The organism is Tepidimicrobium xylanilyticum (assembly GCF_900106765.1).
GTDB lineage: Bacteria > Bacillota > Clostridia > Tissierellales > Tepidimicrobiaceae > Tepidimicrobium > Tepidimicrobium xylanilyticum.
The window spans coordinates 105,140-162,810 of record NZ_FNNG01000006.1 but is presented as its reverse complement, the minus strand read 5'-3'; the positions used below and the strand labels follow the sequence as shown (position 1 = coordinate 162,810).

General features: G+C 32.2%; 65 protein-coding genes, 1 tRNA gene and 1 riboswitch (1 of these 67 cut by a window edge). Of the genes, 61 read left to right on the top strand and 5 right to left on the bottom strand.

Annotated elements, in window-relative coordinates; translation table 11 throughout:
- From der to spoIVA, 4 genes are all read left to right on the top strand, one after another.
- Window positions 1-666: the 3' portion of a ribosome biogenesis GTPase Der gene (gene der, locus BLV68_RS08395; RefSeq protein ID WP_093752777.1), read on the top strand. 651 nt of this gene lie to the left of the window's left edge; only the last 666 of its 1,317 coding nucleotides appear in the window; its start codon lies beyond the left edge, outside the window; it ends in the stop codon at window positions 664-666.
- Between the two features lie 2 nt (window positions 667-668).
- Window positions 669-1,265: a glycerol-3-phosphate 1-O-acyltransferase PlsY gene (gene plsY / locus BLV68_RS08390; RefSeq protein WP_234949862.1), complete on the top strand. Its 597-nt coding sequence runs from the start codon at window positions 669-671 to the stop codon at window positions 1,263-1,265.
- Between the two features lie 43 nt (window positions 1,266-1,308).
- The gene (locus BLV68_RS08385; RefSeq protein WP_143035257.1) at window positions 1,309-2,331 is read left to right on the top strand and encodes an NAD(P)H-dependent glycerol-3-phosphate dehydrogenase; all 1,023 of its coding nucleotides are present in this window, start codon (window positions 1,309-1,311) and stop codon (window positions 2,329-2,331) included.
- Window positions 2,332-2,452: 121 nt separating this feature from the next.
- On the top strand, window positions 2,453-3,931 hold the full coding sequence (gene spoIVA / locus BLV68_RS08380) for a stage IV sporulation protein A (RefSeq protein ID WP_093752771.1): 1,479 nt from the start codon (window positions 2,453-2,455) through the stop codon (window positions 3,929-3,931).
- A gap of 73 nt (window positions 3,932-4,004) precedes the next feature.
- Here spoIVA and BLV68_RS08375 read toward each other — a convergent pair.
- Window positions 4,005-4,081 (bottom strand) — tRNA-Pro (locus tag BLV68_RS08375).
- A gap of 250 nt (window positions 4,082-4,331) precedes the next feature.
- Here BLV68_RS08375 and BLV68_RS08370 point away from each other — a divergent pair.
- The 12 genes from BLV68_RS08370 to pyrR all read left to right on the top strand — a co-directional run bounded on the left by BLV68_RS08370 (window position 4,332) and on the right by pyrR (window position 12,683).
- Window positions 4,332-4,712, top strand: a complete 381-nt coding sequence (locus tag BLV68_RS08370; RefSeq protein ID WP_093752769.1) for a hypothetical protein — start codon at window positions 4,332-4,334, stop codon at window positions 4,710-4,712.
- 55 nt (window positions 4,713-4,767) lie between these two features.
- Window positions 4,768-6,060: an HlyD family efflux transporter periplasmic adaptor subunit gene (locus BLV68_RS08365; protein ID WP_093752767.1), complete on the top strand. Its 1,293-nt coding sequence runs from the start codon at window positions 4,768-4,770 to the stop codon at window positions 6,058-6,060.
- Window positions 6,056-6,766: a YggS family pyridoxal phosphate-dependent enzyme gene (locus tag BLV68_RS08360; RefSeq protein WP_317922155.1), complete on the top strand. Its 711-nt coding sequence runs from the start codon at window positions 6,056-6,058 to the stop codon at window positions 6,764-6,766. Before BLV68_RS08365 ends, BLV68_RS08360 begins: the two co-directional genes overlap by 5 nt.
- Window positions 6,767-6,781: 15 nt before the next feature.
- The gene (locus tag BLV68_RS08355) at window positions 6,782-7,222 is read left to right on the top strand and encodes a cell division protein SepF (RefSeq protein ID WP_093752763.1); all 441 of its coding nucleotides are present in this window, start codon (window positions 6,782-6,784) and stop codon (window positions 7,220-7,222) included.
- Window positions 7,223-7,248: 26 nt separating this feature from the next.
- Entirely contained in the window at window positions 7,249-7,512 is a 264-nt protein-coding gene (locus BLV68_RS08350) for a YggT family protein (protein WP_093752762.1), read from the top strand.
- An 8-nt stretch (window positions 7,513-7,520) separates the two neighbouring features.
- Window positions 7,521-8,315 carry a YlmH family RNA-binding protein gene (locus BLV68_RS08345; protein ID WP_093752801.1) on the top strand — a complete coding sequence of 265 codons (795 nt, stop codon included), beginning with the start codon at window positions 7,521-7,523 and terminating at the stop codon, window positions 8,313-8,315.
- A gap of 14 nt (window positions 8,316-8,329) precedes the next feature.
- Window positions 8,330-8,905: a DivIVA domain-containing protein gene (locus tag BLV68_RS08340; protein ID WP_093752760.1), complete on the top strand. Its 576-nt coding sequence runs from the start codon at window positions 8,330-8,332 to the stop codon at window positions 8,903-8,905.
- 43 nt (window positions 8,906-8,948) lie between these two features.
- Window positions 8,949-9,731, top strand: coding sequence for a bifunctional 3-deoxy-7-phosphoheptulonate synthase/chorismate mutase (locus BLV68_RS08335; protein WP_093752758.1), 783 nt, complete (start codon window positions 8,949-8,951; stop codon window positions 9,729-9,731).
- A 269-nt stretch (window positions 9,732-10,000) separates the two neighbouring features.
- Window positions 10,001-10,615, top strand: coding sequence for a TraR/DksA C4-type zinc finger protein (locus BLV68_RS08330; RefSeq protein ID WP_093752756.1), 615 nt, complete (start codon window positions 10,001-10,003; stop codon window positions 10,613-10,615).
- Window positions 10,616-10,724: 109 nt separating this feature from the next.
- Window positions 10,725-11,207, top strand: coding sequence for a signal peptidase II (gene lspA, locus BLV68_RS08325; RefSeq protein WP_268807625.1), 483 nt, complete (start codon window positions 10,725-10,727; stop codon window positions 11,205-11,207).
- Between the two features lie 8 nt (window positions 11,208-11,215).
- Complete coding sequence (locus BLV68_RS08320; RefSeq protein WP_093752752.1) at window positions 11,216-12,136, top strand: RluA family pseudouridine synthase; 921 nt, start codon at window positions 11,216-11,218, stop codon at window positions 12,134-12,136.
- A gap of 4 nt (window positions 12,137-12,140) precedes the next feature.
- Entirely contained in the window at window positions 12,141-12,683 is a 543-nt protein-coding gene (gene pyrR, locus BLV68_RS08315; protein ID WP_093752750.1) for a bifunctional pyr operon transcriptional regulator/uracil phosphoribosyltransferase PyrR, read from the top strand.
- On the opposite strand, the gene BLV68_RS08310 is transcribed toward pyrR, so the two are convergent.
- Entirely contained in the window at window positions 12,680-14,446 is a 1,767-nt protein-coding gene (locus BLV68_RS08310) for an Rqc2 family fibronectin-binding protein (protein WP_093752748.1), read from the bottom strand. The genes pyrR and BLV68_RS08310 overlap by 4 nt on opposite strands.
- A gap of 242 nt (window positions 14,447-14,688) precedes the next feature.
- On the opposite strand from BLV68_RS08310, the gene BLV68_RS08305 reads away from it, so the two are divergent.
- The 17 genes from BLV68_RS08305 (at window position 14,689) to BLV68_RS15455 (ending at window position 30,065) form a co-directional block, all read left to right on the top strand.
- A complete protein-coding gene (locus tag BLV68_RS08305; protein WP_093752746.1) occupies window positions 14,689-15,570 on the top strand; it encodes a YicC/YloC family endoribonuclease in 882 nt (293 codons plus the stop codon).
- Window positions 15,571-15,592: 22 nt separating this feature from the next.
- A complete protein-coding gene (gene remA, locus BLV68_RS08300) occupies window positions 15,593-15,850 on the top strand; it encodes an extracellular matrix/biofilm regulator RemA (RefSeq protein WP_455432174.1) in 258 nt (85 codons plus the stop codon).
- A gap of 15 nt (window positions 15,851-15,865) precedes the next feature.
- Window positions 15,866-16,468, top strand: coding sequence for a guanylate kinase (gene gmk / locus BLV68_RS08295; protein ID WP_093752742.1), 603 nt, complete (start codon window positions 15,866-15,868; stop codon window positions 16,466-16,468).
- A gap of 10 nt (window positions 16,469-16,478) precedes the next feature.
- A complete protein-coding gene (gene rpoZ, locus BLV68_RS08290; RefSeq protein ID WP_093752740.1) occupies window positions 16,479-16,688 on the top strand; it encodes a DNA-directed RNA polymerase subunit omega in 210 nt (69 codons plus the stop codon).
- Window positions 16,689-16,696: 8 nt separating this feature from the next.
- Window positions 16,697-17,905 (top strand): bifunctional phosphopantothenoylcysteine decarboxylase/phosphopantothenate--cysteine ligase CoaBC, encoded by a 1,209-nt coding sequence (gene coaBC / locus BLV68_RS08285; RefSeq protein WP_093752738.1) that lies wholly within the window; start codon window positions 16,697-16,699, stop codon window positions 17,903-17,905.
- Between the two features lie 49 nt (window positions 17,906-17,954).
- Entirely contained in the window at window positions 17,955-20,432 is a 2,478-nt protein-coding gene (priA, locus tag BLV68_RS08280) for a primosomal protein N' (protein WP_093752735.1), read from the top strand.
- Window positions 20,433-20,442: 10 nt separating this feature from the next.
- Complete coding sequence (def, locus tag BLV68_RS08275; protein ID WP_093752733.1) at window positions 20,443-20,913, top strand: peptide deformylase; 471 nt, start codon at window positions 20,443-20,445, stop codon at window positions 20,911-20,913.
- 11 nt (window positions 20,914-20,924) lie between these two features.
- A complete protein-coding gene (gene fmt / locus BLV68_RS08270; protein ID WP_200773706.1) occupies window positions 20,925-21,854 on the top strand; it encodes a methionyl-tRNA formyltransferase in 930 nt (309 codons plus the stop codon).
- A gap of 23 nt (window positions 21,855-21,877) precedes the next feature.
- Complete coding sequence (locus tag BLV68_RS08265; protein WP_093752729.1) at window positions 21,878-22,588, top strand: zinc metallopeptidase; 711 nt, start codon at window positions 21,878-21,880, stop codon at window positions 22,586-22,588.
- Window positions 22,589-22,654: 66 nt separating this feature from the next.
- On the top strand, window positions 22,655-23,995 hold the full coding sequence (gene rsmB / locus BLV68_RS08260) for a 16S rRNA (cytosine(967)-C(5))-methyltransferase RsmB (protein WP_093752727.1): 1,341 nt from the start codon (window positions 22,655-22,657) through the stop codon (window positions 23,993-23,995).
- Window positions 23,996-24,195: 200 nt separating this feature from the next.
- Window positions 24,196-24,927 carry a Stp1/IreP family PP2C-type Ser/Thr phosphatase gene (locus BLV68_RS08255; protein ID WP_093752725.1) on the top strand — a complete coding sequence of 244 codons (732 nt, stop codon included), beginning with the start codon at window positions 24,196-24,198 and terminating at the stop codon, window positions 24,925-24,927.
- A 17-nt stretch (window positions 24,928-24,944) separates the two neighbouring features.
- Window positions 24,945-26,873 carry a Stk1 family PASTA domain-containing Ser/Thr kinase gene (gene pknB, locus BLV68_RS08250; RefSeq protein ID WP_093752723.1) on the top strand — a complete coding sequence of 643 codons (1,929 nt, stop codon included), beginning with the start codon at window positions 24,945-24,947 and terminating at the stop codon, window positions 26,871-26,873.
- A gap of 9 nt (window positions 26,874-26,882) precedes the next feature.
- Window positions 26,883-27,761 (top strand): ribosome small subunit-dependent GTPase A, encoded by an 879-nt coding sequence (gene rsgA / locus BLV68_RS08245; protein ID WP_093752721.1) that lies wholly within the window; start codon window positions 26,883-26,885, stop codon window positions 27,759-27,761.
- Between the two features lies 1 nt (window position 27,762).
- Window positions 27,763-28,410, top strand: coding sequence for a ribulose-phosphate 3-epimerase (rpe, locus tag BLV68_RS08240; RefSeq protein ID WP_200773705.1), 648 nt, complete (start codon window positions 27,763-27,765; stop codon window positions 28,408-28,410).
- A 48-nt stretch (window positions 28,411-28,458) separates the two neighbouring features.
- A riboswitch (TPP riboswitch) is annotated at window positions 28,459-28,558 on the top strand.
- A gap of 54 nt (window positions 28,559-28,612) precedes the next feature.
- Window positions 28,613-29,152 carry an energy-coupled thiamine transporter ThiT gene (gene thiT, locus BLV68_RS08235; protein WP_093752719.1) on the top strand — a complete coding sequence of 180 codons (540 nt, stop codon included), beginning with the start codon at window positions 28,613-28,615 and terminating at the stop codon, window positions 29,150-29,152.
- A gap of 14 nt (window positions 29,153-29,166) precedes the next feature.
- Entirely contained in the window at window positions 29,167-29,802 is a 636-nt protein-coding gene (locus BLV68_RS08230; RefSeq protein ID WP_093752717.1) for a thiamine diphosphokinase, read from the top strand.
- Window positions 29,803-29,894: 92 nt separating this feature from the next.
- Entirely contained in the window at window positions 29,895-30,065 is a 171-nt protein-coding gene (locus tag BLV68_RS15455) for a hypothetical protein (protein WP_159428652.1), read from the top strand.
- Window positions 30,066-30,100: 35 nt separating this feature from the next.
- Here BLV68_RS15455 and rpmB read toward each other — a convergent pair whose 3' ends face one another.
- Window positions 30,101-30,292 (bottom strand): 50S ribosomal protein L28, encoded by a 192-nt coding sequence (gene rpmB / locus BLV68_RS08225; protein WP_093752715.1) that lies wholly within the window; start codon window positions 30,290-30,292, stop codon window positions 30,101-30,103.
- 207 nt (window positions 30,293-30,499) lie between these two features.
- Here rpmB and BLV68_RS08220 point away from each other — a divergent pair, with 207 nt between their 5' ends.
- The 6 genes from BLV68_RS08220 (at window position 30,500) to BLV68_RS08195 (ending at window position 36,175) form a co-directional block, all read left to right on the top strand.
- On the top strand, window positions 30,500-30,856 hold the full coding sequence (locus BLV68_RS08220) for an Asp23/Gls24 family envelope stress response protein (RefSeq protein WP_093752713.1): 357 nt from the start codon (window positions 30,500-30,502) through the stop codon (window positions 30,854-30,856).
- A 16-nt stretch (window positions 30,857-30,872) separates the two neighbouring features.
- Complete coding sequence (locus BLV68_RS08215; RefSeq protein ID WP_093752711.1) at window positions 30,873-32,510, top strand: DAK2 domain-containing protein; 1,638 nt, start codon at window positions 30,873-30,875, stop codon at window positions 32,508-32,510.
- A gap of 62 nt (window positions 32,511-32,572) precedes the next feature.
- The gene (gene recG / locus BLV68_RS08210; protein WP_093752709.1) at window positions 32,573-34,615 is read left to right on the top strand and encodes an ATP-dependent DNA helicase RecG; all 2,043 of its coding nucleotides are present in this window, start codon (window positions 32,573-32,575) and stop codon (window positions 34,613-34,615) included.
- 61 nt (window positions 34,616-34,676) lie between these two features.
- Window positions 34,677-35,243 carry a 16S rRNA (guanine(966)-N(2))-methyltransferase RsmD gene (gene rsmD, locus BLV68_RS08205; protein WP_093752707.1) on the top strand — a complete coding sequence of 189 codons (567 nt, stop codon included), beginning with the start codon at window positions 34,677-34,679 and terminating at the stop codon, window positions 35,241-35,243.
- Window positions 35,243-35,728, top strand: a complete 486-nt coding sequence (gene coaD, locus BLV68_RS08200; RefSeq protein WP_093752705.1) for a pantetheine-phosphate adenylyltransferase — start codon at window positions 35,243-35,245, stop codon at window positions 35,726-35,728. Before rsmD ends, coaD begins: the two co-directional genes overlap by 1 nt.
- Complete coding sequence (locus BLV68_RS08195; protein WP_093752703.1) at window positions 35,729-36,175, top strand: ATPase; 447 nt, start codon at window positions 35,729-35,731, stop codon at window positions 36,173-36,175.
- Here the strand turns inward: BLV68_RS08195 and ylbJ are convergent, their stop codons facing one another.
- Both ylbJ and BLV68_RS08185 read right to left on the bottom strand, forming a co-directional pair.
- A complete protein-coding gene (gene ylbJ, locus BLV68_RS08190) occupies window positions 36,176-37,369 on the bottom strand; it encodes a sporulation integral membrane protein YlbJ (protein WP_093752701.1) in 1,194 nt (397 codons plus the stop codon).
- A gap of 100 nt (window positions 37,370-37,469) precedes the next feature.
- Window positions 37,470-38,726: a nucleotidyltransferase gene (locus BLV68_RS08185; RefSeq protein WP_093752699.1), complete on the bottom strand. Its 1,257-nt coding sequence runs from the start codon at window positions 38,724-38,726 to the stop codon at window positions 37,470-37,472.
- Window positions 38,727-38,848: 122 nt separating this feature from the next.
- Between BLV68_RS08185 and BLV68_RS08180 the strand changes: the two genes are divergently transcribed.
- From BLV68_RS08180 to BLV68_RS08075, 22 genes are all read left to right on the top strand, one after another.
- Entirely contained in the window at window positions 38,849-40,045 is a 1,197-nt protein-coding gene (locus BLV68_RS08180) for an acetate/propionate family kinase (RefSeq protein ID WP_093752697.1), read from the top strand.
- A gap of 68 nt (window positions 40,046-40,113) precedes the next feature.
- Entirely contained in the window at window positions 40,114-40,626 is a 513-nt protein-coding gene (locus BLV68_RS08175) for a YceD family protein (RefSeq protein ID WP_093752695.1), read from the top strand.
- A 13-nt stretch (window positions 40,627-40,639) separates the two neighbouring features.
- Complete coding sequence (gene rpmF, locus BLV68_RS08170) at window positions 40,640-40,819, top strand: 50S ribosomal protein L32 (protein ID WP_093752693.1); 180 nt, start codon at window positions 40,640-40,642, stop codon at window positions 40,817-40,819.
- A gap of 136 nt (window positions 40,820-40,955) precedes the next feature.
- The gene (gene plsX, locus BLV68_RS08165) at window positions 40,956-41,954 is read left to right on the top strand and encodes a phosphate acyltransferase PlsX (RefSeq protein ID WP_093752691.1); all 999 of its coding nucleotides are present in this window, start codon (window positions 40,956-40,958) and stop codon (window positions 41,952-41,954) included.
- Between the two features lie 23 nt (window positions 41,955-41,977).
- Window positions 41,978-42,208 (top strand): acyl carrier protein, encoded by a 231-nt coding sequence (acpP, locus tag BLV68_RS08160; RefSeq protein WP_093752689.1) that lies wholly within the window; start codon window positions 41,978-41,980, stop codon window positions 42,206-42,208.
- Between the two features lie 54 nt (window positions 42,209-42,262).
- Window positions 42,263-42,985: a ribonuclease III gene (rnc, locus tag BLV68_RS08155; protein WP_200773704.1), complete on the top strand. Its 723-nt coding sequence runs from the start codon at window positions 42,263-42,265 to the stop codon at window positions 42,983-42,985.
- Window positions 42,978-44,081, top strand: a complete 1,104-nt coding sequence (locus tag BLV68_RS08150; protein ID WP_093752687.1) for an elongator complex protein 3 — start codon at window positions 42,978-42,980, stop codon at window positions 44,079-44,081. Before rnc ends, BLV68_RS08150 begins: the two co-directional genes overlap by 8 nt.
- Before the next feature lie 63 nt (window positions 44,082-44,144).
- Window positions 44,145-47,723, top strand: a complete 3,579-nt coding sequence (smc, locus tag BLV68_RS08145; protein WP_159428651.1) for a chromosome segregation protein SMC — start codon at window positions 44,145-44,147, stop codon at window positions 47,721-47,723.
- 12 nt (window positions 47,724-47,735) lie between these two features.
- On the top strand, window positions 47,736-48,785 hold the full coding sequence (ftsY, locus tag BLV68_RS08140) for a signal recognition particle-docking protein FtsY (RefSeq protein WP_093752683.1): 1,050 nt from the start codon (window positions 47,736-47,738) through the stop codon (window positions 48,783-48,785).
- A gap of 97 nt (window positions 48,786-48,882) precedes the next feature.
- Complete coding sequence (ylxM, locus tag BLV68_RS08135) at window positions 48,883-49,266, top strand: YlxM family DNA-binding protein (protein ID WP_200773703.1); 384 nt, start codon at window positions 48,883-48,885, stop codon at window positions 49,264-49,266.
- A complete protein-coding gene (gene ffh / locus BLV68_RS08130; protein ID WP_093752681.1) occupies window positions 49,266-50,606 on the top strand; it encodes a signal recognition particle protein in 1,341 nt (446 codons plus the stop codon). Before ylxM ends, ffh begins: the two co-directional genes overlap by 1 nt.
- A 33-nt stretch (window positions 50,607-50,639) precedes the next feature.
- On the top strand, window positions 50,640-50,912 hold the full coding sequence (rpsP, locus tag BLV68_RS08125; protein WP_093752679.1) for a 30S ribosomal protein S16: 273 nt from the start codon (window positions 50,640-50,642) through the stop codon (window positions 50,910-50,912).
- An 18-nt stretch (window positions 50,913-50,930) separates the two neighbouring features.
- Window positions 50,931-51,161 carry a KH domain-containing protein gene (locus BLV68_RS08120; protein WP_093752677.1) on the top strand — a complete coding sequence of 77 codons (231 nt, stop codon included), beginning with the start codon at window positions 50,931-50,933 and terminating at the stop codon, window positions 51,159-51,161.
- A 54-nt stretch (window positions 51,162-51,215) separates the two neighbouring features.
- Window positions 51,216-51,719, top strand: a complete 504-nt coding sequence (gene rimM / locus BLV68_RS08115; RefSeq protein ID WP_234949861.1) for a ribosome maturation factor RimM — start codon at window positions 51,216-51,218, stop codon at window positions 51,717-51,719.
- Window positions 51,716-52,447 carry a tRNA (guanosine(37)-N1)-methyltransferase TrmD gene (gene trmD, locus BLV68_RS08110; RefSeq protein ID WP_093752673.1) on the top strand — a complete coding sequence of 244 codons (732 nt, stop codon included), beginning with the start codon at window positions 51,716-51,718 and terminating at the stop codon, window positions 52,445-52,447. Before rimM ends, trmD begins: the two co-directional genes overlap by 4 nt.
- 108 nt (window positions 52,448-52,555) lie before the next feature.
- Window positions 52,556-52,903: a 50S ribosomal protein L19 gene (gene rplS, locus BLV68_RS08105; protein ID WP_093752671.1), complete on the top strand. Its 348-nt coding sequence runs from the start codon at window positions 52,556-52,558 to the stop codon at window positions 52,901-52,903.
- A 50-nt stretch (window positions 52,904-52,953) separates the two neighbouring features.
- The gene (gene ylqF / locus BLV68_RS08100) at window positions 52,954-53,802 is read left to right on the top strand and encodes a ribosome biogenesis GTPase YlqF (RefSeq protein ID WP_093752669.1); all 849 of its coding nucleotides are present in this window, start codon (window positions 52,954-52,956) and stop codon (window positions 53,800-53,802) included.
- Between the two features lie 15 nt (window positions 53,803-53,817).
- Window positions 53,818-54,423, top strand: coding sequence for a ribonuclease HII (locus tag BLV68_RS08095; protein ID WP_093752667.1), 606 nt, complete (start codon window positions 53,818-53,820; stop codon window positions 54,421-54,423).
- A gap of 18 nt (window positions 54,424-54,441) precedes the next feature.
- A complete protein-coding gene (locus tag BLV68_RS08090) occupies window positions 54,442-55,821 on the top strand; it encodes a hypothetical protein (RefSeq protein WP_093752665.1) in 1,380 nt (459 codons plus the stop codon).
- Window positions 55,822-55,823: 2 nt separating this feature from the next.
- Window positions 55,824-56,108, top strand: coding sequence for an EscU/YscU/HrcU family type III secretion system export apparatus switch protein (locus tag BLV68_RS08085; RefSeq protein ID WP_093752663.1), 285 nt, complete (start codon window positions 55,824-55,826; stop codon window positions 56,106-56,108).
- Between the two features lie 3 nt (window positions 56,109-56,111).
- Window positions 56,112-56,462: a YraN family protein gene (locus BLV68_RS08080; protein ID WP_093752661.1), complete on the top strand. Its 351-nt coding sequence runs from the start codon at window positions 56,112-56,114 to the stop codon at window positions 56,460-56,462.
- A gap of 69 nt (window positions 56,463-56,531) precedes the next feature.
- Entirely contained in the window at window positions 56,532-57,659 is a 1,128-nt protein-coding gene (locus BLV68_RS08075) for a YifB family Mg chelatase-like AAA ATPase (protein WP_234949860.1), read from the top strand.
- Window positions 57,660-57,671: the final 12 nt, after the last annotated feature.

Here is a 57,671-nt window from a genome sequence, read left to right as displayed (position 1 = left end):
TATTTTACATATGGTGAAGATAAGTATATATTTATCGATACCGCTGGATTAAGGAGAAAAAGAAGCATTTTTGAAAAGGTAGAAAGGTATAGCGTTATTCGTACTTTAACTGCTGTTGATAGGTCTGATATATGTGTTTTAGTAATTGATGCTACTGAAGGTGTATCAGAGCAGGATACAAAGATTGCCGGATATGCACATGATAACGGGAAGGGCCTTATAATTGCAGTAAATAAGTGGGATTTAATTGAAAAGGAAACCAATACCCATTTAGAATTTGAAAAGGATATTAGAAATAAGCTAAGTTTTATTTCCTATGCGCCTATAGTGTTTATATCAGCAAAGACTGGAAAGCGAGTGGATAGATTATTTCAGCTATTGAAGGTAGTCAACAATAATATTAATTTGAGGATAAGTACTGGAGTATTAAATGATATCATTAGCGAGGCAATATTACTAAGTCAGCCACCTTCAGACAAGGGAGTCCGATTAAAAATCTATTATGGAACTCAAGTAGGCGTTAGACCTCCAAAATTCTTAATTTTCATAAATAAAAAGGAATTAATGCATTTTTCTTATCAGCGATATCTAGAAAATCAAATAAGGAAATATTTTGGTTTTGATGGAACGCCTATTCAATTTGAATTTAAGGAAAAGGGTGAATAATATTGAATGGTATATTAACTGCTATAATCTCCTATCTTGTTGGAAGTTTTTCCTCTGCTTATGTTCTTGGAAAAGTGTTGATGAAAAAGGATATAAGAGCTTATGGCAGTGGCAATGCTGGTACTACTAACGCATTTAGAGTTTTTGGTAAAAAGATTGGTGCTATGACTTTTATTTTCGACATGTTAAAGGGCATGTTAGCAGTCTATATTGGAGGAAGAATTATGGGTTATAATGGAGAAATAATTTCAGGATTATTTGTAGTAGTTGGTCATAATTGGCCTGTATTTTTCAAATTTAAAGGAGGTAGAGGTATAGCAACATCTTTTGGTGTATTATTATTCTTATACTGGCCTATAGCCATTATATCCTTTGTGTTTTTTGTAGCTGTAGTGCTTATAACCAGATATGTGTCCTTAGGTTCGATCTTATGCGCCATCTTAGTGCCTATTCTTTCTATTACCATAAGAAAACCTTTTGACATAAGTTATTTCATTTTAACTGTTGTTTTAGCTATAATGGCAATATTTAGACATAGGGACAATATTAAAAGGTTAATACAAGGAAAAGAGTATAAGATTGGTCAAAAAGTTAAATAGGATTAAGTACAGTTTTAGGATAAAGCAATAGGAGGAACTTATGATGAAAAGAGTTGGCGTATTAGGGGGAGGTAGCTGGGGAACTGCGTTGGCTATACTCCTGTCAAATAATAATCATAGTGTGGATATATGGATTAGAGATGCAAAACAAAAAGAGCATATGGTAAATTTTAGAGAGAATAAAAAGTATCTACCAGGAATTTCTATTCCAGAAAATATTAATGTAACTGATGATCTTTCTCAAGTTATACATAATAAAGATATAATAGTTTTATCTATACCTTCTCATGGAATTCGAAAAGTACTCAATGATAGTAAGAAGTATTTTAGAAATGATCAAGTTATAGTGAATGTGGCCAAGGGAATTGAAAATAACACTCTCTTAAGAATATCTGAAATAGTTCATGAAATATTGCCTGACAATCCTTATGCAGTATTATCAGGACCATCTCATGCTGAAGAAGTTGCACAGAACATGCCTACAACGTTGGTATCTGCTTCTAAGGAAAAGGCAATTGCGGAATATGTTCAAGATATTTTTATGTCTCCTTATTTTAGAGTTTATACCAATCCAGATGTTATAGGAGTTGAACTAGGAGGTTCTTTAAAAAATGTAATTGCTTTAGGAGCAGGTATTTCAGACGGTTTAGGATATGGAGATAACACCAAAGCTGCATTGATGACAAGGGGTATTATTGAGATAGCGAGGCTTGGTGAGAGGATGGGAGCAAATATTTCTACGTTTTCAGGCCTTGCAGGTATAGGAGATTTAATAGTCACCTGTACCAGCATGCATAGTAGGAATAGACGGGCTGGTATATTGATAGGACAAGGTAAAAGCCTACAGGAGGCAATTGAATCTATAGGAATGGTAGTAGAAGGCATAAAAACTACTAAGTCTGCCTATGCACTGGCTAAGAAATATCAAGTTACAATGCCAATTACAAAAGAAATATATGAAGTTCTTTATGAAGGTAAAAATGTAAAAAATTCTGTAATCAATCTAATGTTAAGGGATAAGAAACATGAAATGGAAGATATAATAAAAAATCAAATAAAAGAATAGTAAAACCTGCTATGTATATAGTAGGTTTTTTTTCAACCCTATCATATTATTAAGACTAGTACATATATATATAATGTTAAGGATTATCGTTACATAATAGGAAAGAAAAGGAGGGGAAAAGGTGGAAAAATACGACATATATAAGGATATAGCCGAAAGGACCCAAGGGGATATATATGCGGGGGTAGTAGGGCCTGTAAGAACGGGAAAGTCCACTTTTATAAAAAGGTTTATGGAATTGTTGGTAATACCTAATATTCAAAATAAGTATAAGAAGGAGAGGGCTAAAGATGAGTTGCCCTTAAGTGGAGCAGGCAAAACAATTATGACTACTGAACCAAAATTTGTACCTAACGAAGCAGTAGAACTGGTATTAAAGGATAATATAACCTTTAAGGTGAGGATGGTAGACTGTGTTGGATACTTAGTTAAAGGAGCTTTAGGACATGAGGAAGATCATATTCCACGCATGGTTTCAACCCCTTGGCATGAAAATGATATACCTTTTGAAGAAGCTGCAGAAATAGGAACTAGGAAGGTAATTACAGACCATTCAACCATAGGTATTGTAGTAACTACAGATGGCTCTATTACGGATATTGAAAGGACCAACTATATAAAAGCTGAAGAACGAGTAATATTTGAACTTAAAGAACTAGAAAAGCCTTTTATAATAGTTCTTAATACTAAACATCCCAATTTAGATAGTACTTTAGCTTTAAGGGAGAGCCTTGAAGAAAAATATGGAGTTTCAGTAGTAGCTATTGATTGCCTAAATATGGAAATTGAGGATGTGGAAAGAATATTTGAAAAATTGTTATTTGAATTTCCTATTAAGGAGATTACCATCAAGTTTCCAGGTTGGATTGAAGGTTTACCAAGGAGCCATTGGATAAAAAATAGCATTTTGAGTTCCTTGAAGGAATCAATACAGACTTTACAGAAGTTAAACGAAGTGGAAATTTCTTTAAAAACTTTAAGAGAATTAGAAATTGTAAAGAATGTAAATATTAAGGAGATAAAATTGGGAGAAGGGGTTGTTAATGCAGAATTAATTGTAGATGAGGAATTGTTCTTCGAAGTTTTAAAAGAGATGACAGGTTATACTATTGAAGGGGATTATCAAATACTTGGGTTAATAAGTAAACTGGCAGAAACTAAAAAAGAATATGATAAAATAGAAAGTGCACTGGGGCAGGCTAAGGAAATAGGATATGGTTTGGTAAGTCCAAGCTTAGATGAAATGGAATTGGCAGAACCTGAAATATATAGGCAAGGCAATAGATTTGGTGTGAAATTGAAAGCTCGTGCTCCTTCTCTTCATATATTAAGATGCGATATAACTACTGAGGTATCACCATTAATAGGGACTGAAAAACAAAGCGAGGAATTAGTTAAATATTTTCTGGATGAATTTGAAGAAGACCCATCAAAAATTTGGCAATCTAATTTATTTGGGAAATCTCTATATGATTTGGTTAATGAACAATTACAGGGGAAATTAAACACTATGCCAGATGATGCAAGGAATAAGATGAGAAGAGCTTTAGAAAGAATAATCAACGATGGTAGCGGTGGGTTGATTTGCATAATAATATAATAGAAGTAAAATGGGTACAAAAAAGGGACCTAATACTCAGGTCCTTTTTGCATTTTTACATATTAAATAAAAATGGTCGGGATGACTGGATTCGAACCAGCGACTCCAAGTCCCCCAGACTTGTGCGCTACCTGACTGCGCCACATCCCGATGCTTATTATCTAACCCTTTATCCAACTAAAATGAACAGATACAGTTTTTTAATTCTATTACCATATTGTATTATACTATGTTTTTATAGAAATTGCAAACATTTTGTAAACATAAGCATGATAAATTTATAATTAAATGATTGTAGTGTAAATAATATGAAAAATTAATTTTCTAAAGCAGGTTTAATCGAAGGATTAGATGTGATATACTTATATTAGAATATTGTAATATGGAGGTATTCAGAATTTTGCTAAACTATATTCAAAGACTATTAATACCATTATTAATAGTAAACATAGTAGGTTATATATTAGTTGTGTTGAAAGAAAAGATGTATTTAAAAAATAACATAATTATAATAGATAATAAACATGTGACCCCGCAGCATTTGGACAAGGCAGATTTGAAAGAGTTTATAATAGATGGAACAAGAGTAAAAGCTGGCGATGAAATTAAGATAATTACCAAAACAAAAGATAAATTTGAAGGAATTCTTATAGGAGCTATTAGAAGTGAGAGAGCTATTTTAATGGTTACTTATAAAAATGAGATAAAGAAATTAAATGTAGATAATATCATTAAATTTAAAATCATAAGCAGGTATGGTCAGTTTTTTAGTTTTTTATAGAATTGCAATCTGGAGTTAAAAGCATCAAAAATTAGAAACTATTAAGGGTGATAGAATGACCCAAGAAGAACGAAAACTAAAAAGAATGAGAAAAAAACGTAAAAAATGGTTTTTCATTATTTTAATAACCATATTGATTTTATTTAGAAGTGTTCTTTCTTTATTTGCTTCAACATTTAAAACTACATTACCAGAACAATATGAGATAGAGGAAAAGATAAGTACAGAAGCTATAATATTGAGAAGGGAAACACTATATAAATCAGAAGGAGAGGGTAAAGTAGAAATTTATGTGAAACATGGTGAAAGGATTGCAGCAGGAACAAAAATAGGCAAAATAACATTTATTGATGATACCTCAACCTTAAAACAACAATTAGAGGAGGTAGAAAATAAAATTCAAGCATTAACCCAAACGGAGTTAGACATTGAACGAATAAAAGAGGATGAGAGTCAATTAAATGAGGATATTGATAACATTGTAGATGGAATGCAGGAAGCCATTGCAGCAGAAGACTATGAGGTAGCTGGAAATTTGAAGGACAAGCTATTTATGTATTACGACAAAAAGAAGCATGTAGTAAGGGATAATACTTTGATAAACCAGAGCTTGGAAAACCTTAAGAAGAAAAGGGAAGAAATTCAGTTGCAGATTTCAAATAACAGCATAGATTACTTTTCAAAGGAGGCAGGAATTGTATCCTTTAAGTTAGATGGTTACGAAGAAATCTATCCTATTGACCAAAAATACGATTATGGGTATTCAGATTTTGGTAATATATTAGATAAGGGAAGGATGGTATCAAATAACGATATAGTTAAGGCAAATGAGCCTATATTTAAAATAATTGATAATTTTGAGTGGTATATGATAATTAAGGTTGACAACATTAAAGATATTTTTGAATACAAAGAGGGAAATATAATTTTACTAGCTGGAGAGGAGATTAAAGACGAATTAAAGGGAGTAATAGAAAAGATAACTAAAAATGGTACTAAAGGCCTAATTTTAGTTAGGTTCAATAGAGATTTTGAATATTATGTTGAGAAAAGGCATTTACATGTGGATATAATTAAAAATAAGCAGGATGTCTATAGAATACCAAGTAAAACGATAGTGGAAAAGGATGGAATTAAATGGGTATATGTTAAGGATATTAGTGGAATAGTTAAATTAGTTCCAGTAGAAATAATTAAAGAGGATGAAGAATATGTCTACATCAGTCAAGGAGATAAAAATAACAATATTAACATTAAAGGAAAAGATAAAGCCGTAAGAACTGTGAGACAATTTGATGAAATCCTTTTAAATATTGACAACATAAAAGAAGGAATGATTATAGATTAATATTAAGGAGGGAATAAAAATTAATATTAGAGATAATTTACTATATATAAAAGAGAACATAGAAAAAGCTCTTAAAAGGTCAGGAAGAGAAGGTGATAGAGTTCATTTAATAGCAGTAACTAAAACTGTGGATATAGGTAGAATTAAAGAAGCAATTCAGTATGGAATAACTGATATTGGGGAAAATAGGACTCAAGAATTGGTTAATAAGTACGATATTATAGGCGATAAGGTAAATTATCATATGATTGGTCATTTACAGACTAATAAGGTGAAGTATTTAATTAATAAAGTGTCTTTGATCCATTCTTTAGATCGATTATCTTTAGCAAAAGAGTTGAACAAAAGAGCAGGTAATCATGGTATAATAATAGATACATTAGTGCAAGTCAATGTAGCGGAGGAAGAGAGCAAATTTGGTTTGAAAGTAGATGAAGTGATTCCCTTTATAGAAAGCATTCAGGATTATGAAAATATAAGGATAAAAGGACTTATGACAATAGCACCCTATGTTGACAATGCAGAAGAAATTAGATGGGTTTTTAGGGAATTACAGCAATTAAGCGAAAATATAAAAAACAAAGGTTATGCTAATGTGAAGATGGATTTTTTATCAATGGGAATGACCAATGATTATGAAGTAGCTATTGAAGAGGGATCAAATATGGTAAGGATTGGAACTGGTATATTTGGTCAAAGAAAATAAAATGGGAGGGATTTTATGGCAAACATAATGGATAAGCTTAAGTATTTCATTGGAATAGATGATTTAGAAGAGGAAGAATATGATGATTATGAAGACTATGAAGATGAACTAACAGAAATACCTGTTAATACTAATACTAAAAGGATTGGAAATAAGGTACTTAATATCCATACATCTGGAAATATGAAATTGGTGGTACATGAACCGTTAAATTATGAAGATGCCCCCAAGATAGTTGACGATTTAAAAATGCGGAAAACGGTAGTAGTCAACTTAGAGCAATTAGAGCCAGGTATTAAAAGACAAATCTTCGATTTTATAAACGGTGGCCTTTATTCACTAGAGGGCAGTATTCAAAAAGTGACTACGGATATATTCGTTCTAGCTCCAAGCAATGTGGAAATCGATGGAAATATTAAAGATGAATTAAAGAATAAAGGATTATTTCAGTGGTAAAATATTAGGTAAGAGGTAATTAAATTATGGTTTTTTATAGATTTTTAAGCAATTTAGTCTATGTTATAGAGATATTGATTTTTGTCAGAATTATTTTTTCCTTTCTAAGAATTGACCCTTATAATCAGATAGGTAAAATTATCTATGATTTGACAGAACCAATATTAGCACCTGCAAGGGAATTAATCTATAGGCTTGGCATCAATACAGGTATGTTTGATTTCTCTCCAATAGTTGCGATTTTAATATTGAGAACCATTTTATTTTTAGTAAGAGGTATAATATTTTAGATTTTGTGGTGGTAAAATTGAGACTTGATAGGGAATTATTATTAAATCATATAACTGATGAAGACCAGATATTAAATATGCGAAAACTATTAGACAAGCTTGAAATTGTATTAAACAAGCACACTATAGAAACCACTAATTTTATGGATCCCTATCAGAGACGGCTTGCCAGGTCCATATTAAATAGGTTTTTGGATATATCCTATAGGGAACTAGGAGGAATAAATAAGGCCGAAAGAAAGGTAATACAAGTTTATCCGGAATACCTAGCTCATGAGGATATTGAACTACCTATTGGTTTCTTAGAAATTGAAGGCGGTATCAGAACATTGTCTCACAGGGATTTTCTAGGTGGAATATTAAATTTAGGAATAAATAGAGAAAAAATAGGGGATATATTAATACATGAAGATAATGTTCAATTAGTTGTTAAGAGAGAAGTTTTAAGTTATATATTAATGAATTTAACACAAATTGGAAGGCAAAGAGTTGAAGTAAAAGAAATATCAATAGATGAACTAAAACCGGGTATAATAGAATATGAAAAGATTTTTACTACAGTACCTTCACTTAGAATAGATGTTTTAATTAGCAGTGTTTGGAATTTGCCTAGGAAGGAAAGTCAGGGATTAGTGAAGTCCAAAGGGGTTAAAGTTAACTGGGAGCCTGTTGAGAGAGTATCTAAGGAGATTATTGAGGGGGATATTGTTTCAGTTAAAGGCTATGGCAGATTTATGTTAAATTCAACATTAGGAATGAGTAAAAAGGGAAGAGTGAGAATAGAGCTTAGATTACTAAAATAAATGGAGTGAGCTATATGATTACACCCTTAGATATTCAAAACAAGGAATTCAAACGAGCTTTAAGGGGCTATAAATCATCGGAAGTAGACAAATTTTTAGATGAAATAATTGAGGATTATGAAAAAATTTATAAGGAAAATATTGAGTTAAAAGACAAAATACTTGCCTTAGATGAACAGATTAAAAGGTATAACGATTTAGAAGAAACCTTAAAAGATACTCTTGTAGTTGCTCAAAGTACGGCTGATGAGGTAGTTAGGTCTGCACGAGAAAAATCTGAATTAATAATAGAGGATGCAGAATTTAAAGCTAAAAAGATTATGGATGCTGCCAATGAAGAGGTAAAAAGGCTTCGGAAAGAGTGCGAGGAAATGAAAAAGGAGATGTTCATTTTTAGAACTCGATATAAATCCTTTATAGAAGCTCAATTATTAACTTTAGAAGAATTCTATTCAAATATGGAAATGGATAATTCTAGCTTCGAGGAAGTAGATTTACCTGAAGATTACATAGATGAATCTCAAGATGGTAATTTAGCTTCTGAAGTTCATGAGAATTTAGATGAAAATATTAATGAATTGGGGGCCTAGCCCCCAAATTCTATTTAACATTATGCATTTTGGGGGAATTCATATGGTGGATGTAGTTAAGATAAGCGATGAACTTGTGATTGGCGGAAAGGAATTTATTATAATAGCAGGACCTTGTGCGGTGGAAAGCGAAGAGCAGATGGAATCAATTGGGAAATTCTTAAGTGGATTGGGAATAAAAATATTAAGAGGAGGGGCTTTTAAGCCGAGGACCAGTCCTAATGCTTTTCAGGGATTGGGAATGGATGGTTTGAAGATTTTAAAGGATATAAGAAATAGGTATAATTTAAAAGTGGTGTCGGAGATTATGGATCCAAGAGATGTGGAAAAGGCTTATGAATATATAGATATATATCAGGTAGGTTCTAGAAATATGCAAAATTATTCACTCTTAAAGGAAGTAGGAAGAGCAGATAAGCCTATTCTATTAAAAAGGGGGATGGGTGCTACTATAGATGAATGGGTAAAAGCCTCAGAATATATTAGAATAGAAGGAAATGATAGGATTATATTCTGTGAAAGGGGCATTAGGACTTTTGAAGACTATACTAGAAATACTTTAGACTTAGTAAGCATCCCAATCATTCAATCTAAAACCAAATGCCCTATTATAGTAGACCCTAGTCATGGAACTGGTAGGAAAGAGTTAGTATTACCTTCCAGTAAAGCTGCCTTGGCAATTGGAGCTAATGGAATTATGATAGAAGTACATCCTAATCCAGAAAGTGCATTATCAGATGGATTTCAGTCTTTGAATTTTAGAGAATTTGCAGATTTGTTTGAGAGAATAACGAATATGGAGAGGGTATTAAAAACCATTGTGTAGATTATAATCCATTCACTTCATAGAATAGTATTAATAGGATAAAGTGGAGGGATTTTTAATGGGTGAATATTCCCTAGAAGAGTATGATGATGAGCTATTATTTTTTTTCCTCTTACTTTCACATATTTGGGGAGCCAAATACAATAGGCAAAATCTGTTGTTCTTTTTATTAATTTTATTGACAATGTATTCATAATAAGACGAATTATTAATAGGAATAGGGGCATATTATTAAAGACGTATTTATTAATAGCATAAGGAGGAAGGGAATGGGAGATTATGAAAAAGGTGATTTCCTTGGAAGGTTAGAGTATGAGAAGAAGAGAATTTTAGATATTTTAGATAAGATGAAAAATAATGGAGAATTTGGCGCAATGGATGAGTACTATACTGAACTATCTTCTTATGACAATCATCCCGCAGATTTAGGAACGGAAATGTTTGTGATGGAACATGAAAAGGGTTTGATAGATCAGCTTCAAAATACATTGAACGAGATTGAAGAGTCTATTAAGCAATTGGAGGGCAGTGACTATGGCAAATGCCAAGTTTGTGGGAGAAAAATAGATGAGGAAAGGCTAAGGGTAATTCCTTACACTAAACTGTGCATCAATTGTGCTAATAGTAAAATTCCATTAGATAGAAAAAGACAGTTTAGACCTGAAGAGGAGGATAGCATTAGCCCATTTAGCAAAAGTCATAAAGAGGGAAATCAGTTTGATAGAGAGGATAGTTATCAGGAAGTGGCTAGGTACAATAAAGTAGAAAGCGACCCCTCTTTTTCAACTGGTGATGATTTAGGCATCTATGATGAAGAGGATAGTGGAGTTGTCGAGGATGTAGAAAAAATATCAGAAGATTATAGTGATAAAGTAAAGGAATAGATAGAGTATAAAAGGCTTTCAAGGTAGATTAGTGGAAGCCTTTTATTATGGCTAAATTAATCGAAACCATTATTGTAATTAACTTGATTATGTTTTAAAATAGTAATATATTTATAAGTACAAGGAGGAAAATATATTGCTATATTTAATGGGAATATTGATTATCGTATTAGATCAAATAACCAAATTTGCAGCAGTAAAATATTTAAAGGGTAAGAGTCCTTATGTAGTAATAGAGAATTTTTTTCAATTGTGTTATGTAGAAAATACTGGTGCTGCATTTGGCATCTTGCAAAATAAAAAACTTTTTTTTATTGTAATAACAATTTTTGTAATTATAACTATTGTACTTTTTTTAATAAAATATTCTAGTAGTGTAACCCTACTATTTAGATTTGGCCTAATAATGTTATTAGGTGGGGCAATTGGTAATTTTATAGATAGGATAAGGTTAGGCTATGTAGTGGATTTTTTTAGTTTTAAGTTAGGCAGGAATTATAACTTTCCCGTTTTTAATGTGGCAGATATTTTTGTAGTATTAGGAACTATTCTAATAATGGGTTTGATTTTATTAGATAGATATGAGAATTGAGGGATTATATGGATGTAATTGAATTCTATGTAGAAGAGGGATATGGCATAAGGATTGATTTATACCTTGCCAGTAGACTGGAGGGGCTGTCAAGAAATTATATTCAAAAATTGATCAAAGAGGGATTAGTATTAGTAAATGGCAAAATAACTAAGGCTAAATACATTGTTAATGAAGGAGACACTATTCTGTTACAATTACCTACTAAAGAGGAAGAGAAACCAGCTCCAGAAAACATACCTCTAGATATTATATTTGAAGATGATTATATAGTAATCGTCAATAAACCAATAGGCATGGTTGTACACCCTGGGGCTGGGAACGAATCAAAAACATTGGTTAATGCTTTACTATTCCATGTAGATAGTCTTTACACAGGTAATGATATTCAAAGGCCAGGTATAGTCCATAGATTAGACAAGGATACATCAGGTTTGATGGTAGTCGCTAAGAATGAATTAGCATATAATTTTTTAGTTCAACAATTGAAAAATAGGAGTGTTAAGAGAAATTACATAGCCCTAGTTCATGGTATACTAAATCTAGATAAAGGAATAGTAGTGGCCCCTATAGGTAGACATCCAGTGGATAGAAAGAAAATGGCTGTAGTTAGAGAGAATGGCAAGGAAGCTATAACCCACTATAAAGTCATAGAGAGATTTGAAAAATATACATTGTTAAAGGCTTCTTTGGTAACTGGTAGAACCCATCAAATTAGAGTTCATATGGCTTATATCAATCACCCTATAGTTGGGGAGAATGTCTATAGTAAAAGAAAAAATGACTTAGGAGTGAAAACTCAATTATTGCATGCAAATAAACTGGGACTTATTCATCCAAAAACTGGTAACTATATGGAATTTGAGGTCGGTCTGCCTGAAGAATTTAAAAGGGTTTTAGAATTGTTGAGAAAAAAAGGAGGTAGATGATGTCTTGGAGACAAAAGCCCTTATAATGGATGAGAAGGATATTCGGAGAGCAACTACGAGAATTGCCCATGAGATAATAGAAAGGAATAAGGGTGTAGAGGATATTCTATTGGTTGGAATAAAGACTAGAGGTGTGCCCTTTGCCAAAAGATTAGCTAAAAGGATTGAAGAAATTGAGGGTAAGAAATTAGATGTTCTAACTTTAGATATTACATTCTATAGGGATGATTTGACGGAAATTAATAGGGACCCAGTAGTAAAGAAGAACAAAACAGAATATAATATCAATGATAAAATAGTTGTATTAGTCGATGATGTTATTTTTACTGGAAGAACGGCAAGAGCTGCTCTTGATGCATTAGTTGATATGGGGAGAGCAAGAAAAGTTCAATTGGCAGTATTAGTGGATAGAGGTCATAGAGAACTACCCATTAGACCAGATTATGTAGGTAAGAACCTTCCTACTTCAAAGAAAGAAGTTGTAAATGTATGTTTTACCGAGGTTGACGGGGTTGACAAAGTGGTCATAAAAAAGATAGAAGATTAGCCTTCTATCTTTTTTAGACTTTGAATCTTTTCCTTACTAGGTGTTACAAAGATGGTATTGAAGTTTTCATATATAACCATTCCGCTTTTGGCTTTTCTAGGTTTTTTTACATTTTTTCTTTCGGTATAATCTACGGGAACATTGGTAGAATTTTTTGCCTTGCTATAATAGGCTGCTAACATAGCTGCTTCTTTTATTGTAGTATCAGGTACCTTTTTATTTTCAACTTTTATGATTACATGGCTTCCTGGCATCTTTTGAACATGGAACCAAAGGTCCTCCTTTTGTGCAGTCTTTAAAGTTAGTTGATCATTTTGCTTATTATTTTTTCCAACGAAAATATGAAATCCATCAGATGATACATAATGATTGGGTTTGGAAATAGTTTCATTTTTATTTCTATTCGGTTTTCCTTTCAGATAGCCTTCATTAATTAACTCTTCTTTTATTTCTTCGATTTCATCTACGCTCGTACAGTGGTCTATGCTATTCAATATATTTTCTAAATAATAGATTTCTTCCTCGGTTTCAGGAATCTGTTTTAATAGCAGTTGATATGCGTTTTTTAATTTTGAATACTTCTTATAATATCTTTGAGCGTTTTCTGCTGGTGAATACCTTTTATCTAAAGGGACTGTAATTTTTGCCATATCTTCCAAGTAGAAATTTTCCAACTGGACTTCTTCCAATCCTTTTTCCAACCTATGAAGATTAGCGGATATTAAATCACCGTAGATTTTGTATGTTTCCCTATTCTTGCTTTCTAAAAGTTCTTCCTTTTGTTTAGCTAACTTGTTTAAGGAACGTTCTAACTTGGTCTGTACTGATTTCTTTATAGATTGGGCTTTTTGATTTACTCTATCTATTGTATCGTTTTTTATATAGTATTCATCTAGTACTTTGCTAATAGAATTTAAATATACCTTCTGTTGACCTAAATGTCCTATATCGAGGGCATAAAAGGCTATATAATTTTCCTTGAAATTGCTTCTTATTAATAATGGATTATAATCCATCCGTTTAACTTTGTCCATTATTGTATTAAAGGAATTATATAAGTTTTCCTTTTCTTCTAAGGTTAAACTTGATAGTGGTCTATCTATTTCTATATTTCCTTGATAGCATATTTCTTTACTAATTAACGGTCCTAATCCAATAAAATTAGTATAGAAATGTTTAAAAGATTGCTTACTGCCTTTGTCTTTATCAATTAATCTAATGAAATCTTCTTTCGTTATATTTAACGGATTTAGTCTTCCATCCTGTTTTGGATATATATATTCTGTACCAGGTAGAACCTGTCTTATTCTGCTCATTTCGGGAGTTACCTTTTTTATTGAATCGATTACTTTACTGCTTACTTTATCAATCAATATGATATTGCTATATTTACCCATAATTTCAATTACTAGCCTTTTTTCAGTGATACTGCCTAATTCATCAAGGGAAGATATATCTATAAATATAACCCTATCCATATTAAATTGTTCTATATTAGAGATTATCCCTCTAGTCAAGTGTTTCCTCAATACCATGCAAAACATGGGGGGGGAGGATGGATTTATTCTATCATAATGGGTAAAATGGATTCGGGGGTTATTATTGCTGGCAGAAATTAATAAATTTCTATTTTCTCCTTTATTATAAACTTGTATGAGGATTTCATCTTTTTCGTGTTGATATATCTTATCCACTTTTCCACCTAGTATTGTATCTTTCAATTCCTCGATAATAGCTCTTGTAACAATTCCATCAAAAGACATAAGAATTCCTCCACTTTTTATGATATTATAATTATAACATTTCCATATACATAAATAAACTAAAGGATTAACTGATAAACAATATTAAAAAAATGTAATAAATTATAGATTTTTTTTCATTATCAATATAATATTAACTTGAAACATTTAATTTTTACTTTCTACAGAATTAATACTTGATATTGCATTGACAATAGTTAAATAGTTGGTATCATATATTCATATAGGGAGATGATTAATCAATGGTTAGAAGCATGACTGGCTTTGGCAGAGGAATGAGTACCGATGGAGTACATAATTTCAATGTTGAAATAAAAACTATTAATCATAGATATTCTGATATTATCATAAAAATACCTAAACATCTAAGTTACTTAGAGGAAAAAATAAGAAAAAGAGTTAAGAATAGAATTTATAGAGGAAGGGTAGAAGTATATGTAAGTTTGGAGTATATTAATGAGGCAGCAATGGATATAAAAATAGATATTCCATTAGCCAAATCCTATAAAGTCCATTTAGATAGAATAATAGGCGAGCTAGATTTAGAGGATGATGTAAAATTGTCCCATCTATTAACCCTTCCTGAAATAATTAGGACTGAAAGGAAGGAGTTAGACGAAGATGAGGCTTGGAATTGTTTAATGGTAGCTTTAGATATAGCATTGGATAAAGTAATGGATATGAGAAAGGTTGAAGGAAATACACTTAAGGAGGATATTATATCCCAATTACTTGAAGTTAAAGAGATGATTCATAATATTGAACAAAGAGCACCTCTAGTAGTAGAGGAGTATAGAGAAAAACTAAGGGATAGAATTAAAGAGCTACTTAACGAAGAATATGAACTAGATGAAGAAAGATTAAGCAATGAAGTTGCTTTTTTTGCTGACAGATCTGATATAAACGAAGAAGTGGTGAGGTTCAATAGTCACATTAAGCAATTTTTGGAGGCCTTAGAGGAGGAAAATCCAGTTGGCAGAAAACTAGATTTCATTCTTCAAGAGATGAATAGAGAAATAAATACCATTGGTTCGAAGGCCAATGATTTAAGTATAGGTAATTTAATAGTTCAAATAAAAAGTTACTTAGAGAAAATTAGAGAGCAAGTGCAAAATATCGAGTAGTTTAGGAGGGTAAGAGATGAGCATAAAACTAATAAATATTGGTTTTGGAAATATAGTGTCAGCAAATAGAATTATAGCTATAGTAAGCCCAGAATCAGCTCCTATTAAAAGGATGATACAAGATGCAAGGGATAGTGGTATATTAATAGATGCTACTTATGGCAGGAGAACAAGGGCAGTGATTATTACCGATAGTAATCATATTATACTATCTGCAGTACAACCAGAGACTGTTGCACAAAGGTTGAATAATAAATCTAGCGATAAAGTAGAAGATTAGAAGGGAAGTAGTCAAATGTCAAAAGGTTTTCTATTGGTGATATCTGGGCCTTCTGGGGCAGGTAAAGGTACTGTTTGTAGGAGGATATTGGAAAGGAATAAAAAGCTGGTATTTTCCGTTTCAGCAACTACAAGGCTTCCTAGAAGGGGGGAAAAAGAAGGGGTAAACTATTTCTTTGTAGATGAGGAAAAGTTTAATAAGATGATTGAAGATGGGGATTTCTTAGAATATGCTAATGTACATGGGAATCTATATGGGACTCCAAAGAAGTTTGTTTTAGACCAGATTGAAAAAGGTAATATAGTTATATTAGAGATAGATGTGCAAGGGGCCTTACAGGTAAAACAATCTTATCCTGAAGCTGTGTTTGTATTTCTATTGCCACCATCTATGAGCGAATTAAAAAATCGAATTAGAAAAAGAAGAACTGAATCGGAAGATGATATAGACCTTAGATTTAAAAATGCTTTCGAAGAACTAAAATTTGTTGATGAATACGATTATATAGTAATAAATGATGAAGTCATTGAAGCTGTTCAAAAGATAGAAATAATAATAGAGGCAGAAAAATTGAAAGTAAAAAGATTAAGGAATATCATAGATAGCATAATGAAATAGGAGGGGTATTATGTATAGTCCATCAATAAATGAATTAGCGAAAATTGCTGATAGCCGATATACTCTAGTCATGTTGACGGCTAAAAGGTCCAGACAATTGGTAGATGGGGCTAAACCATTAATAGAGACGAATTCAACCAAACCTGTAACTATAGCTATTGAGGAAATAATGGCTGGAAAGTTAAAGTATAAAAGACCTGAGATAAAAGGTTATAAGTAGGTGAAAATATGTTTAAGGATAAAAACATTATAGTAGGGGTAACAGGAGGAATTGCTGCTTATAAAGCAGCTGATTTAGTGAGTAGGCTTAAAAAGGAGAAAGCTAATGTGGAGGTAATTATGACTGAGAATGCTACAAAATTCGTATCTCCTTTGACTTTTCAAACTTTAGCCCTAAATCCGGTATATGTAGATATGTTTAAGGAACCAAGGAATTATGACGTAGAACATATTTCTTTGGCAGAAAAAGCAGATGTGTTTTTGATTGCCCCTGCTACTGCAAATATAATAGGGAAAATAGCTAATGGTATTGCTGACGATCTATTGACTACCACCATAATGGCAACTAGAGCCAAGGTAATATTTGCACCTGCCATGAATACCAACATGTATTTAAATCCAATCGTTCAAAAAAATATTGAGTATTTAAAGAAGCTAGGATACGAATTTATAGACCCAGCAGTAGGTATGTTAGCATGCCAAACCTATGGACCAGGAAGAATGGCAGAGCCAGCTGATATCGTTCAATATTTAAAAAATAGTTTCTATAGTAAGGACTTAATTGGCATGAAATTCATAGTTACAGCTGGTCCCACCATAGAACCAATCGATCCAGTCCGATATGTTACAAATCATTCCAGTGGAAAAATGGGATATAAAATTGCGGAAGAAGGGCAGAAAAGAGGAGCAGAGGTCATACTTATATCTGGCCCAACTAATTTAAAACCACCTGAAGGTGTACAGCTTATTAGAGTAAACACTACATTGGATATGTTCAATGCTGTAAAAGAATATTTTGATAGATGTCATGCTCTAATAAAAGCTGCTGCTCCGCTGGATTATAAGCCAGAAGTAGTAAGTGATGTGAAGATAAAGAAAAAGAATATTGAAAATGACGAATTAAATATTAAGTATATTAGGAATCCTGATATAGCTGCGTATTTTGGTAAAATAAAGAAAGATCAAATAGTAGTCGGTTTTGCAGCAGAAACCAATGATCTTATTGAAAATGCTAAAGAGAAACTTATTAATAAGAATTTAGATTTCATTGTAGCCAATGATGTTTCTAAAGATGGAGCTGGCTTTAAAGAGGATACCAATGTTGTTACAATTATAGATAGAGAGGGAATTATAACTGACTATCCTATTATGGATAAATCAGAAGTGGCGAAGATAATAATTGACAAAGTAAAGAAATTAATAGAAGATAAAAGCTAGATAACCATTTTAATCTAGCTTTTATCTTTAATGGACAAGGAATGATTATATGAATAAGAAATTTGCACAAGTAATAATAGATAACAAGTCGTCAAGTACCGATAAGCCCTATACATATCTGATTGATTCAGACCTAGTAGAATTAGTAGAAGAGGGAATGAGGGTATTGGTTCCCTTTGGATTAGGTAATAGAGTAGTTAAGGGAATTGTTATTAAAATAGAAGAGAACTATTTTGGTTCGCATAAACTAAAAAAGATAATAGATGTTATAGACGACAAACCTTTGATTTCTAAGGATTTAATTGATTTGAGCATATGGATGTCAGAAAAATATCTGTCTCCTTATATAGATGCATTTAAAGCGGTACTTCCCCCTGGGGATTTTAAGGAGGTTAAAACTAATATTTTATTAGAAGAAGTACATGATGATATTTACAATACTTTAGATACTTTAGAAAAAAGTGTAGTAACCATAATTCATAATAATAAGGGGAAGATAGAACTAGGAGAATTAAAGGAGCAAATGAATAATAGATTGACTAATAAGATTATAAGACAGTTGGAGAGTAAAGGGATACTAACTACTTCTATGGAAATTCAAACTTCCATAGAACCTAAATATGAAAAATATGTTTATCTTAAAAACAGATTTAATTCCAGAGAGGAATTAAATCAAAAAATTGGGAAAAGAAGCTATAAACAATTGGAAATTGCTGAATTTTTATTTGATAAGGGAGAAATTCCCCTTAAGGAGTTGATGATGGAGGTTAACAGTTCCATTAGTACTATTAAATCTATGGAAAAGAAAGGTTTGATCCAAATAGTAAATAGGGAGATTTTTAGAAGTCCAATTAAGGAAGATATTAGTCCCTATAAAAAGCATGAGTTAACCTTAGAACAAAGGAATTGTTTTGATACCATTATGGACCATATCAATAGGAACCAATCCAGTAAATTTTTAATCCATGGGGTTACAGGAAGTGGGAAAACGGAGATTTATCTACAGCTGGTTGAAGAGATGATAAATAAAGGGAAGGAGTCAATAGTTTTAGTTCCAGAAATATCTTTAACTCCTCAAACGGTTCAAAGGTTTGTTGGACGATTTGGAGATAGGGTGGCGGTTTTACATAGCAAATTATCTTATGGAGAAAGGTTTGATCAATGGAGGAAAATAAGAGAAGGAAAAGTCAAAATAGCAGTAGGAGCTCGCTCTGCAGTATTTGCACCCTTCTCCAATTTAGGCCTAATCGTGATAGATGAGGAACATGAATCTACCTATAAATCCAGCATGAACCCTAAATATGATACTCTACAGGTAGCTGAGAAGAGATGTGATCAATTTGGATCAACACTTGTTATTGCATCTGCTACCCCATCTGTTGAATCCTATTACAGGAGCATAAAAGGGGAGTATAAACTTTTGAATTTAAAAAAAAGGATAATGAACAGAGAATTGCCCTTTGTTAAAATTATTGATATGAGAGAAGAACTCAATTCTGGAAATAAATCAATTTTTAGTAAGGAATTATATGAAGCAATAGAAGAGAATTTGAAAGATAATAAGCAAACCATTCTCTTTTTAAACCGGCGAGGCCATTCCACTTTCGTTTCTTGCAGACAATGTGGGTATGTAGTAAAATGTAATAAATGCAGTATATCCATGACCTATCATTTGAAGGAGAATAGGTTGAAATGTCATTACTGTGGTTTAGCCATTAGTCCACCAAATATTTGCCCTGTTTGTAAGAGCAAATATATTAAATATTTTGGGATAGGTACTGAAAAAGTAGAAGAGTTTACTAAAAGGTTGTTTCCAAATGCTGTAGTAAAAAGGATGGACTTGGATACCACCAGTAAAAAGGGTAGTTATGAATCTATATTAAACAATATGAAGGAAGAGAAAATAGATATATTGATTGGAACCCAAATGGTAGCTAAGGGTTTAGATTTCAAAAATGTAACATTAGTTGGAATAATTGCAGCGGATACAAGTCTAAATTTACCAGACTTTAGGTCTCCTGAAAGGACATTTCAGTTAATAACTCAGGTAGCTGGACGAGCTGGTAGAGGTGATTTTGAAGGTAAAGTAATAGTACAAACCTATAATCCAGAGCATTACAGTATTCAACTTGCACAGGAGTATAATTACTTGGCCTTTTATAATAAAGAGGTTCTTATTAGAAAAGAATTCAATTATCCTCCCTTTACCAATATAATTTCTATAATAATTTATGGAGAAGATGTTAAACGTGTTATAATAAAGAGTAAGGAGTTCTATAAAATACTAATTAATAATTTGAAGCAGATTAATTTAATCGATTTTGTAGATAATATAATTGGGCCTTTTCCAGCCCCATTAGAAAGGATTAAGAATAATTATAGGTATCAAATTATAATAAAATGTAAAAATGAATATTTAGACAAGTTAAAAACCGCTATAGAATGGGTATTTATATATAATAGATATAAAGTAGATGTTACGGGGATTAAGTTCAATATAGATATTAACCCAAATTCAATATTGTAGGAGGAATAAAATGGCTATAAGACAAATAAGATATGCTGGAGACCTTATTTTAAGAAAGGTTGCTAAAGAGGTAACAGAAATTAATGAAAGGATCAAGATTTTATTAGAAGATATGGTAGATACCATGTATGAATACGAGGGTGTTGGATTAGCTGCTCCTCAGGTAGGAGTTTTAAGAAGAGTAGTGGTTATAGACGTTGGTGAGGGACCAATAAAGCTAATAAATCCGAAGATTATTGAAGAAGAAGGGGAAAACATAGATGTTGAAGGCTGTTTAAGCATTCCGAATAAGGTAGGAACTGTTAAAAGGCCAGAAAAGGTTAAAGTAGAATATTTAGATGAAAATGGACAAAAGAAGATCATCGAGGGAACTGGACTTTTGGCAAAAGCATTATGTCATGAAATTGATCACTTAAATGGAATACTTTTTACTGACAAGATGATAGAAGAAATAATACCTGATGAAGATGGAGAAGAGTAAGAGGTGATATGGTGAAGATTGTTTTTATGGGCACGCCAGAATTTGCTGTTCCTGCTTTAGAATTCTTAAATAATAGTGAATTTAATATTTCATTGGTCATAACACAAAAGGATAAAAGGAGAGGTAGAGGGAAAAAATTATTGCCTACTCCTGTAAAGGAAAAGGCTCTAGAGCTGGGCTTAGATGTCTATCAACCAGAAAATGTGAATTCAGAGGAGTCCTTGAAACTATTAAAAGAGGTTCAGCCAGATTGTATAATTGTAGTGGCTTATGGTCAAATTTTAAGAAAGGGTGTATTGGAGTTACCCTTACATGGATGTATTAATATACATGCTTCCCTTTTACCTAAATATAGAGGTCCTGCTCCCATCAATTGGGCTCTTATAAATGGAGAAAAAGAAACAGGCATTACTATAATGAAAATGGATGAAGGATTGGATACTGGGGACATATTAAAATATGAATCCATACCCATAGAAGAGGAAGACGACTCCAAATCTATTCATGATAAATTATCCTTACTTGGAGCTAGACTGGTTGTTGAAACTTTAAATGATATTAAGAATAACAACATTAAACCAATTCCTCAGGATGATAATCTCTCAACTTATGCACCTATGTTGAGCAAGGAAATTGGAAAAATTGATTGGAATAACAAGGGAGAAAATATTATTAATCTAATACGAGGGTTAAAACCTTGGCCATCTGCCTATATAATATATAAAGGTGATAGAGTAAAAATTCACAAAGCTAGGAGAGTAGAAAAGTTTTTGGAAAGCGAGAATGGTAAGGTTGTTAAGGTTCAAGAGGATGGAATCTATGTAAATTGTTCTGATTCCTGCATTGTTATAGAGGAGTTGCAATTTCCTAACAAGAAGAACTTAAAGGTAAGGGAATTCTTAAAAGGCAATCAATTTGATTTGAATATAAGACTTGAATAATATCAGGATTAAGGAGGGATACTATGTATGGAGGATATTATTATGGAGGCTACTATGGTGGGATTGATAGTATAGCCTTTATATTGTTGATGCCTGCCTTGTTGTTTTCATTATATGCTCAATTTAAGGTTACATCTTCCTTTAATAAATATCTAGGAATTCAAAGCAGTTCTGGTTTAACTGGCTACGAAGTAGCAAGGCTGATATTGGATAGGAATGGTTTATACCATATTAGAATTGAACCTATAGGAGGGAATTTAACAGACCATTATGACCCTAGAAACAAAGTAATAAGGCTTTCGAGAAATGTTTATAATGGCAGGTCAGTAGCAGCAGTTTCTGTAGCAGCGCATGAGGTTGGTCATGCTATACAGCACGGAGAAGGATATTTTCCTCTTATTTTAAGAAATAATATTGCACCTATTGCAAGTATTGGTGCAAGGTTTGTTTGGTTTTTGATATTATTAGGTTTTATAATTAGCCCATTTTTTATAGAACTGGGAATACTACTTTATGTGGCAGTAGTCCTATTCCAAGTGATTACGTTGCCAGTAGAATTTAATGCAAGTAGAAGAGCTTTATATCAGCTTGAGAATGGCATAATCTATCATGATGAAGTTGATTCTTCTAAGAAGGTTTTAAATGCCGCTGCACTAACTTATGTTGGAGCGACTCTAGTTGCTTTAGCTCAGTTATTAAGACTTATGGCTATGTTTGGTAGAAGAAGGGATTAAAAATTCTAGTTTATAGCTTTGCCTGGGGCAATCCCCGGGCATAATATTTTATGGGGAGAGTTTAATATGAATGTTAGGGAGATATGTTTAAATATATTAATAGATGTCCACAGTAAGGGAGCTTATTCTAATTATACAATAAATAAATATATAAAAGAAAATATTAAAATTAAGGATGAAAACTTAATAAGGGAAATAGTCTATGGAGTAATAGAGAATCGTTTATATTTAGATTATATTATTTCTAAACTATCTAGTATTAAGGTTGAAAAGATTCAACCGCCTATCCTAGATATTTTAAGGATGGGAGTATATCAAATGGCTTTTATGGACAAAATTCCAGATAGGGCAGCTGTAAATGAATCAGTTAATCTTTCTAAGAAATACGGTCACAAAGGAATCAGTGGTTTTGTTAACGGAGTTCTAAGAAATTTTTCAAGGAATAAGGAAAAATTGATGGTGGTAGAAGTAAGCAATTCAGTAGACTATATTTCCATAAAGTATTCCTATCCTAAGTGGATAATTAGAAGGTGGATTAATGAATTTGGTTATGAATTCACAGAAAAACTGTGCATTAGCAATAATTCTAAACCTAAATTGAATATTAGGGTAAACCGGTTAAAGACGAATAGGGAAGAATTATCCGACAAGCTGTCCAGCTATGGATATATAGTTTATAATACTAGGTATGCAAAAGATGGGATTATAGTAGAGAATCCTATTAGGATTACTGAGAGGGAGGAGTTTCAACAAGGTTGTTTTACCATTCAAGATGAAAGTAGCATGTTAGTAGGGCAGATAGCTAATCCAAAAGAGGGGAGTTTAGTTATGGATTTGTGTAGCGCACCAGGAGGGAAAGCTACTCATATTGCAGAGATAATGGAAAATAAAGGAAAGGTTATAAGTAGGGATATATATGAGCATAAATTGAGATTGATAAAGGAAAATTCCAATAGATTAGGAATCAATATCATAGAAACGGAAATATTTGATGCTTTAAAAGTTGATAATACTATGGTGGGCAAAGCAGATTATTGCATAATTGATGCTCCTTGCTCTGGATTAGGAATTATTAGGAGAAGACCAGATATAAAATGGAATAGGAAGGAAGAGGATATAAAAGAATTGGTTAGGATGCAAAAAGCCATTCTTAATAATGCCAAAAAATATGTAAAACCTGGGGGCATAATCGTTTATAGTACTTGTACCATTGGAAAGGAAGAAAATTTAGATGTGGTTATGGATTTTTTGAAGGCTAATAAAAACTTTTCTCTATTAGGATTTGGAGAATTATTGGACTCGTTAGAAAATATTGAAACTGGAAATAAAGGATATGTACAATTATTTCCACATATTCATGGTACAGATGGGTTTTTTATTGCAAGAATTATAAAGAAGAATGGTTAAAAGATTATTTGGTATGATATAATAAGAAATTAGGAATGTATAAAATGCGAATTTTTAGAATAAAAATTAATATGCCTTAAAACTTTTTCTTTTTTAAGGACAAGCTAAAAATAGGACAATAAAGGCCTGAAACCAATAGAAGGAAAAATTATTAATAACATTTGGAATGGACCAAATATCTTTACATTGAGGTGATTGGTATGGAGGTTGGAGTTAAAACTGATATTGGCAGGATTCGGGAGGTTAATCAAGACGCTTATTATATTTCTGTTATTGAAGAAAATCCATTATTTATTGTAGCAGATGGGATGGGAGGACACAAGGCAGGAGAAATTGCATCGAATATGGCTGTTGATATAATAAGTGCAGATCTAGGAAAAGATGTGACCCTCTTGGAATTAGACGATAATAGCATTAAAAATAGAATAAAAGAATCTATAGGTAGAGCAAATGAAGAAATATACAAGAAGTCTTTAGAAGATGAATCCTATTCAGGGATGGGAACAACTGTGACTTTAATCTATTCAAAAGGGAAAAAGGTCTTTATTGGACATGTTGGAGATAGTAGAGCTTATTTATTGCGTAAAAATATATTATTACAATTGACGAAAGATCATTCTTTAGTCGAAGAGCTTATTAGAAATGGAAGCATTAGTAGGGAAGAGGCAAAACTTCATCCACAAAGGCATATTATTACAAGAGCAGTAGGAACTAGTCCAGATGTTGAAGCGGATTTAATAGTACAGGAGAAGCACAAAGGTGACATATTTCTATTGTGTACAGATGGGCTAACCAGCATGTTAGCAGATGATGAAATAAGAGAACAGTTGTTAATATGCGAAAATATGCAAAAGATCTGTGAAGAATTAATTGAGTTTGCCAATGAAAAGGGTGGATTTGATAATATTACTGTTGTGGCTATTAAGTTTTAATGAAGTGAGGTGAAAACATGATTGGAACTGTTCTTGGTAATAGATATGAGATAATTGAGAAAATAGGCGGAGGTGGCATGGCTCTTGTTTATAAAGCTAAATGTAGACTTTTAAATAGATATGTAGCAATTAAAATTTTGAGGGATGAGTTTAACAACGATGAAGAATTTATAAAAAAGTTTAAAAGGGAATCTCAAGCTGCAGCCAGCCTTTCGCATCCAAATATAGTTAATATATATGATGTTGGAGTAGATAAAAAGGATGGACAGGAAATTCATTACATAGTAATGGAGTATATAAAAGGCAAAACCTTAAAAGAGATAATAAGGGAAAAAGGAAAGTTTACTGTAGATGAAACTATAGATTATTCAATTCAAATAGCAGAAGCCTTAGAACATGCTCACGAAAATCATATAGTCCATAGAGACATTAAGCCGCATAATATAATGGTAACTGAAGATGGCAGAGTGAAGGTAACTGACTTTGGAATAGCAAGAGCAGCTAGTGCTTCAACGGTAACCAACACATCCAATGTAATAGGTTCTGTCCATTATTTTTCACCAGAACAGGCCAGAGGAGGTTATACTGATGAGAAATCTGATATATACTCCTTAGGCATAGTCATGTATGAGATGATCACTGGAAGAGTTCCTTTTGAAGGAGATAGTCCTATTACAGTAGCTTTAAAGCATATTCAGGAAGAGATCATCCCACCTAGAGAAATAGATAATTCAATTCCACTTGGATTGGAGAATATAATTATGCATTGTGTAAAGAAGAGCCAAAGTGATAGGTATGCTACTGTAAGTGATTTATTATCTGACCTAAAGAAGACCAAATTGTCTGGTGGCAAATTGCCAATGGAAGATACTAATTTTATTGAAGCACCTACTCAAATAATACCAGTTGTGGAGGATAAGGAAGGTAAGGAAATGAAAAAATCTAAAAAGAAAAAGAACAGCGATGGTAGTTTAAAAGTTGTTTTCTTTGCTATACTATTGGCCTTTGTAGTAGTTAGTTCAATGGCCTTAGGTTTTTATAAGCTTAAGGACTACTTCATTACTAAGGAAGTTGTAGTACCTGATTTAGTTGGATTACACATAGATAGAGCCAAAGAGGAAGCAGAAAAGCTTGGATTAAATGTTGAAGTGGCAAACGAAGTTTATAGCAGTGAGTTCAATAAGGATGAAGTAGTTAATCAAATGACAGAGGCAGGCACAAAGGTTAAAGAAGGGTATACAATAAAAGTTGCTATTAGTAAGGGAAGAAACCTAGTTAAAGTTCCAAACCTAATTAATAGGAATATTAACGAGATTGATAGCATACTTAAAGATTCTAGTTTATCAGAAGGGCTAGTAGAGTATGAGTATAGTGATAATGTAGCTGAAAATATAATTATAAATCAAGATCCAGCCCCATATACTGAAGTTGAAGAGGGGACTAAAATTAATTTAATTGTTAGCCAAGGTCCGGAAAAAAAGATTGTAGTAATGCCAAAGCTTGTAGGTCAAAGTGAAAACGAAGCTAAAAATGCCTTGATAGCATATGGATTAGCATTAGATCAGATTGTTAGAGAGCCTAATAATGAATATGAAGAGGGCATTGTATTTTGGCAAAGTATTGAACCTGGCAATGAAATAGAGACAAATACAGCCATAACCTTATATGTTAGTTCAGGTCCATCAGCTCGAGGAGAGGAACCTGAACCTGAAGAGAAGGATAAAGAGATTCCTTTTGTAATGACATTAACACCTAGTGTGGAAGATGATGAAGTAGAAATTAAAATTGTAAGGGTTCAGGATGGAAATAGAAAAGATGTTTATAATAAAATTCATAAAGTCGATGGAAGTTCTATCGAAATACCATTGGAAGGGAAAGTAGATGCTGTATTTGAAATCTATTATGATGGCATTTATATTGACGAAATAGTTCATCCACACAATTAGGAGGTTTTTATGATAGAAGGCATAATAATAAAAGGCATTGGTGGGTTTTATTATGTTAAAACTCAAGACAAAGTTTATGAATGCAAGGCTAGGGGGCTTTTCAGAGAAGACAATATAATACCCTTAATAGGAGATAGAGTAAAAATCCGAATAAACGAGGAAGATGGTAGCGGCTATATTGAAGAGATTATGGAAAGGAAATCTCAGTTGATAAGGCCTCCCGTATCTAATGTAACTCAAGCTATTATTATTATGAGCATAAAAAAACCGGATATAAACTTATGGTTATTAGACAGATTAATAGTTTTAGCGGAACATCAAAGATTAAATATTGGAATATGTATAAATAAAATTGATTTGGTTCAGGAGGATGAACGGAATTTAATAGAAAAAGCCTATAGAGAAACCGGGTATCCAATTATTAAAACTAGTTGCAAAACTGGAGAAGGTATTGTAGATTTAATAGATTTATTAAAGAACCAAGTTACAGTTTTTGCAGGGCCTTCAGGGGTTGGGAAATCCTCACTACTAAATAGAATAAAACCAGGATTGGAGCTAAAAACTGGAGATGTAAGTAAAAAAACTACCAGAGGAAGGCATACCACCCGACATGTAGAATTAATAGATTTAGATGGCAATTCCTTCGTACTTGACACTCCAGGTTTTAGTTCCTTAAGCTTGGATTTTATTGAGAGGGAAGAAGAGTTGAGCAAGTACTTTAAGGAAATAGATGAGTTCAATGGCAAATGTAAATTTATCAACTGTATTCACTTTAAGGAACCTGGTTGTGAAGTGAAAAAACAGGTGGAAAAGGGGAATATTAGTCGGGAAAGATATGAGAACTATCTAATGTTTCTTGAAGAGATAAAAGCAAATAGGAGGTATTAAAATGATAAAACTTTCACCATCCATTTTGTCAGCAGATTTAGGCAATTTAAAAGAGGAGATACTTAAACTTGAAAAAGGAGGAGCAGATTATATCCATTTAGATGTGATGGATGGCATATTTGTTCCCAACATAACCTTTGGACCGCCAGTAATTAAACATTTACGCAATATTACCCAAATTCCTTTTGATGTTCATCTTATGATTGACAAACCTGAAAGGTATATAGAGGATTTTGTAGAAGCTGGTGCTGATATGCTTACAGTCCACGTGGAATCTACCCTGCATTTACATAGAACCATAGATGTAATAAAATCCTATGGTATAAAAGCAGGGGTAGCTTTGAATCCGTCTACACCCTTAGAAAGTATAGAGTATGTATTAGATTATGTTGATTTAATTTTGATTATGACAGTAAATCCTGGCTTTGGTGGACAAGAGTTTATAGGTTCTATGGAAAAAAAGATTAAAAAGATGAGGAGAATTATAGATGAAAAGAACCTTAATATTTTACTTGAAGCTGATGGAGGAATTAAGTTAGATAATGCAAAAGAGATAATCAATTATGGCCTTGATATCATAGTAGTTGGTTCTGATATTTTTAGAAGTAAAGATGTGATAGAGAGAACTAAAATGTTTAAGAGCTTATAATTGAATTATATATGTAGTATGGTATAATGTAATTGAACTAAATAATACCTTCATCACTAGGGGAGCCAAATTGGCTGAGAGGGGATTCGATCCCGACCCTTAACCTGAACTAGGTAATGCTAGCGTAGGGAAGTGAGTTCGTTTGCATGTTAGCCCATTACCTAATTCTGGTAATGGGTTTAATATTTAAGGAGGGCTGAATATGAAGAAGTGGAGCACAAAGATGTTAGTGGAAGCTGGGATTATGATAGCATTAGCTGTTTTGTTGAGTAGAATTAAAATTTACCAAGCACCTCAAGGAGGTTCTGTAACTGCAGGTAGTATGATTCCAATCCTTTTGTTTTCTATGAGATGGGGACTTAAACCTGGGATTATTGCTGGAGCCACCTTTGGAGTATTAAAACTCATATTAGGAGGTTGGGTTTTTACCCCTATACAAGCAATATTAGAATATCCTATTGCCTTTGGTTTTTTAGGATTAGCTGGAATTTTCTCTAATTCCATTAAAGATTTTAGTAACGACAAATATGTCAAAATCATTCTATCTATATTTTTCGCCATAGGCGGTAGATTTTTATGTCATCTATTAGCTGGGGTTATATTCTTTGCTGAATATGCAGGAACTCAAAATCCTTGGATATACTCTTTAGTATATCAATCCAGCTATTTAGTACCAGAATTTATAGTATCTATCATTATTTTATCGTTAATTTGGAAGCCTATTAGCAAAATAGAAAAATAGAATGGAATGATTAAATGAAAGCGTTAGTCATTTTAAGTGGTAAAATAATTGATATTAACAGGTTAAGGGAGTTAAAGAAAGAGGTTGATTTTGTACTTTCTGCTGATGGTGGAACTAATCACTGCTTTAAAGCATCTTTAAAACCTGATTTGGTTGTAGGAGATTTAGATTCCATTTCAGAGGAAGTTATTCAACAGATTGAAGAGAATAAAATACCAGTGGAAAAGTTTCCTGTAAAAAAAGATAAAACGGATTCAGAAATTTCCATAGACTATATAATAGATAAGGGATTTAAGGATATAACTATAGTAGGAGCTACTGGAAATAGGCTGGATCATACTTTAGCTAATATATTGCTGCTCAAAAAGCTGAAGGAAAGAGGAATAAATGGACGAATAATAGATGATGATAATGTTATATATTTAGTTGAAGATGAGCTGATTTTAAAAAACATACCCGGCTATTATGTATCTGTTATTCCTATCACCAACACTGGAATTGTAGTTACATTAAAGGGATTCGAATATGAGCTGGAGAATACCAGAGTTCAATTTGGCTCCACTCTAGGCATAAGCAATAGGATTGTTAAAGATAAGGGATTTATAAGAATTTATGAGGGACAAAGTTTAGTAATCATATCAAGAGATTGATCTATAGAGCAAACCTGAAAAAGGTTTGCTTTTTTGTAACTAATTTTGAAAAAATGCAATAAAATAGAGTAAAGGATCTTTGAGGTGAGAATATGAAAAGCTTTTACTATAGATATAGGTATAAATGGAAAAGATTAATTGGAATTTTAATATCCGTAATTGGTTTTTTAATAGTAATCAACTTTATTCCCATAGAAATACTAATATTGATTATTGGGTTGATTCTTATAGTTATTGGGATTTTAATAATTAAAGTAAAATAAGGCTTCCGCTACTATTAAACTGGAAGCCCTATATTTTATAACGCCCTTTCCACATAACCAGACCTTAAGCATCTAGTACAAACATTTATTCTTTTAACAGTTCCATCAACCACTGCCCTTACTCTTCTGATATTTGGTGACCAATCTCTTCTACTCTTTTTATTTGAAAAAGTCACTTTATTTCCAAATATTTTACCCTTTCCACATACTTCACATTTTCTTGCCATAAAAACACCTCCTCTAAAAAAGTGCAATCATCTAATTCGTTTTCTTATTTTATTAGAACATATTATATTCTAACATAATATTAGATAAAAAGGCAACTATAATTATTGACAAATTAAAATCTTAATAGTAATGAGTTGAACAATTCAGTATAATAAGGTAAAATATACTCATATATTATATTGAATTATCTTTAAGGAGGCGATTTTGTGCCAGCTAGAGCTAAAAATGATTATGGTTATATCGACATAGATGATAACGTAATAGCTACTATAGCAGGGCTTTCAGCTATGGAAAGCTATGGAATAGTAGGTATGGCTAGTAAAAAAGCAAAAGATGGTTTTTTTGAGCTATTAAAAAGAGAAAATCTTTCTAAAGGGGTAAAAATATACATTGAAAACGATGAAATAACAATAGATTTACATGTTATATTACAATATGGAATGAGAATATCAGTAGTAGCAGAAAATATTATTGAAAAAGTAAAATTTAATTTAGAAAACTTAACAGGGATGAAAGTTAAACAGGTAAATGTATATGTACAAGGAATTAGAGTTGAAAAGTAGTTAGGAGGTACAACCATTGAAAAACGAAATCATGGACGGTCTAATGCTAAAAAAGGCATTTGTAGGAGGCGCTAGATTATTGGAAAGTAAAAAGGAAGAGGTAAATGCACTAAATGTATTTCCTGTACCTGATGGAGATACGGGGACAAATATGTCCTTAACCATGAAATCTGCAGTAAAGCAGATATCAAGTCTAGACGCTCCTACTGTAGGAGAAGTTGCAGTAGCAGCTAGCAATGGCTCTCTAATGGGAGCAAGAGGGAATTCTGGAGTAATTCTATCCCAACTTTTTAGGGGTTTTGCCAATAGTTTGAAAGATAAGGATAAGATAAATACCATAGATTTAGCTAAAGCTTTCAAGTCTGCTTCAGAAACAGCATATAAGGCAGTAATGAAACCTACAGAAGGGACTATTTTAACTGTTGCAAAAGGTTGTGCTGATTATGCTTTAGAGTTAGCAGAAGTGGAAAATGATATATTTGTTTTTTTAGAAAAGGTTATAAATAAAGGGAAAGAAGTACTTAATAAGACTCCAGATATGTTGCCTGTATTAAAGCAAGCAGGAGTAGTAGATGCGGGGGGTAAAGGTTTAATAGTAGTTTTGACTGGTGCTTTAAATGCCATCACTGGTAAAGAAGATATAATTTTAGATTTTCCAGCTAAAGTAGATAAACCTGTAGAGATATTTCCTAGGATTGATGATGAAAATATTAAATTCGGATATTGTACTGAGTTTATGATCAATACGGATTTTGATGATTATGAAGCTTTAAGAAGCGAGTTAAACAGCTTTGGAGATTCCTTATTGGTAGTAGGAGGCGATGGATTAATTAAAGTTCATGTTCACACTAACAATCCAGGGCTGGTATTGGAGAGGGCTTTAGAAATTGGAGAGCTAAATGACATTAAAATAGATAATATGCGTTATCAACATAGGCATATAATTGAAGAAGAAGTATCAGAAAAAATAGAAATCAATAATCGAAACAGGGAAATGAAGAAATACGCTTTCATTACCGTTTCCATAGGAGAAGGTTTAAATAAAGTTTTTAAGGAACTCAATGTAGACTATATAATACCAGGCGGGCAAACTATGAATCCTAGTACAGAAGATATACTAAAAGCTATAGATGAAGTGAATGGCGAAAACATAATAATATTACCTAATAACAGCAATATTGTGCTGGCAGCTGATCAAGCCAAGGAGTTAAGCGATAAAAAGGTTTATGTATTTCCTACTAAAACCATTCCTGAAGGCATAACTGCATTGATCACATTTGACCCAGAGCTAGATATAGAAGAAAATTTGACCAATATGGAAGAAGCTGTAACCCATGTAAAGACTGGTATGGTTACTTATGCGGTTAGGAATACTGAAATAGATAATACAAAAATAAATAAAGATGATATCATAGGTCTTTCAAATGGGGAGATATTGGCTGTTGGTAATTCGATAGATGAGGTTAGTTTAGTGCTATTACAGAAGGTTATTAATGACGAATATTCTTTAATAACAGTTTTTTATGGTAATGAAATTGATGATGAAAGTGCGAAGAAATTTGCAAAAAGGCTAGAAGAAGAGTTTGAGAATTTCGACATAGAAGTAGTTTATGGCGGACAACCACTTTATTATTATATATTTTCATTAGAGTAGTATATTCCTCACCTATTGGTGAGGAATTTGTTGTTAAGATAATAGATTAGAGGAGGAGAAAATTGGATATTCAATATGTTAAAGGGGTTGGCCCAAAAAGAGCAAGACTATTAAAAAAATTAAATATACATACTATTCAGGACCTCTTATACTATATGCCTAGGAGCTATGAAGATAGGAGGAGATTTAAGTCTATAGCCCAGTGTGTCGGTGGTGAAAAGGTTAGCCTAAAGGTAAAAATTTGTGGATATCCAGTTAAACGGAAACTAAGAAAAAACTTATCTATATTACAAGTTCCAGTAAAGGATAGCTCTGGCATTGGGCATTTAGTATGGTTTAATCAGGATTATATAGTAAGTCGTTTGTCTTTAGGTGATGAAATAATGGTCTATGGAAAGGTGAATATATTTAATAACCAGGTACAGGTTATGAATCCCACTATTGGGAGGGCAGAAGGAGACAAAGTTGGAAAGATTATCCCTATATACCCTTTAACAGATAATCTTTCCAACAATGAGATGATTAGAATAATGAATAATGCCATTAAGGGATATAGTGACAATATTAAGGAAAGACTACCTGAATATATACTGAAGGAATTAAATCTAATGCCAATCAAAGAAGCCATAATAAATATTCATTTTCCTAAAAGTGAAAACCATTATAAAGAAGCTCGTAAGAGGTTAGCTTTTGAGGAATTATTTATTTTACAACTAGGACTTATGTTAATTAAGTCTAGGCAGCAAGAAGTTTATAAAGGCATACAATTTCCACCTGTAACAGAAGTTTATAGTTTTATAAATGATTTGCCTTTTAAGCTGACTACTGCTCAGTTGAGAGTGTTTAAAGAAGTTGAAAAGGATATGGAGAAGAATATCCAGATGAATAGGTTGATTCAAGGAGACGTAGGGTCTGGTAAAACCATTATTGCAGTATTAGCTATGTTTAAGGCGTGGAAATCTGGATACCAATCTGTAATGATGGCTCCAACAGAGATTTTAGCTCTACAACATTTCAATTCTATCTCTAATTATTTCAAGGATTATGATATAAGGTGTGAGCTATTAGTAGGAAGCCTTTCTAATAAGAAAAAGGAAGAGGTGCTGAAGGATTTAAAAGATGGAAAAATCCATGTGTTAATAGGTACACATGCAATAATACAGGATAAGGTTGAGTTCAATAGACTAGGTTTAGCAATAACCGATGAACAACATCGATTTGGCGTAAAGCAACGGGCCACACTAAGCTATAAAGGGAAGAGTCCGGATATTTTGGTAATGACTGCTACCCCTATACCTAGAACCTTAGCTTTAATACTCTATGGGGATTTGGATATTTCCATAATAGATCAGTTGCCTCCTGGAAGGAAGCAAATAGAAACATATGCTGTAGGATTCGACTTAATAGAGCAAGTTCATAATTTTGTAAAAAAGCAATTATTAGAGGGAAGACAAGCCTATATAGTATGTCCATTAATTGAAGAAAGTGAAACCTTAGACTTGGAATCTGCGGAAGCACTATATAATAGTTTGAAAGATGAAGTATATAGGGATTTTAAAGTTGGTTTGTTACATGGAAGGATGAAACAGGAGGAAAAGGATCGCATTATGGAAAGATTTTCAAAGAATGAATTGGATATATTAGTTTCTACTACGGTTATCGAGGTTGGAATTAACGTGCCAAATGCTAATATCATGGTAGTATATAATGCAGAGAGATTTGGATTAGCTCAACTTCATCAATTGAGGGGGAGAGTTGGAAGAGGAGAGTATCAGTCCTATTGTATATTAATAAATGGCAGCAATAGTAAAATAGCAAGGGAGAGGATGAGAATTTTACAGAAATCTACTGATGGCTTCTATATATCTGAGAAGGATTTGGAATTAAGGGGACCAGGAGAATTCTTTGGTACCAAACAGCATGGTTTACCTGATTTAAAAATTGCTAACCTATTTACGGACATGGAAATATTAAAACTTGCTCAAAAAAAAGCAATGGAGGTATTAGAAAAGGATACCTATTTACTGGAGGATAGACATTGTAATTTAAGGGAAAGCATAATCCAACTATTCCAGGATAGGATTAAGGATATAATTTTAAACTAATACTAGGAAAGTATATATGAAATATGGTAAAATAAATTAAGCATAATTAAGAGGTGATCTATTGAGGGTTATTGCTGGTAGCAAAAAAGGATTTAGGCTAAAAGGGCCTAAAAGCAAGGATATAAGGCCTACAGAAGATAGGATAAAAGAATCTCTTTTTAATATTTTAGGCTATATTGATGAAAATTCCTTAGTTTTAGATTTATTTGCTGGTACTGGATCAATTGGCATTGAGTTTTTAAGTCGAGGAGCAAAAAAGGTGTATTTTGTTGACAAGTCCTATGAAAGTATTCGGTGTATCGATGAAAATTTAAAGCATACATGCTTAAAGGATAGTGCAGAGATATTAAAGAAGGATGCCTTTAAAGCTCTGGATTTGTTAAGAGAAAAAGATATAAAATTTGATTATATTTTTATAGATCCACCATATGGAAGGAATTTATTGGAAAGGGTTCTTATAAAGATTGATGAGGTTAATATTTTAAGAGAAGAAGGTCTTATAGTATTAGAGCATGAAAGGAACTATGTTTTGAATCATATTTTTAATAGCTTGATTAAAATAGATTCTAGGAATTATGGGGATAAATCCCTAAGTTTCTTTAAGAAAAGGGATAGGAGGGAGAAGTAATGGTAGTAATTTATCCAGGAAGCTTTGATCCTGTAACTTATGGGCATTTAGATATAATCGATAGATGCTCTCGAAAGTTTTCTAAGGTCATAGTGGCCGTTTTAAATAATAAATCAAAAAAAAATTTTTTTTCGATAGAGGAAAGAATAGAATTATTGAAAAAAACTTTAGAAAAATATGATAATGTTGAAGTAGATTCTTTTTCTGGATTGCTGGTAGACTATGCAAGACAAAAAAATTGTACTACTGTGGTTAGGGGGCTTAGAGCCGTTTCCGATTTTGAATATGAGATGCAAATGGCTTTAGTCAATAAAAAACTGGAGGAAACCCTGGAGACTTTATTCATGGTTTCTAGTGGAAAATATGCATATTTAAGCTCAAGCATAGTTAAGGAAGTAGCAATGTTTGGGGGCAATATATCCTGCTTTGTGCCTGGAGTAGTTGAAAAGGCTTTATTAGAAAAAATTAATGGAGGTAGGATGTAAATGGAAGTGCTAAAATTAATTGATGAAATTGAGGACATTTTGGAAAATGCTTCTAGCCTACCTTTTTCCAACAAGGTAATGGTAGACGCGGAAGAACTATTTGAAATAATACGGGAGATAAGGATTAAGTTACCAGACGAACTAAAACAAGCAGCATGGATAAAGGAAGAGAGACAAAGAATTTTAGCAGAAGCTCAAAAAGATGCAGATACCATTTTAAACGAAGCGGAATTGAAATTGGAGGAGTTAATTGAACAAGATGAAATCACTAAGAAGGCCAAGGAAAGAGCTGAGGAGATAATTACGAAAGCTCAAAATAATGCTAAGAGTATTAGATTAGGGGCATTGGAATATGCTGATAATATATTGCTGGAAACACAGGAAAATTTAAAAAATATAATCGATTTGTTGAATAAGAATAGGCAGGAGTTAAGAGGGGACCGATAATCAGTCCCGAGAGGATAAAGGATTTATTATTGCAGATATTAGGGAAAGGATTAACAAGTAAATATTGGAAATTAGGGCGATTTTACAGGAGCTAAATAATAAAACTGGCCAAGCATTAAAATGAATTAGATTTATACCTTGGTATTTAGGCATGAAGGATGGTTCAACTAGGCTTTTGTATTTTATAATATAGAATAGGAAGCCATAAATAGAAGATAGAAGACCATGTAATAGTTTGGAAAATATGTAAATTTTACTATCTATATCCGTATTGTTGATAAAGCTTAGGACTTGGCTATGTATAGAAAAACCGCTCCAACCTATTAAGAAATTTATCAGTATTATTTTATAATATAATGGAATATTAGCACTAGATATAAGTTTACATCCTGTTGTTAATTCTATAATGCCCGCTATGAATCCTTTAATTGCTTCTATATTTATCTTTATGGGGATTGTGTAGATTAATAATTCAATAAACTTGTTAAAAGCTTTAGAAGCAAACAAAAGCTCTGTTAATACTGAATAAAATATAATAAACCCACCAATTATAGTTATGGCATTTAAGCTATTACGTACGCTGTTGTTTAATATATATCCAATGGAGAAATCCTTTTTTATATTGGGAAAAAAAGAACTTATAACGTTGAAATTTTCCTTTACATTTTTTGCAGGTCTTATTTCCCTTTTGTAAAAACTTAATATGATTCCTACAGATATTGCTCCTAAGTAATGAGGATATATGATTATAGGAGCAATTGAAGGATTATTAAGCATTCCTATGGATACTGCCCCTAACATAAAAAGGGGGCCAGAAGTACTTGCAAAGCAAATAGTTCTTTCAGCTTCAATTTTTGTTAAGGTATTGTTCATCCTTAAATCTGCTACTATCTTTGCACCCATTGGATATCCTGATGCTATGCTCATTGAAAAGGGAAAAGCAGAATTTCCAGGTACATTGAAAAAATATTTCATAAACGGCTTCAGGAATTTTCCGATTAAGTCTACAAATCCAATGTTTTTTAAGATTTCTGATATCATAAAAAATGGCAATAAAGAAGGTACAATGATATTGAACCATGTCAATAAACCACTATAACCACTTTCTAAAGACAATTTTGGATTATTTATTATTCCTATCAGAGTAAATAGGATGATAATTAAGAAAGATATATTTATGATAGCTTTTTTCATATATATTTCACCTCACAAAAGGTGTATTTAAAATATTAATAATTATATTAAAGTATATTTTATTAAAAGATATATATGAAAAAGTAGCAGGAATATCCTGCTACTTTTTTTTTATATATAAAGTGGTGTAATAATCCATATTCATATAAGGCTTATTTCCATTCAATCCCAAGAAGAATAGGTCTGTAGCTTTTTTATCGAAATCAATTATTCTATTTAAATAGGGATTGGAGTACTTTTTATAATCTGAAAACTTTATTACTACAGGAAGATTAGACTTTTCCTTGATTTTTTTAAGTATTAAAAAGCCCTTATCGTTTGTACCTAATACCCTAATATAGGAAGGGTGATGAGGTTGAAGCTCTTCGAATACAGTCTCTGTCAGGTTTGCCATCATATGGACTAATATCCTTTGTATTCTAGTTTTAGCATATCTCTTGGTGGAAACTTTCTGTATGAGTTCATGAATACTATTGATCTCAGCACTTTTATTGACAATCCTATTTTCAAGTCCTGCTTCTACATCTATAATTTTCGTTAATTTGTTTTTATCTTCAATTCTTAATAAATAATTGATTATTTGGGTATAATTATCTAACATATTGAAATTTTTATATTTATTGATATAATTTATTAGGTGGTCAAAAGTTTTAGCAGGAACATACTCTTTTATAGCTTCAATTTCACCATTTATTAGTTTATTGCGTATAGCAGTAGCACTGGCTACATTATGGTTTAATTGGCTTTCATTGTAGGTACTACCAACCCGTTTAATTGCTATAGGTTGGATATTGCTATTTAATAGAATTAAATTTTTTAGATATTCAATAGCTAATATATTATTAGACATTTTCAAAATTTCCTTAATATTAATATTATGTTTTTTATTAAGCTTATATTTATCAAAAAAATGTTCTAATGCATGGCTACGAGATACGGAAAAAGAATGGCCTTGTTTTAAGTTTTTTTTCAAATGCTCCTTATAATATGGAGGTTCATCGACTAATATTTGTGCAATTTCTTTCAAAGGATTTAAATCACCTGTTTCGCTGCCAAAGACTACGTAATCGACAATTTTTAAACTATGCAGTAGAGATATGCTGCCATAAGCAAACAACTCTGCGGATTGAACTGAAAAAATAAAAGGTAGCTCGATTACTAAATCGACTCCGTTATCAATTGCCATTTTGGCTTTAGTCCATTTATCTATTAAAGAAGGTTCACCTCTTTGAACAAAGGAGCCACTCATTACTGCTATGGAGTAGTCTGAGTTAGTAATTTTTTTTGCCATATTTAGATGGTACTTGTGTCCAAAATGAAAAGGATTATATTCTGTGATTAAACCTACAACTTTCATCAGTAACCTCCCATTTGGTTTTACCTTATTATAGCATAAACGGGAAATATAATATTGTTGATTTTTTGACAAAACTATAATAATATAATTTATGAGCATATATTAGGATAGGAGGCTTGAAAATGAACATATTGGTAATAAATTGTGGTAGTTCTTCATTAAAGTATCAATTATTGGATATGAAAGAAGAACAAGTTTTAGCCAAGGGTTTGGTTGAGAGAATTGGAATAGAAGGCTCAAGGATAAAACATACAACTACAGGAAAAGATCAAGTTACCATAGAAGAACCTATGAAAGACCACAAAAAAGCTTTAGAAATGGTGCTTAACGCTTTAGTGGATTCAGAATATGGTGCAATTAAATCAATGGATGAAATTGAGGCCGTTGGTCACAGAGTAGTTCATGGAGGAGAAAAATTTGCTAATTCAGTAATTATTGACGATGAAGTTATGAAAGCCATTAGAGAGTGTATAGAATTAGCTCCTCTTCATAATCCACCTAACATAATGGGAATAGAAGCTTGTAAAGAATTAATGCCTAATACACCTATGGTAGCAGTATTTGATACAGCTTTCCACCAAACTATACCAAAGGCTAACTACATGTACCCACTACCTTATGAATTATATGAGAAATATGGTATTAGAAAATATGGTTTTCACGGTACATCCCATAAATATGTATCACAGAGAGCAGCTGAATTATTAGGTAGACCAATAGAAGAGTTAAATATTGTAACATGCCACTTAGGAAATGGAGCCAGTGTTTGTGCTGTTCAAGGTGGTAAATCCGTAGAGACAAGCATGGGCTTTACTCCACTAGAGGGTTTAGCAATGGGTACCAGATCGGGAGATGTGGATCCTGCAGTAATTCTATTTATTATGGAAAAAGAAGGCCTATCATTTGATGAAGTTAACGAACTATTAAATAAAAAATCTGGGGTTTTAGGCCTTTCTGGCATAAGTAGTGATTTCAGAGATTTAGAGGAAGAGGCTGCCAAAGGTAATGAAAGGGCTTTATTGGCTTTACAACTATTCTGCAACAGAGTTAAGAAATATATAGGCGCTTATGTAGCATTAATGTGTAGAATAGATGCTTTAGTCTTTACTGCTGGAATTGGTGAGAATTCTCCAGCTGTTAGGGAACATATTTGTAATGGGTTAGAATGTATAAATATAAAATTAGATAAGGAATTGAACCAAGTTAGAGGCAAAGAAGCCAGACTAAACAGTGATTTAACTTCAACTGCTATTTTTGTTATTCCTACTAATGAGGAATTAATGATAGCTAGAGAGACTAAAGAGCTAGTTGAAAAATAACATAAATTTCTTGACAAATGGCCACCTCCTTTATATAATTATGTTTGTTAGTTTTAGAGGTGAAAAAAATGAGTATAGATCTTTCTAACTTTCGTGATGAAACTGTTATAAGTTTATCCGTTGAAGGGCAGCTTAATAAGGATAGCCTAGAGTTTAATGGCAGAAGGATTCGGTTTACTGAACCAATTAAATATGACGGGGAAATATACAAGGTGGGTAAAGAAAAATATCTACATGTTAATATAAACTACCGTTATGAAGAGGTTTGTGGAAGATGCTTAGAAGCCTTTTCAAGAGAGGATAAAACAGTTTTGTCAGGGAAGTTGGTTGAAAAGGAAAATGAAATTGGATTAGATGAAGATGAAGATCTCATTTATTATTATGATGAAAGGTTGGAGCTAGCTGAATACGTAGTTGATGCGATAATAGTATCCCTTCCTATGAAACCTCTTTGCCATGAAGGATGTAAGGGATTATGTGCTAAATGTGGTGCTAATCGAAATAAAGACGATTGCCAGTGCGTTGTAGAAGATATAGACCCTAGATTCGCAATATTAAGGGATTTGTTTCCAAGGGAATAAGGAGGTGTTTTAATTGGCAGTACCAAAAAGAAAAACTTCTAAAGCAAGAAGAGATAAAAGAAGGGCATCAGCTTATAGATTAACTAGAGTTACCATTTCGGAATGTCCTCAATGTCATGAACCCAAGTTACCTCATAGAGTTTGCAGAGCTTGTGGGTATTATAAAGACAAGGAAGTAATAGAAGTAGAATAATTAATGCTCTGAAAAAATATAAAAAAGATAGTGAAGGATTATCACTATCTTTTTTATTATAAAATATTGCAATTTTCTAAGTTCTATAATATATTTATTATCAGTAGCTCTATTAAGTTGGATTAGGAGGTTAAGCATGAAGGTTATTGTTGATGGCATGGGAGGGGATAATAGTCCAGAGGCCATTGTTGAAGGGTGTGTAAGTGCGGTAAAGGAATTGGGAGTAAGTGTAATAATTGTGGGAAATAAAGAAATAATAGATACTGAATTATCAAAATACGATTTTCCTGATGAAGCAATTGACATCATTAATTCCACTGAAATCATTACCAATGATGATGAACCCGCCTTTGCTATAAGAAGAAAAAAAGACTCTTCAATGGTTATTGGATTAAAAGCATTGAAGGAAGGAATAGGAGATGGTTTCGTTTCTGCAGGTAGTACAGGAGCCTTGTTAGCAGGAGGCTTGTTTATAGTAAGCAGAATAGATGGTATTGAGAGAGCGGCTTTAGCTTCTGTATATCCTACTATTAGAGGTATATCTCTTTTGTTGGATTTAGGGGCTAATGTAGATTGCAAGCCTGAATATTTGAAGCAATTTGCCATTATGGGTTCCATATATAGTGAAAAGGTATTGAAGGTGGAAGCTCCCAGGGTAGGCCTAGTTAACATTGGAACAGAAAGAGGAAAAGGAAACCAACTAGTCCAAAAAGCCTACGAACTAATTGAGAATTCTAACTTAAATTTCATTGGAAATGTAGAAGCTAGAGATATTCCTGCAGGGGTTGCAGATGTGTTAGTTTGTGATGGATTTGTTGGCAATATTATTCTAAAACTTACGGAGGGAATGGCTAAGTCTTTATTTTCTTCCTTAAAGGAGGAATTTAATAAAACTTTCCAATCTAAGGTTGGAGCCATATTACTAAGAAAACAGCTTATGAACTTTAAGGGAATGCTAGATTATAGGGAATATGGAGGGGCTCCATTGTTGGGATTAAAAAAACCAGTTGTAAAAGCCCATGGTAGTTCAGATGCCTTTGCAATTAAAAATGCAATAAGGCAAGTTAAGGATTTTATTGAAATGGATGTAATAAATATCATAGAAGATGATATAAATGCTAGTAGAAATAAATAGAGTCTTTTGGAGGTGCTATAAAAATGGTTTATGAAAGAATTAAGGAGATCATATCGCAACAATTTCACATTGATGAAGAGGATATTACAACGGAAACTTCCTTTAGGGAAGATTTGAATGCGGATTCTTTAGATTTAGTGGAGTTAATTATGGCTTTAGAGGATGAATTTGAAATAGAAGTGGAAGACGACGTTATAGAAGAAATTATCACAGTAGGAGATGCTGTGGAATATATAAGTAAAATCGTAAGGTAATAAAATTGTCATTAATAGAGTTAACCTTAACTCTATTAATTTGGAGGTTATAATGTGAGAATATCACCTGATAGGGAAAGAATATTAAATAAACTTCAATCTGAAATCAATTATCAGTTTAAAGATATAGAATTATTAAATACTTCTTTAACCCATAGTTCATATGTTAATGAAAACAAGGGAAAATGCGACAAGAGCAATGAAAGATTAGAATTTTTAGGTGATTCTGTAATTAGCTTGGTTGTTAGCGAATATCTTTATAAGCGTTTTATAGAGTTTCCAGAAGGAGATTTAACGAAGAGGAGAGCTTCAGTTGTATGCGAATCCTCTTTAGCTTTTGCTGCGAGGAAAATTAATCTAGGTGATTATCTGCTATTAGGAAAAGGGGAAGATGCAACAGGCGGTAGAGATAGGGATTCCATATTAGCCGATGCCTTTGAAGCATTGACAGGAGCAATTTTTGTAGATGGAGGATTAAAAAGTGCTAAGGACTTTTTATTAGGGCAGTTCGAGCGAGAGGTAATTTATGCTTTATCAAAAGGAAATCTATTTATTGATTACAAAACTGAACTCCAAGAAATATTGCAAAAAAGAGGAATATCCAAAATTGAATATAGGGTTGAGAAAGAGACAGGGCCAGATCATAATAAAAAGTTTTATATGAACGTGCTTATAGAAGGCAAAATCATAGGTAGTGGGATGGGTAGAAATAAAAAGGAGGCGGAGCAAATGGCAGCTAAGCAAGCCTTACTTAAAATAGGTGAAACAGATGGGTAAAAAACATTTTATAATACCTATTTTTGTACCCCATTATGGCTGTCCCCATGATTGTGTTTTTTGCAACCAAAGGCGAATTACTGGTCTTTCTACTGATGTAACACCAGAGTATGTAGAACATACCATTGAAGAGCATTTAACAACTTTCCCTCCAAATGATATCACTATTGAAGTAGCTTTTTATGGTGGAAGTTTTACAGGAATAGATAAAGAGATTCAAAGGCAGTTGTTGGCTATTCCTCTAAAATATAAGAAAGATGGTAAAATAGATAAAATTAGATTGTCTACAAGGCCTGATTATATTGATAAAGATATTTTATGCTTCCTTAAGGAATATGGAGTTGATATTATTGAATTGGGGGTACAATCATTAGATGACAGTGTTTTAAGGAAAAATGGAAGAGGCCATAATAGCCAGCAGGTTTATATGGCCTCTCAACTAATTAAGGAATATAATTTTAAATTAGGGTTACAGATGATGTTAGGTTTAATAGGAGACACAAAGGATAAAATGATTTTTACTGCAAAAGAATTTATTAAGTTGCAACCTTATTGTGTGAGAATTTATCCCACTTTAGTCATAAAGGATACTTATTTGGAGAAATTATATAAATGCAATAGGTATAAGCCTTTGTCCTTAGAAGAAGCTGTAGAGATTTCAGCTTATTTATTGACTTTGTTTGAAAATAATAGTATTAATGTGATACGAATAGGATTGCAGCCAACTGAAACTATAAATTATGGAAAAGACGTGGTGGCAGGTCCCTTTCATCCATCCTTCAGGCAATTAGTTGAATCTTACATTTATAGGGTCATTTTAGAAGAAGTTTTAAGTTCGATAGTAGGCAAAATAGGGAATGATATAGTGAAGATAGAAATAAATAAAAGTAACATATCCAACTTGGTAGGGCAAAAATCACATAATGTAGAATATTTAGTTAACAAATATGGATTAAAAGCTATAAAGGTATATGGAAATGAATTGGATAAGGATATAATAGGTATATATGTTGGTCAAAACTACTACAGAATAAATAAAAAAGGATTTATTAATAAACTGTTGAATATAAGTGAGAGAAATGAAGTTTGTAGTTAAAATGAGAGTAATATTTAATAATCTGTAATTAGGGATTAATATGAGTTTAAAGGGTGATTGGACTTGCACTTAAAAAAAATTGAAATAAATGGCTTTAAATCCTTTGCTGATAAGGTGGAGATAGATTTTAAAAAGGGCATTACTGCTATTGTAGGGCCTAATGGCAGTGGTAAGAGCAATATTGCAGATGCTATTAGATGGGTTTTAGGAGAGCAAAGTATAAAGACTTTACGGGGCAGTAAAATGGAGGATGTGATTTTTTCAGGAACCGACAAGAGAAGAGCCTTAGGATATAGCGAAGTAACTATTACCTTTGACAATAATGATAAGGTTATTCCCCTAGATTATGGAGAAGTGGCTATTACAAGAAGGATGTTTCGTTCAGGGGAAAGCGAATACTATATAAACAAAAATTCCTGTAGGTTAAAAGATATTAGAGAATTATTTATGGATACCGGAGTTGGCAAGGAAGGTTATTCAATAATTGGACAAGGTAAGGTTGATGAGGTACTCAGCACAAGACCGGAAGAAAGGAGAAAGATATTTGAAGAGGCTGCTGGCATAGTAAAATATAAGACTAGAAAAATAGAAGCAGAAAAAAAACTAGAAAAGACAGACCAAAATATTGTAAGGATTAAGGATTTGATCCATGAACTTACTATCCAATCGGATAATTTAAAGGAGCAATCGGAAAAAGCTCATGTCTATCTTAAACTTTCTAATAGATTAAAAGAAATTGAGATCAATCTATTAATAAGGGAATTTGAAAGGCTTAATAATTTGATTCTTCTTAACAAAGATGAGAAAGAAAAACTGAAGAAACAGATGGATGAATTAATTAATAGAAGGAATGAAGTTGAATGTAATTTCAATATGATGAAAAATAAAATATCGGAATTAGATATATCTATGGATATGATTGAAAGGGAAAGGTCTGAAGCTTTAAATTCTCTCAATGAAAGAAATAACCATCTATCATTACTGGAAGAAAAGGAAAAGTATTTGCAAAGGGATATAGAAAGATTGGTTAATGAGATAGAAGGGTTAAATTCTAAATTAGAGGATATGGATAGGAAAAAAACTCAGTTGATAGATGAAAGATCAAAATTGTTAGAGGAGTTAAGTTTATTAAAAAAAGAATTCCATAATAAGAATATAAAACTACAAATGCTAAAGGATCAAATTCTCCTAAAGGAAAGGGAGATTGAAGTCCAAAGGGATAATGCAATAGAAGTTTACAATGCAATCAGGGATAAAAAAAGTAAGATAAATAGCTTTGCTAGTTTTAAAGATAATATATATAGAAGAATGAACCAAGTTGAGAATGAAATAAAATCTTTATTGGAAAAGGTAAAAGAAAATGAGCAACTATTAGAGTGGATTGAAAAGGAGGAAGAGGTTAAAGCAAAAGAGATTGACAAAGAAAAAGAAATCCTTTATCAATTAAAATTATTGGAAAAAGAACATAATGATAAATTGGATTATCTTTACAAGGATATCAACGGTAAAAGGGCAGAGCTTCAAGGCAAAGTTTCCAATTATAATTTGCTTAAAACTATGGAACAGGATTATGAGGGCTACTATAAGAGTGTTAAGAACCTCATGTTGGAATGTAGAAAAAAGGACTTTTTAAGGGAAAAGATTATTGGAGTTGTGGCAGATTTAATGAGAGTAGACGAAGAGTATGAAAAGGCCATAGATGTGGGATTAAGCGGTAGCTTACAAAACGTAGTAACAAAGAATGAGGAAGATGCCAAATATGTAATCGAATATTTAAGAGAAAACAACTTGGGACGGGTTACTTTTTTACCACTTACAACAATAAAAGGGAAGCCTTTATATATAAGTCCTAAAGATAGGGAAAAATACAATATATTGGGATTAGGATCAGAACTGATTAATTTTGATGAAGAGTATAGGAATATCTTTGAGTATTTACTAGGTAAAACTATAATAGTGAAAGATTTAAGGGATGCTCTTATATTAGCAAAAAAATACAACTATGCTTTTAAAATAGTAACTTTAAAGGGAGATATAATTAATGCAGGAGGCTCCATGACAGGAGGAAGCTTTTCTAAAGCTAGTACTAATCTCATTAATAGAAGGGCTAGAATAGTAAAAATTGAAGAGGAAATAAAGATTTTCAATAAAGCATTAGATGACTTGGAAGATAAAAAAAGACAATTAAAAACAAAAATACTGGAAATTCAAGCAAACATAAAGGTTCAAGAGGAAAGCTTGCAAAATAAGAATATAGAATTCGTTAGAATTGAAAATGAAAAAAACAAAGCCTTTAGCCAACTAGAAGATGCAAATAGTTCCCTAAGCAAATATTTTGGCGAGATGGAAAGACTTAAAATAGAGTTAGATAATTTAGTTAAAGAGGAGAAAGTATTAAAAGAAGAACTGGATTTAATAGATTTAGAAAACAATAAATCAAAAGAAATTATAAAAGAGATGATTAGTGATTTTGAAGAAATAAAGGTCAGAGAAGAAGAAGCATCAAAAGAGGTAACTGATGTTAAAATACAATTGAATAATATAGAAAATAGATTGGCTAATAAGGAAGAGATGATAGAATCAACAAAAAAGGAAATAGATAATAACTATTATTTAATAAAAGTGAAAGAAGAAGAGCTAAAAAAGAATAAAGAAGAGATTAAGGCCTTAGCAGATGAAAGAGATAATATTAGGGATGAAATAATTAAATTTACTAATTGTAAAGAGGAAAAAGAGGAAGCCTTGATGGATTTAAAAACAAAAAAGAGCCTACTCATGAAAGATTACTATTTAAAGCAAGATAGTTTAAATGAGCTCAATAATCAGATAAATGAACAATCTAAGTTATTAAATAATTGCGATATAAAGGAAGCAAAATATAATGTTCAACTTGAAAATATTAATACTAAATTAAAGGAAGATTATGAGTTAAATTATGAGGAAGCTCAAAAATTTAGAATTCCAGTGGAGGATGAAAATAAGGTAAAAGAGGAGGCAAGAAAAATCAAAAATGAAATTAAAGATATAGGTTCAGTAAATCTTGCTTCCATTGAAGATTATAAAAAAATAAAGGAAAGACTTGATTTCATATGCAAGCAACATGAAGACCTATTACTGTCAAAGGAAAATTTATTGCAGGTAATAAATGATATGGAGAAAAAAATGAAGGAACAGTTCCTATACAATTTTAACAAAATAAATGTAGCATTTGATGAAATATTTTCTGCCTTATTTGGTGGAGGGAAAGCAAGCATAGAGTTAGAAGATGAAAAAGACATATTAAACTGCGGTATAGAGATAAAAGCGCAGCCTCCAGGGAAAAAACTGCAGAGCCTATCTTTACTCTCTGGTGGAGAAAAATCTTTAACTGCTGTTGCCCTCCTTTTTGCGATATTAAAGATCAAACCAACACCTTTTTGTGTATTAGATGAAATAGATGCTGCTTTAGATGAAGCTAATATAAGCAGATATACTAATTACTTACGTAGTTTTTCAGAAGATACTCAGTTCATTATTATAACCCACAGGAAGAGCACAATGGAGATGGCGGATATATTATATGGAGTTACTATGGAAGAAGAAGGTGTAAGTAAAATTGTGTCTGTAAAATTAACAGATAATACAGGAGAAATAGCAAGCTAAGGAGGATTATTTATGTTCAAAAATTTTTTTAGGCGAAATAAGGAAGAAAAGAAAGATGAAAATGAAAAGCATTTAGAAGAACCGATTGATGAAGAGGAGATTAAAGCAACGAATGAAAATGGAAATATAGTTGAAGAAAAACCCCAGATAAACTTTTTCCAAAAATTGAAGGCTGGCTTGGACAAGACTAGAAAAGGTATGACAGATAAGATCGACGCTATTCTTAGGTCCTATGGAAAGATAGATGAAGAATTATTCGATGATTTAGAGGAAATATTGGTAACTGCAGATGTGGGGATAAATACTACTATGGAGATTATAGATAGGTTAAAAAATCGAGTAAAAGAGGAAAAAATCAGTGAACCAGATAAGGTGAGGGAATTATTGAAAGAAGAGATAAAAAAAATAATGGAGGAATCTGAAGGAGATAACAAACTAAAGATAGGCTCTTCTCCTACAGTTATATTGATGGTGGGAGTGAACGGAGTAGGAAAGACTACGACCATTGGCAAATTGTCGTATAATTTCAAAAAACAAGGGAAAAAAGTAATAATTGCTGCAGGAGATACTTTTAGAGCAGCCGCTATAGAACAATTGGAAGAGTGGAGTAATAGGTCTGGGGCAGATTTTGTTAAGCATAGTGAAGGAGCTGATCCAGCAGCTGTTATATTTGATGGAATACAGGCAGCTAAAGCTAGAAAAGCAGATGTGCTAATTTGTGATACTGCTGGAAGACTGCATAATAAGAAGAATTTAATGAATGAATTAAGCAAAATATTTAGGGTAGTGAATAGTGAATTTCCAGAAGCAGAAAAAGAAGTTTTATTGGTATTAGATGCTACTACAGGACAGAACGCAATTTCTCAAGCGAAAGTTTTTAAGGAAGTCTGCGATATAACTGGAGTAGTGCTTACTAAATTAGATGGTACTGCAAAGGGAGGAGTTGTTATTGCGCTTCAATCTGAATTAGGATTACCCGTAAAACTAGTAGGAATTGGAGAAAAAATCGATGACCTTCAGGAGTTTAATGTTGAGGATTTTGTTGAAGCCATCTTTGATTAGGAAATAATTTTTATTATATTATTGACAAATAAAAGTTGATATATTAGAATAGTACTGTCAAGCTACAAACTTGACAGTATATTTTTTGGTGATTTGTATGATTAATAAATTAATTGAAATTGGAATTTTATTTGATTTTTATGGGAAATTGTTAAGTGAAAGGCAGTTTGCTGCCATAGAATTATATTATATCCATAATTTATCTTTAGCAGAAATTGGAGAAGAACTGGGTATAAGTCGTCAGAGTGTATATGATACTTTAAAGAGAGCAGAAGAAAAGCTATACGAATATGAAGACACTCTTGGATTGGTTAGGAAGTTTTATTATAGCAGGGAAGAAATTGATAGGTTATACAATTTGATAGATGAACTTGAAACAGAAGCAATCAATTTGAAGAATGAGAATATAATCGGGAAGTTAAAGGAGCTCAGAGGGATTATCGGTAAAATAATTGATAGTAGCCGGGAGGTAGTTAATTAATGGTATTTGAAAGCTTATCCGAAAAATTACAAAATGCACTGGGGAAGCTGAGAAGTAAAGGAAAACTAACGGAAAAAGATGTTGATACTGCGCTAAGAGAAGTAAGATTGGCTCTTTTAGAAGCTGATGTTAATTTTAGAGTAGTAAAAGATTTTGTAAAAAGGGTGAAAGAAAGGGCAATAGGTTCCGAGGTAATGGAAAGCTTAACTCCTGGGCAACAGGTAATCAAAATAGTTAATGAAGAGCTGACCATTTTAATGGGGGAAAGAGAGTCAAAATTAAATATTGCTTCTACTCCTCCAACCATTATATTAATGTGTGGTTTACAGGGGGCTGGTAAGACTACAACAGCAGGAAAGTTAGCTAACAATCTTTTAAAACAGAATAAAAGGCCCCTATTAGTTGCCTGCGATATTTATAGACCAGCAGCTATTAAACAATTGGAAGTAGTGGGAGAAAGGGTTGGTGTCCCTGTATTTACTATGGGAGATAGAAATAACCCAGTAGATATAGCAAAGGCAGCTATTGAGTACGGTAAAAAGAATAATAATGATATTATAATAATAGATACTGCTGGTAGACTCCATATTGATGATGATTTAATGGAGGAATTAGAAAACATTTATAGTGCAGTTAATCCCCATGAGGTATTATTAGTAGTAGATGCAATGACAGGGCAAGATGCTGTAAATGTAGCTGAGACATTTAATGATAGATTAGAGATAACTGGGGTAATTTTGACCAAGTTAGACGGTGATGCAAGGGGAGGGGCTGCTCTTTCTATTAGATCAGTTACGAAAAAACCCATTAAGTTTGTAGGTATGGGTGAAAAACTAGATCAGTTAGAGCCTTTTCATCCCGATAGGATGGCTTCCAGAATATTGGGTATGGGAGATGTGCTAAGTTTAATTGAGAAAGCACAAGCTTCTATTGATGAGAAGAAAGCTTTGGAATTAGAAAAGAAATTAAGATCCCAACAGTTTACATTAGATGATTTCTTAGATCAAATAGACCAGATGAAGAACTTAGGACCAATAGATGAAATATTAGGAATGTTACCCGGTATTAATTCCAAAGCTCTTAAAAATATAGATGTTAATGAGAAGGATATAATTAAAATTAAAGCTATTATTCAATCTATGACACCTGAGGAGAGAAATGATCCTTCAATAATAGATAGTAGAAGAAAAAAGAGGATTGCAATGGGCAGTGGAACTACCGTACAGGATATAAATAGATTGTTAAAGCAGTTTAAAGATACTAAGAAGATGATGAAAAGATTCACCAATATGGAAAAAGCCATAAAGAAAAAAGGGAAATTTGGATTCCCCTTTTTCTAGATATAAATAGCAAAGATAAAAGGAGGTGGAAAAATGGCAGTAAAGATTAGACTTAGGAGAATGGGGGCTAAGAAAAACCCTTTTTATAGAATAATTGTAGCTGATTCCCGTTCACCAAGGGATGGTCGCTTTATAGAGGAAATAGGCTATTATAATCCTTTAACAGAACCTAAAACTGTTAAAATAGATGATGAGAAGGCTATTATGTGGTTGAAAAATGGTGCCAAACCTACCGATGTTGTTGATAAATTGTTTAGAGAAAATGGTATATACGAGAAGAGTAAAGAAGCTGATTCAGAAGAATAATTTGTAGGAGGTGCAAAAATGGGAGAGTTAGTAGAAATAATAGCTAAGGCTCTTGTAGATAATCCCGATCAAGTAGAGGTTAATGAGATTGAGGGAACTCAGTCAGTAATAATCGAGTTAAAAGTTGCTGAGGAAGACATGGGTAAAATTATAGGTAAACAAGGTAGGATTGCAAAAGCTATTAGAACTGTGGTTAAAGCAGCAGCTATAAAGGATAATAAAAGAGTAGTAGTAGAAATTATTCAATAATCAGTTTGGGGTACCTTAGGGTGCCCTTTCTAATATAGCATGGTTGGTGAAAATATGGATTATATTAAAATTGGCTGGATAATGAATACCCATGGAATAAAGGGAGAATTAAAAGTTTATCCTTTAACTTATGACATTAATAGATTTAATGATTTAAAGAAAGTTTATATAGGGAATAATAAGATTGAAGCTGAAATAGAACGGGTTAAATACAGTAAAGGTTTAACTATTTTAAAATTTAAAGAATTTAACAATATTAATGATGTTCTGAAATTTAAAAAAGATTATATTTATATAGATGAAAAAGATAGGGTTGAATTACCTGATGACCATTTCTTTGTATTTGATATAATTGATTGTACCGTATATACTATTAAAGGTCATAAAGTTGGAACAGTAACTGATGTATTGCAAATGGCTAGCAATGACGTATACGTTGTTAAAGACGTTGAAAATGGTAAAGAATATCTAATACCTGCAGTAAAGGAATTCGTAGTGGATATAGATATTAAAAACAAGAAGATAGTAATCGATCCTATCGAAGGAATGATAGAATGAGAATAGATGTTTTAACTCTGTTTCCAGAAATTTTTACCCATTTTGAAGAATGGAGCATTATAGGTAGAATTATCGATAAGGGTCTTGTAACCATTAGGAAAATAAACATAAGGGATTTTTCGGAGGATAAACATAAGCGGGTTGATGATTATCCCTATGGTGGCGGACCTGGTATGATAATGAAACCAGAACCCATTTATTCAGCTATAAAAGAGGTAAAAAGTGATAATTCAAAAGTCATATATCTTTCTCCTCAAGGGAAGGTGCTCAATCAACAATTAGTCAACCGTTTATCTAAAGAGGAACATTTAATACTTCTATGTGGTCATTATGAGGGGATAGATAACAGAATAATAGAAAATTATGTGGATTTAGAGATTTCCATTGGGGACTATGTTTTAACGGGGGGAGAAATACCCGCTATGGTATTGATAGAGTCCATTATTAGGCTATTGCCTGGTGCTTTGGGTAAAGAATCCTATAAAGAGGAATCCCATTTTAATGGATTATTAGAATATCCACAATATACTCGTCCAAGGGTCTTTAATGGATTATCTGTACCAGAGGTATTGCTTTCTGGTAACCATCAGAAAATTCAAGAGTGGAGAAAATATCAGTCCTTAAAAAACACCTATTTAAAAAGGCCAGATCTTTTGGAGAATATCCAATTGACAGATGAAGAAATGAAAATACTAAAAAAAATAAAAGAAGAATTTGATAGAAAATAAGTTGTATTTTATATTTACGTATGCTATAATACAGAACGTATGGAATTAAGGATGGTCCTCTGCCATTTGAGATGGCATGAACATCTGGGGAGAAGGGAGGTTTCAACGGTGGATATAATAAGATTAATAGAAGATGAGCAAAAAAGGGATGACCTACCAGAGTTTAATGTAGGTGATACTGTTCAAGTTCATTATAAAGTTAAAGAAGGTACTCGTGAAAGGATTCAAGTATTTGAAGGTACTGTTATTAAAAGACAAGGTGGAGGAATTAGAGAAACATTTACTGTAAGGAGACTGTCTTATGGCGTTGGAGTTGAAAGAACATTCCCTCTACATTCTCCAAGGATTGATAAGATTGTTGTTGTAAGAAGAGGTAGAGTAAGAAGATCTAAACTTTACTACTTAAGAGAAAGACAAGGTAAAGCTGCTAAAGTTAAAGAAAAGAAGTACTATTAATGTATTGGGACTGATTAAGTCCCAATTTTATTTTAAAAGTAGGTGAATCTATGAATATTAATTGGTATCCTGGTCATATGAAAAAGACTAAAGAATCGATTAAAAAAAATCTATCTTTAGTCGACATAGTCTATGAGCTAATTGATGCAAGAATACCTTGTAGTAGTCAGAATCCAGAAATAGATATAATTTTAAAAAATAAGCCTCGCTTGATAATTATGAATAAATCGGATTTGGCAGACGATGATATTAGCGAAAGATGGCAAAAATATTTTAATTTTAAAGGAATTACTTCTGTTTTAGTGGATTGTATTAGCAACAGAGGCTTAAATGAGGTCGTTAATTTATCCTATGTTTTAACAGAGGAAAAGAGATTACAACTAGCTAAAAAAGGCATTAAAAACCGACCAATAAGGGCTATGATTGTAGGAATACCCAATGTAGGCAAATCAACATTGATAAATAGTTTATCTAGAAAGAAGGGTGCAAAGGTTAGCAACAAGCCAGGTGTGACCAAAAAAGATCAATGGATAAGAATTAGGAAGGATTTAGAGCTATTAGATACCCCTGGGATTTTATGGCCTAAATTTGAGGATAAAGAAGTGGGCCTGAATTTAGCATTTACAGGAGCTATTAAAGATGAGTTATTAGATATAGAAACTCTAGTTATTAAGTTGATAGAAAGGCTTAGTTTTATTTCTAAAGCCTGTTTAGAGGAAAGGTATAATATTGTTGTCAGCAATAAATCAGCCTATGAAATACTTTTGGAAATAGGCAAGAAAAGAGGTTGTGTAATCAGAGGAGGAGAAATTGATACTGAAAAGGCTAGTAACATAGTATTAGATGAATTTAGAAAAGGGATAATTGGTAAGATTACTTTAGAATTTCCTAATTTTTAATTGGAGGATTTACGAATGGATAAAATAGAAAGGGAATTACGAGAAAAAGGTTATAAATTCATTGCATGTGTAGATGAAGTTGGTAGGGGCTGTTTAGCTGGCGATGTAGTAGCTTGTGCAATTATTATGCCTAAGGAGATTTTTATTCAAGGGGTAAATGATTCAAAAAAATTAACTGTTAAAAAGCGAGAACAATTGTATGATAAGATTATTGATACAGCCCTTGCAATAGGCATAGGACAGGTTAAACCTCATATAATTGATGAAATCAATATTAAGGAAAGTACTAGATTAGCAATGAGAGATGCAATTTTAAATTTAAGGGACAAATCAGGCAATAAAATAATACCAGATTATATATTGGTAGATGCAGAGACTATTCCAATCAATATACCCCAATCCAGCTTAATAAAAGGGGATGAAAAGAGCTACGGTATTGCCTGTGCATCTATTGTTGCAAAGGTATTCAGGGATAAATTATGTGAAGAATGGGGTAATAGCTATAAGGGATATAAGATAGAAAAGAATAAGGGATATGGGACCAAGGAACATATAGAAGCTATTAAAAAAATTGGTCCCTCCCCAATACATAGGATGACCTTTTTAAAGAGAATTTTATGATGGGATGGAGATGGTATTATGAGGATACCTAATTTTATAAATATAGACGGCATATTTTATCATTTAAAAGAAGGGTTTTTTGCAAAGGGTAATTTGATTGAAGGTGAAATTATTGAAGTTGAAGACGATTTGGTTTTAATCCATATTAAAGATGTAGGTATAATAAAGGCTAAATCGGAAAGTCATTTAAGTGCACAAGAAGGCAAAATATTAAATTTTATAGTAAAAGATATTCAAAAGGATTGTATTCAGTTAAAACCCATATTGCCTAATGTGACTAAAGAAAAAGATTTTCAATTAGCCACTGTCAATGATGAAAAATTAGTTGGTATTTTAGAAGAATATAATATAAAACCAACTACCAGTTCCGCAAAGTTTTTGAAAAATTTAATGGAATTTAATATCCCAATTGACAAGGATAACGTAGTGAGAGGGGTTTGGCTTACAGATAAATTAGAACAATTGATAAATCTAAAAGAAAATACAGTGCCAATATTAGCTAGTACAGGTAATTTAGAAATAGATGTTTCTGATATTCTAAAAGAGGATATAAGGAACATACTTGTTATTGAGGGTAATGAAGTTGAGGATAATAAAGAATCTAATATTAGTTATGCCAAAGATTTTACTGGTGTAATTAATGAATTTGTTAAGGATTTTCCAAAGTTAAACGATGATTTATTACAGAAAACAGTTATTTTTTTTATGAAATATAATATTAAACCTAGCTTAAAGAATGTTAAATATTTTTTAGAATTAGAACTAGACCCTTCTTCTTTTTCAAAAGATTTTGAAATGTTAAAAGAGTTTAATGTTTTTAAGTTTACAAATCCTATAAAAAGGTTTATCATTGATAATGATGGTGTTACGAAAACTATTGAACAAGAAAACATAAAGTATGCTAATATTTTGAGCAAAACCATAAGCTTATTAAAAGATATAAAGGCAGACAATGAAAAAACAAAGGAAATTATTGAAGAATTGATTGACAAATGTAGTTTCTTAAAGGATATGAATAAAGAGTTAATTTTTATACATCTGCCCTTAAATATGGATAAAGATTATAAGGATACAATTATAACTTTTCTAAAGAATAGAAAACAGGAAAAAGGATATAAAAATAAGCTAAATATATTTATCAATTTAAATACTAAAAGGTTGGGAACCATTAGAATAGCTTGTTTGGTATGGGATAATTATATAGATGTTAAATTTAGTGGTATAAATAAAGAAGATATTTATTTATTTGAATCTAGAGAGAACTTATTAAGAAATTTAGTTGAAACTACAGGATATGAAATAAGGACTGTTGAATATATAAATCGTGATTTTACAAGTATTTTGGATACTCTAAAACTTAATATTACCAATATATTTAATTTGGATATTAGGGTGTAAATATGAATAAAAGAGAAAAGAGAAATAAAGAGATTAAAAAAGCTGTGGCTTTATCCTATAAAGAAGACTTTAATGCGCCAAAAGTAGTAGCAAAAGGCAAGGGAGAAATTGCTGAAAAAATTGTGGAAGTTGGGAAAAAGGAAAACATAGAGATTTATAAGGATGAAGAATTAATTGATGAGCTAATAAGTCTAGAATTACATGAAGAAATTCCACCTGAACTATATGAAGCTGTTGCAGAGATTATATTATTTGTTTATAGATTGGATAAGGAAAAAGGTGAATGAAATATGGGCAGCAATATTGATAAGGGTATAATAGGCGAGACTGAGGCGGTTAATTATCTAATGTCAAAGGGATATAAAATAATGGATAGAAATTATAGAACTAGGGTTGGGGAAATAGATATAGTTGCTGTAAAGTCCAATATATTGGCTTTTATAGAGGTAAAAGCTAGAACCAGTTTAAATTATGGGTATCCTTATGAGGCAGTAAATAGGCAAAAACAAAGGAGAATTTATAGTGCTTCTTTAATATATATTAAGCATAAGAATATTTTAGACTATCAAATAAGATATGACATAATAGAAGTTTTTTTGAAGGGGGATAAGAAAATTAACCATATAAAAAATGCTTTTTAGATTTAATTGTTGGAAAACGGTTAATTATAGCTATTGCCCAGGGAATAGCAAGAGAATAAGGGGGTAACAATGTATTCTAAAATAAACACCTGCATATTACAGGGATTAAATGGACATTTAATAGAAGTGGAAACAGATTTATCTCGTGGCATGCCCGTTTTTAATATTGTAGGGCTTCCCGATGCATCTATTAAAGAGTCAAAAGAAAGAGTAAGAACTGCTATCAAAAATAGCGGATATGATTTTCCTCTATCTAGAATTACTGTAAACCTAGCTCCTGCAAATATACGTAAGGAAGGTTCACAATTGGATTTGGCTATTGCATTAGGCATACTTCAAGCTATGGGAATAGTAGCTGATTTTAACTATAGAAATATTGCTTTTATCGGAGAACTATCCTTGGATGGGCGATTAAATCCTGTTGAAGGTGTGTTACCAATAGTTATATCTTTAAGAAATTTTGGTATAAAAAGATGTGTTGTGCCGTATGAGAATAGAGATGAGGCCGCAGTTATAGAGGATATAGAAGTAATTCCAGTAAAAAGCTTAAAACAAGTAATCAATTATTTAAACGGTGAGGAGGAAATAGTTCCATATAAAAGTCCTATTTCTTTTTCTCAAGAAGATGAAATACAGTATGATATAGATTTTAGCGATATAATGGGGCAAGAAACACTAAGGAGAGCCTTGGAAGTAGCAGCTGCTGGAAGCCATAATATACTGATAATAGGGCCACCTGGGGCAGGAAAGACCATGGCCGCTCAAAGATTACCAACAATACTTCCAAGCTTATCCTTTGAAGAGGCAATAGAAGTTACAAAAATTTATAGTATATCTGGACTATTAACATCAAAGACTTTAATAAAAAACAGACCCTTTAGAGCTCCCCACCATACTGCTTCTGCAATATCTCTAATAGGAGGAGGTAGGATTCCTAGGCCTGGTGAAGTTTCTTTGGCTCATCACGGAGTTCTTTTTTTGGATGAGATATTGGAGTTCAAGCGAGATGTATTGGAAGTTTTGAGGCAACCAATAGAAGATGAAGTGGTAACCATATCAAGAGTTAATGCTACAATTACATACCCATCTAAATTTATGTTGGTAGCTAGTATGAATCCATGTCCATGCGTAAGCAATCCGCTTGACTATCCAAGTCATGAAATTCCTTCCCGGGCAAAAAGTACAATACCAGCTTAACTTTGTTCCTAT

Bases quoted from the DNA above. Each gene is read 5' to 3' on its own strand.
- BLV68_RS08385 (WP_143035257.1), top strand. From the start codon at position 1,309: ATGAAAAGAGTTGGCGTATTAGGGGGAGGTAGCTGGGGAACTGCGTTG.
- BLV68_RS08365 (WP_093752767.1), top strand. From the start codon at position 4,768: ATGACCCAAGAAGAACGAAAACTAAAAAGAATGAGAAAAAAACGTAAA.
- BLV68_RS08355 (WP_093752763.1), top strand. From the start codon at position 6,782: ATGGCAAACATAATGGATAAGCTTAAGTATTTCATTGGAATAGATGAT.
- BLV68_RS08350 (WP_093752762.1), top strand. From the start codon at position 7,249: ATGGTTTTTTATAGATTTTTAAGCAATTTAGTCTATGTTATAGAGATA.
- BLV68_RS08340 (WP_093752760.1), top strand. From the start codon at position 8,330: ATGATTACACCCTTAGATATTCAAAACAAGGAATTCAAACGAGCTTTA.
- BLV68_RS08335 (WP_093752758.1), top strand. From the start codon at position 8,949: ATGGTGGATGTAGTTAAGATAAGCGATGAACTTGTGATTGGCGGAAAG.
- BLV68_RS08330 (WP_093752756.1), top strand. From the start codon at position 10,001: ATGGGAGATTATGAAAAAGGTGATTTCCTTGGAAGGTTAGAGTATGAG.
- BLV68_RS08320 (WP_093752752.1), top strand. From the start codon at position 11,216: ATGGATGTAATTGAATTCTATGTAGAAGAGGGATATGGCATAAGGATT.
- BLV68_RS08310 (WP_093752748.1), bottom strand. From the start codon at position 14,446: ATGTCTTTTGATGGAATTGTTACAAGAGCTATTATCGAGGAATTGAAA.
- BLV68_RS08305 (WP_093752746.1), top strand. From the start codon at position 14,689: ATGGTTAGAAGCATGACTGGCTTTGGCAGAGGAATGAGTACCGATGGA.
- gmk (WP_093752742.1), top strand. From the start codon at position 15,866: ATGTCAAAAGGTTTTCTATTGGTGATATCTGGGCCTTCTGGGGCAGGT.
- rpoZ (WP_093752740.1), top strand. From the start codon at position 16,479: ATGTATAGTCCATCAATAAATGAATTAGCGAAAATTGCTGATAGCCGA.
- coaBC (WP_093752738.1), top strand. From the start codon at position 16,697: ATGTTTAAGGATAAAAACATTATAGTAGGGGTAACAGGAGGAATTGCT.
- priA (WP_093752735.1), top strand. From the start codon at position 17,955: ATGAATAAGAAATTTGCACAAGTAATAATAGATAACAAGTCGTCAAGT.
- def (WP_093752733.1), top strand. From the start codon at position 20,443: ATGGCTATAAGACAAATAAGATATGCTGGAGACCTTATTTTAAGAAAG.
- BLV68_RS08265 (WP_093752729.1), top strand. From the start codon at position 21,878: ATGTATGGAGGATATTATTATGGAGGCTACTATGGTGGGATTGATAGT.
- rsmB (WP_093752727.1), top strand. From the start codon at position 22,655: ATGAATGTTAGGGAGATATGTTTAAATATATTAATAGATGTCCACAGT.
- BLV68_RS08255 (WP_093752725.1), top strand. From the start codon at position 24,196: ATGGAGGTTGGAGTTAAAACTGATATTGGCAGGATTCGGGAGGTTAAT.
- pknB (WP_093752723.1), top strand. From the start codon at position 24,945: ATGATTGGAACTGTTCTTGGTAATAGATATGAGATAATTGAGAAAATA.
- rsgA (WP_093752721.1), top strand. From the start codon at position 26,883: ATGATAGAAGGCATAATAATAAAAGGCATTGGTGGGTTTTATTATGTT.
- rpe (WP_200773705.1), top strand. From the start codon at position 27,763: ATGATAAAACTTTCACCATCCATTTTGTCAGCAGATTTAGGCAATTTA.
- thiT (WP_093752719.1), top strand. From the start codon at position 28,613: ATGAAGAAGTGGAGCACAAAGATGTTAGTGGAAGCTGGGATTATGATA.
- BLV68_RS08230 (WP_093752717.1), top strand. From the start codon at position 29,167: ATGAAAGCGTTAGTCATTTTAAGTGGTAAAATAATTGATATTAACAGG.
- BLV68_RS15455 (WP_159428652.1), top strand. From the start codon at position 29,895: ATGAAAAGCTTTTACTATAGATATAGGTATAAATGGAAAAGATTAATT.
- rpmB (WP_093752715.1), bottom strand. From the start codon at position 30,292: ATGGCAAGAAAATGTGAAGTATGTGGAAAGGGTAAAATATTTGGAAAT.
- coaD (WP_093752705.1), top strand. From the start codon at position 35,243: ATGGTAGTAATTTATCCAGGAAGCTTTGATCCTGTAACTTATGGGCAT.
- BLV68_RS08195 (WP_093752703.1), top strand. From the start codon at position 35,729: ATGGAAGTGCTAAAATTAATTGATGAAATTGAGGACATTTTGGAAAAT.
- ylbJ (WP_093752701.1), bottom strand. From the start codon at position 37,369: ATGAAAAAAGCTATCATAAATATATCTTTCTTAATTATCATCCTATTT.
- BLV68_RS08185 (WP_093752699.1), bottom strand. From the start codon at position 38,726: ATGAAAGTTGTAGGTTTAATCACAGAATATAATCCTTTTCATTTTGGA.
- BLV68_RS08180 (WP_093752697.1), top strand. From the start codon at position 38,849: ATGAACATATTGGTAATAAATTGTGGTAGTTCTTCATTAAAGTATCAA.
- BLV68_RS08175 (WP_093752695.1), top strand. From the start codon at position 40,114: ATGAGTATAGATCTTTCTAACTTTCGTGATGAAACTGTTATAAGTTTA.
- plsX (WP_093752691.1), top strand. From the start codon at position 40,956: ATGAAGGTTATTGTTGATGGCATGGGAGGGGATAATAGTCCAGAGGCC.
- acpP (WP_093752689.1), top strand. From the start codon at position 41,978: ATGGTTTATGAAAGAATTAAGGAGATCATATCGCAACAATTTCACATT.
- BLV68_RS08150 (WP_093752687.1), top strand. From the start codon at position 42,978: ATGGGTAAAAAACATTTTATAATACCTATTTTTGTACCCCATTATGGC.
- ftsY (WP_093752683.1), top strand. From the start codon at position 47,736: ATGTTCAAAAATTTTTTTAGGCGAAATAAGGAAGAAAAGAAAGATGAA.
- ylxM (WP_200773703.1), top strand. From the start codon at position 48,883: ATGATTAATAAATTAATTGAAATTGGAATTTTATTTGATTTTTATGGG.
- ffh (WP_093752681.1), top strand. From the start codon at position 49,266: ATGGTATTTGAAAGCTTATCCGAAAAATTACAAAATGCACTGGGGAAG.
- rpsP (WP_093752679.1), top strand. From the start codon at position 50,640: ATGGCAGTAAAGATTAGACTTAGGAGAATGGGGGCTAAGAAAAACCCT.
- BLV68_RS08120 (WP_093752677.1), top strand. From the start codon at position 50,931: ATGGGAGAGTTAGTAGAAATAATAGCTAAGGCTCTTGTAGATAATCCC.
- rimM (WP_234949861.1), top strand. From the start codon at position 51,216: ATGGATTATATTAAAATTGGCTGGATAATGAATACCCATGGAATAAAG.
- trmD (WP_093752673.1), top strand. From the start codon at position 51,716: ATGAGAATAGATGTTTTAACTCTGTTTCCAGAAATTTTTACCCATTTT.
- ylqF (WP_093752669.1), top strand. From the start codon at position 52,954: ATGAATATTAATTGGTATCCTGGTCATATGAAAAAGACTAAAGAATCG.
- BLV68_RS08095 (WP_093752667.1), top strand. From the start codon at position 53,818: ATGGATAAAATAGAAAGGGAATTACGAGAAAAAGGTTATAAATTCATT.
- BLV68_RS08090 (WP_093752665.1), top strand. From the start codon at position 54,442: ATGAGGATACCTAATTTTATAAATATAGACGGCATATTTTATCATTTA.
- BLV68_RS08085 (WP_093752663.1), top strand. From the start codon at position 55,824: ATGAATAAAAGAGAAAAGAGAAATAAAGAGATTAAAAAAGCTGTGGCT.
- BLV68_RS08080 (WP_093752661.1), top strand. From the start codon at position 56,112: ATGGGCAGCAATATTGATAAGGGTATAATAGGCGAGACTGAGGCGGTT.
- BLV68_RS08075 (WP_234949860.1), top strand. From the start codon at position 56,532: ATGTATTCTAAAATAAACACCTGCATATTACAGGGATTAAATGGACAT.